This window comes from Mycolicibacterium pyrenivorans, assembly GCF_025821625.1.
Lineage (GTDB): Bacteria > Actinomycetota > Actinomycetes > Mycobacteriales > Mycobacteriaceae > Mycobacterium > Mycobacterium pyrenivorans.
The window spans coordinates 1-57269 of the sequence record NZ_JACKSH010000005.1 but is presented as its reverse complement, the minus strand read 5'-3'; the positions used below and the strand labels follow the sequence as shown (position 1 = coordinate 57269).

Here is a 57269-nt window from a genome sequence, read left to right as displayed (position 1 = left end):
TCCGGCGGCTCGCCCGGCAGTGAGGGGATCGCCCGGCCGATCGGCAGGTCCAGGTCCAGACGCGCATTCAGCAGGCCCACGGTGTACGGGTGTGACGGCGCCCGCAGCACACTGTCCATCTGGCCGGCCTCGGCCAGTCGGCCGCCGTACATGACGGCGATGCGGTCGCAAACCTGCGAGGCCACGCCGATGTCATGGGTGACCAGGATGAACGAGGTGCCGAGCTGGTCGCACAGATCGCGGATCAGGCTGAGCACCTGGGTTTGGACGGTGACGTCGAGCGCCGTGGTCGGCTCGTCGGCGATAACCAGGTCGGGCTTACCGGCCACCGCCATGGCGATCATCACCCGCTGTCGCAGACCGCCGGACAACTCGTGCGGGAATGCCTTCATGCGGCGCGCCGGGTCGGGGATGCCGACCAGATCGAGAAGGCGGAGTGCCTCCTCGGGCGACCCCGCGGCCTCGACGACCTGACGGCCCACCCGCATGGTCGGGTTGAGCGACGTCATCGGATCCTGGAAGATCGCGCCCAGGTGTGCCTTTCGGACCCGCCGTCGCTCCTGGTCGGAGGCGGCGACCATATCGACACCGCACACCTCGGCACGGCCGGTGATCCTGGGTGACGGGTCACCGGACAGCAGCCCGAGCAGGGCGTGGCCCATCACGCTCTTACCCGAACCGGATTCCCCCACCACGGCCAGGATTTCGCCGTGCCCGATGTCCAGCGTCATACCCCGCAACGCGTTGACCGGAACTCCGCGGCGCTCGAATGTGACTGCCAGGTCCACTACCCGGGCCCGCGGGGCGACCGGTGCATCGGACGCATCCGTGGCAACATCGTGCGCTGTTGTCATGAAGACACCTCTTCTCTGGATGTGCACCACGATGGAAACCCGGCTGCGTGACACCCGGGGGTCACCCAGATGCCCAGCACATTGCGCCGCGTTTGCGGCGGCGGCACAGCGGTGCCCCGCGTCGCTCGAGGACTCGTTCGGCGGGTCGGAATCGACATCGGTAGTTGTTGTTTCACAATAGTTCTCGTTTCGCCTGCGGTCCCCAGGCACCACTCGCGACACTAGGCGCGCCGTATGACCCCCGTGTCGAAGATGTAGGGCAGATAGGAGTTCCCGACGAACCCGTCGATCTGCGCCTGGGTGATCGTGGTGTCCATCCGTCGGCATAGCGGCACCCAGAGTGCCTCGTCCTCGATGGTCGCGGTGATCTGCAGGTACACCTCGTTGGTTTCGTCGTCGGTGGGTTTGGTGATCGCCTCGTCCATGAGCCGGTCGACCTCGGGGTTGCCGTACTGAAAGAAGTTGAGCGGCTTGGCTCCGGTGCGCAGGAAGATCCGCATCGCGGTGTCGAGGTGCAGCGCGTCGCCGCCGATGCCCGCGACCATGAGGTCGGGCCTGCGCTCGGCCGGTTGGTTGGCCAGGTCGAAGGACTCGGCGCTGGGCATAGCGCGCACGGTGATCTCCAGCCCGGTCGGGGCGAGTTGGGTCTGGATCAGCTCGGCGATCTGCTGGCCGGGCGCACCATAGGAGGTCACCCAGGCCAGGTCGATCTTCTTGGACGGCAACGTCGGCACGATCGCTTCCAGCGGCCCGATGTCGACCGGTGGGTCGAAAGGCACCAAGCCTTCGGGGAACATGTTCTCCGGCCAGAAGTTCGACTGCATCGGGGTCAGACCCTGGAACGCGGCCTCGACGATCGCGGAGCGGTCCAGGGCGGTCATCATCGCCTGCCGCAGCGACTTGTCGGCAAACACACCGGCGTTGAAATTCATCCAGAGCACGATGACGGTGGAACCGGCTGCCGTGATCGTGTTGAATTTCGCGTTCTGCTTGTAGTTGAGGACGTCGGGGATCGCGAAGCCCTTGGCCACCAGGTCGAAGGCGCCCTGATCGAGTTGCAGCTTCTGCGTGGCGATCTCGGGAACGATCTCGATCCGGACGCTCTGGAAGTACGGCTCCTCACCCCAGTACCCGTCGAACCGCTCCAGCGTGTAGTGGCTGCCCGGCACGAACTCCTTCATCGCATACGGCCCGGTCCCCGCATCGTGGGTCTTGAGCCACTCCTGCGCCAGATCCCCACCCACCGCATTGGTTTCGACCGCGGTCGGACTCACCGCGAACATCTGCCACGGGCACGCCGCGTAATGCAGGAACGCGTTGTTGGGCTCCTTGAGCGTCACCACCAGAGTGGTCGGATCGGGCGCCTCGGATCTGGCGATGCCGGCCACCATGTAGGGAACGCGTTGTTGGGCTCCTTGAGCGTCACCACCAGAGTGGTCGGATCGGGCGCCTCGGATCTGGCGATGCCGGCCACCATGTAGGCCGGCCCCTCATTGACCGCGAGCCTGCGCTCGAAGCTCTTGACCCAGGCCGCCGCATCGGCCGGGGTGCCGTCGTGGAAGGTCACCCCGGGCACCAGCTTGAAGGTGTAGGTGAGCTGGTCATCAGACACCGTCCAGGACTCCGCCAGCCCGGGGATGATCTCGGAGGTGCCCGACTTGTAGTTGACCAGGCCCTCGTAGCAGGACTTCATCACCTGCACCCCCTCGCCCTCGTACATGATGTCGGGGTCGGGAACCTGCATGTCCTGCAGGAACGGCATCCGCAACGTCAGGTTGCGCTGGCCGTCCACGCTGGCCTCACCGCCGCACGCGGCGATGAGGTTGGCCAGGGCGAGTCCTCCGACGGTCAGGCCGCTGACCTTCAGAAAACCACGCCGGTCCAGATTGATTGGGGTCACGGGCGTCGTCTCCTCAAAAATGTGGGTGGAGGGTCGGCGCGGCGGCGGGCGATGGCGCGGCGACGGGTGAGGCTCGGACCTGCGCTGGGCCGTCCTCGCTGATCTGGGTCGGTGTCTGTTGTTCGGCATCCAATCCGCGGCGTATGACGGCACCGCGTCGTCACGGTGGTTTTTTTATTGCGCCGCACCGCGCGGCGCATTACCGGTGTAACGGAGAACGTATGGGATGGGTCGTCTCGATGCCCCTGCCGGACGGGTGCGTGAGCGGTCACTCAGAATTCGAGCAGGTTGTCGCGGAACATTTCGTAGCGATAGCGCTCCCGGGTGAGGCCGCGCTTCTGCAGCTCCGGGACGAGGCCGTCGGTGATCTCACTGATCGAGCGGCGGGTGAGGACGTCCTGAGTGATCAGGAAGCCGTCACCGCCGACGTCGGCCATCACCTCGCCCATCTGCTCGGCGACCTCCGCCGGCGTACCGAGGAACTCGACCCGCTGCCCGGCGCCGTACGCCGAGTTCGAGGCGACTTCCCGCAGCGTCCGGTCGAGGTTCTGCCGGACGAAAGCTGCCAGGGAGCTCTGGTGTCCGTTGGTGATCATCTGGTCGGCGAGCTCACGGATGGGGACGTCGAGGTCGAACTCCGAGAAGTCGATGTCGGTCGCGTACCCCATCCCGGCGAGCCGGAACCGCGGATCGGCAGCCGCGTCGGCAATCATCTTCTCCTTGCGCGCCACCGCGTGCTGGTGCGTCTCGCCGAGGATGGGTGAGATCAGGAAGAGCACCTTGACGTCATCGGCCTTGCGTCCGTGACCCACGGCGCGGGCCCGGACGTCATCGCGGTACTCGGTCATCTGGTCGACTGTCGTGGCCGACGCGATGATCGAGTCGGCACACCGCGACGCGTATGCCCGCCCCTTCTCGGAGCCGCCGGCCTGGACGATCACGGGTCGACCCTGCGGGGATCGTGCGGAGTTGATCGGGCCACGCGACTTGTAGAAGCGGCCCTCGAAGTCCACCGTATGGACCTTGTCGGGATCGGCGAACATGCCGTCCTGGTCGACGACCATCGAATCCGGCTCCCACGACTCCCAGAGCCGGGTGACGAGGTCGGTGAACTCCTCGGCCATGTCGTAGCGGACGTCATGGTCCGGTTGGGCGTCGTGCCCGTAGTTCTGGGCGGCGCGGTCGGAACTGGCGGTCACCATGTTCCAGCCGGCGCGGCCGCGCGACACGTGATCCATCGTCGACACCAGTCGCGCGAGGAGGTACGGAGGGTACTCGGTGACCGCCAGCGTCGTCACGATGCCCAGCCGCTCGGTGTTCTGAGTGAGGATCGACGCCAGCACGGCGGGGTCGAACTTCGGTACCGCATAGGCGTTCTCGAGGTAGAAGTCGTGCTTTCCCTCCCAGGCATCGGGAACGAACGACGAGTCCTCGAGGATGAAGTAGTCGAAGCAGGCCCGCTCCAGAGATCGCGCCATGTCCACGTAGAAACCGGGCAGCATGCCCTCGGACTGGTGTGTGCCGATCCACTGGTCGCGCCAGCCGTGAACCCGGTAGCCGTTCATGAACCAGCCGAGATGGAACTTTGTGGCCTGCATCCGTGCCTCCTCGCGTCGTCCTGGCCCTTTCCGTCAGGGTTGACCGCAAGGTATCGACACGTGGTTGCGTAACCGGATCGGTCCGATTCCCGCGGCATTGCGCCGGTCACGGTGAACACCCCGCTGGGAAGGCCCTACCGACGCGTGCTCACACGCGGCTGATCTTGTGTGGCGCGAAAACGTAGGGAATGTACGAATCCTGCTCGACGCCATCGATATACGCGTGCATCACCATGTTCTGCGGTATGCGACACAGCGGCACCCAGAGCGCCTCGTCTCTGACGAGTTCGGTGATACGCAGGTACACCTCGTTGGTCTCGTCGACGGTCGGCTTGGTGATCGCCAAGTCCATGAGCCGGTCGACCTCGAGATTGCCGTACTGGAAGGCGTTGAGCGGCTTGGCTCCGGTGCGCAGGAAGATCCGCATTGCGGTGTCGAGGTGAAGCGCGTCGCCCCCCATCGTGGCCACCAGCAGGTCGGGGCGCCGTTGGGCCGGCTGGTTGGCCATGTCGAACCACTCGGCGGTGGGCATGGCGCGCACGGTGATCTCCAGCCCGGTCGGGGCGAGTTGGGTCTGGATCAGCTCGGCGACCTGTTGTGCGGGCGCCCCGTTGGAGGTCACCCAGGCCAGGTCGATCTTCTTGGACGGCAACGTCGGCACGATCGCTTCCAGCGGCCCGATGTCCACCGGCGAATCGAAGGGCGCCAGCCTAGGGGGAAACATGTTCTCCGGCCAGAAGTTCGACTGCACCTCGGTCAGGCCCTGGAAGGCGGTGTCGACGATGGCGGAGCGGTCCAGGGCCGTCATCATCGCCTGCCGCGGCGCCTTGTCGGTGAACACGCCGGCACCGAAGTTCATGTAGAGCGCCATCATCGACGCGCCCGTTGTGGTGATGGCCTTGAACTGTGAGTCCTGCTTGTAGGTGAGCACATCGGGGATCGCGAAGCCCTTGGCCACCAGGTCGAAGGCGCCCTGATCCAATTGCAGCTTCTGCGTGGCGATCTCGGGAACGATCTCGATCCGGACGCTCTGGAAGTACGGCTCCTCACCCCAATACCCGTCGAACCGCTCCAGCGTGTAGTGGCTGCCCGGCACGAACTCCTTCATCACATACGGCCCGGTCCCGGCGTCATTGGTCTTGAGCCACTCCTGCGCCAGATCCCCACCCACCGCATTGCTTTCGACCGCGGTCGGACTCACCGCGAACATCTGCCACGGACACGCCGCGTAATGCAGGAACGCGTTGTTGGGCTCCTTGAGCGTCACCACCAGAGTGGTCGGATCGGGCGCCTCGGATCTGGCGATGCCGGCCACCATGTAGGGAACGCGTTGTTGGGCTCCTTGAGCGTCACCACCAGAGTGGTCGGATCGGGCGCCTCGGATCTGGCGATGCCGGCCACCATGTAGGCCGGCCCCTCATTGACCGCTGCCCGACGCTCGAAGCTCTTGACCCAGGCCGCCGCATCGGCCGGGGTGCCGTCGTGAAAAGTCACATCCGGCACCAGCTTGAAGGTGTAGGTGAGCTGGTCATCAGACACCGTCCACGACTCCGCCAGCCCCGCGACGATCTCCGAGGTGCCCGACCTGTAGTTGACCAGGCCCTCATAGCAGGACCTCATGACCTGCACCCCCTCGCCCTCGTACATGATGTCGGGGTCGGGAACCTGCATGTCCTGCAGGAACGGCATCCGCAACGTCAGGTTGCGCTGGCCGTCCACACTGGCTTCACCGCCGCAGGCCGCGACCAGGTTGGCCAACGCCAACCCGCCCACGGTCAAACCGCTGACCTTCAGAAAACCACGCCGGTCCAGATTGATTGGGGTCACGGGCGTCGTCTCCTCAGGCTGTGATGCGCGGGTGGGGCTTGTGTTGACGGTGGGTGTTGCGCTGTTGACCCGTAATGAAAATCGCCGCAGATGACGGCTCGGGGTCACCATCGTGGTCTTTGCATTGCGCCGTGCTGCGCGGCGCATTACCGGTGTAACGCCGTCCACGGCACGCTCAGGTGGATGCGATCACGACCGCCGGGTTGGGCCCCAACAGATCCCGGCGACTGCGCACCACGATCACCCCCAGCGCCGTCAGACCCAGCAACGAGGACATGATCAGTGCCGTCCGGGTACCGAACAGTTCCGCGCCGAGACCGATGGTTGCCATCCCGATGGGTAGCGCACCGATGGCTGTGCTGAGCACGCCCAGCGCAATGCCACGCTCGTTGGGTCCTGCCGACTCGATGGCCAGCAGGCTCTGCATCGAGCCGAACCCGGCCTGGCCGATGCCGGCCACGAACAGCGCGACGAAGGCGACGGCGAGCACCGGAACGGTGGCGAAGACCAGCAGCCCCAGCAGCGCAACGGCCGATCCGCAGGCGAACACCCGGCCGTAGCGGTACAGCGGTCTGGTGGTCAGCACCAGACCGGCGGTGATCTGGCCGAGACCCGGGGCCGCGGCGAGCGCGCCCGCGAGCACGGCGCCCTGCGCGAAACTCTCGGCCACCACCGGTATCAGGGGAATGTAGCCGAACATGCAGAGGTTCATCACGACGGTGATGGCGAGCATCGCCACGAACCGCCGACTGCATCGTAACAGGCTCGCGCTCGTCGTCACCTGGTTCCGCAGTGAGATCGAACCCGCCGCCGGGGGTGTGGCCGCGTATCGGGGCCGCGGTACGAAAGCGAGCAATGCCGCGGACAGGACCAGCAGCAGGCCCATCCCGGCGAATCCGGCGCCCATGCCGAGTTGCTGGATCAGGATTCCGCCGACGAGGGTGCCGAACATCGCCGACCCCGCTTGTGCCGTCGCCTCGATGGTCATCGCCTGGCTGGCCAGCCGGGGCCCCACCGTCTCGTAGATCAGGGGACGCTGGGCCGTCATGTTGACCAGGCCGCCGATACCGACGAGGAACATGAACGGGAAGGTCATCCACACCTCGACCCGACCGGACTGCACCGCGACGAACATCAGGAACTCGACCGGGATCAGAACCAACTGCACGCCCAGGATCAGCCGCTTGCGTTCGAACCGGTCGCTGATCACGCCTGCGAAGAATCCGCCGAGCAGCATCGGGACGAAGAAGAGCGCGCCGACCACCTGATTGAGTACCGGCGACCCGGCGATCTGGGTCAGCAGGTAGCTGGTGGTGAACAGCACGCCCCACCGGGTGGTGTGCCAGAGCAACGAGCTCACGAACAGGTTGCGGTAGCCCGGCACCCGCATCAGCGCGCGCAGCCGCCGGGTGTCGGCCGCGTCGCCCGGGACCGCGACCAGGTCGTCGGCGGTCATACGCCCGCCCCCGCCGCGGCGCGACGCCGCACCAGCACCCCGATCAGGACGGGGAGGGTGAGAACCGCCGAACCGAGGGTGAGGGCGGTGAATCCCGTCCAGTTCATGATGATCCCGCAGACGACGCTGGCCAGCCCACCGCACACCGCGGTGGTGAGATCCGCGGTGCCCTGGACCGGCACCCGGTACTCCCAGGGAACGTGCTCGATCAACAGGCTCGAGCCGCCGATGAGGGCCAGCGTCCAGCCCACCCCGAGCGCGAACATCGCCACGAACATCAGAGCCACGTTGTCCGAGGACAGGGCCGACAGCCCGCAGGCGGCCAGCAGCACCAATGAGCCGGCGCGCAACGCGGCCAGCCTCCCCCGACGGTCGGCGTAGCGGCCGACCAGCGGGCTGAAGGCGAACATCCCGGCGATGTGCACCGAGACCACGAGCGAGCTGACCGCCTCGTGATCGTGCGCCTTCATGTCGATCGGCGTCATCGCCATCACCCCGACCATCACCGCCTGCGCGGTGACCATCGCCAGCAGGGCCAGGCGCGCCGTCGGCGAGGCGGCGATGGCACGCACGGAGTCCCTCAGCCGTATCGGCCGCTCCCCGGTGCTCACCCCGTGTTCGGCCGCCGACACCAACAGTGGGTCGGGGCGCAGCCGCACCGCCACATTCACTGCGGCGCAGGCGAAGAAGAAGGAGCTGAACAACCACGGACCCGCGTAGAAGTCCAGACCGAACCACGCCACACCCAGATGCTCGGCCGGGACCACCAGCGTCGGCCCGAACACGGCCCCGAACGTCGACGCGAACAGGATTCGGCCCATCGCGCGACCACGCTGCTCCGGCTCGGCCAGATCGGTGGCCGCGTACCGGGCAAGCAGGTTGGTCGCCGACCCGGCGCCGTACAGGAGCAGGCCGAGCAGGAACACTGCGAGCACCGACAGTTGCACGCCGAGACACGCGATCACACCGCCGATGGCCGCCAAGCCGTAGCCCGACTGCATCCCGGCACGCCTGCCGTATCGGCGCATCACCCGCGACAGGATCTGCGCCATCGCGCCGGAACCAGCCGTGACCGCCGCGGTCGAGACCCCCACCCACGGCGTGCTGACGCCGACGATGTCCTCCACCACGAATCCGCCGACGGTGATGGCGGCCCCCAGGGCGGCCGCCCCGGCCACCTGGCCCATGACGAGGACGCGCAGGGTGCGACGCTGCAGCACGGCCCGCGCGGCGATCGACAGGGGGAACGCCGCAGAGATCGAACTGACCTCTTTCGTCATCGCTTTCGCCTTCCTCGGCAGTGGTGCCACGACCGGCCCGGCGACATTGCGCCCGACACCGTATTGCGCCGCCGTGACGGCGGCCGATCCACGCGGCTCAGAACTCGCGCAGTGTCTGCCGGAGGGTCTGCTGCGTGTACTCCGTCCTGGTCAGTCCCAATCGCTGCAACTCGGGCACCAGGCCGTCGGTGATCGAGGAGATGTAGTTGCGGTTCAGATCCCAGCCCGGCTTCATGATCAGGAAGCCGTCACCGCCGATCTCCTCCATCGTCTCGCCCATCCTGCGGGCGACCTGTTCGGGTGTGCCGATGAACTCGACACCGGTGGTGGCCCAGTCGATCGCCAACTGGCGCAGCGTCTTCGACCCCCCACTGCCGTCGCCGCGCATGAAGTGCTCCAGGGAGCCCCGCTCCCCGTTGGTGGTCAAGCCTTCCGGAAGCGGCTTGTCCCAGTCGAACTGCTTGAAGTCGATCTCCGTGTTGGACGAGATCCCGGCCAACGACTTCTCGATGTAGCTGTCCGTCGCGACGAGACGGTCGAGTTCCGCGCGCGCCTCGGCCTCGGTGGCCGCCACCGTCGGCGACACGCAGAACATCAGCTTGATGTCGTCGGGGTTGCGTCCCGCCGCGGCGGCCCGGGCCCGGATGTCGTCGCGGTAGGACCGCATGCCTTCGATGCCGGTGCCCACCGCGACGATCGCGTCGGCAGCGCGGGCGGCGAACGCGCGGCCCCGCGGGGAGGCTCCGGCCTGCAGGATCGTCGGCTTGTGCTGCGGGGAGGGCACCGTGTTGAGCGGCCCCCTGGATTTGAAGTACTTCCCGACGAAGTCGATCGTGCGCACCTTGCGGTAGTCGGCGTAGGTGTGGGTGTCGCGATCCATCACCACCGCGTCGGCATCCCAGGAGTCCCACAGTTCGCAGACCAGGTCGTAGTACTCGTCGGCCACGTTGTAGCGCTCGTCGTGCTCGGGCAGCGCGTCGAGACCGAAGTTCTGCGCCGCCCGGTCCTCGGCTGACGACACGATGTTCCACCCGAACCGGCCCTCGGCGATGGAATCCACCGTCGAAGCGAGCCGGGCCAGCAGATACGGCGGATAGAACGTGGTGGACATCGTCGCCACCACACCCAACCGTGTCGTGCTCGCCGCGATCTGTACGGCCAGCGGCACCGGATCGTGTTTCGGCGCGAACACCGAGTTCTTCAGGGAGCCCTCCATCGTGCCGCCGTAGGCGTCGGCCACCATCACGGTGTCCTCGATCATGATGTAGTCGAAGCAGGCCCGCTCCAGGCTGCGCGCCATGTCGACGTAGAACCGGCCGTTGGGCCACTGCGCCACATCCGGTGAAGCCCAGGGGGTATCCCACTCCGGTGGGATGAAGTTCATGAACCAGCCGAGGTGGAACTTCTTCGTCATCGCCGTCTCCTTAAGGTTTGCCGCGCAGTCGATCAAACAGCTGCGCGGTGTCCCGTCCGATTCGCCGCTGTAGCAAGGGCATTACGCCACTCGTCGGCGCCCGCGCTGCGCGGGACCAGCCCTGCCGCGGCGCAATGAGAGGTTTACCCCCGAAGCAAGTGCCGGAAATTTCGCTCTCGTTGACTGCAGGGATGACTGTCGTTGTCGTAGGAAATCCCAAGCCCATGTCGCGGACCCGTGCCGCGGCCGAGTTGGTCGCCGAAAAGCTGACCGGCTCTGCGCCCCAACACGTTGTCGATGTCGTCGACCTCGGTGCAGGCCTGCTGGGCTGGGGTGACCCAAAGGTGGCCGAGGCCAAGGACATCGTGGAATCCGCCGACCTGCTGGTCGTCGCCTCACCGACATTCAAGGCCACCTACACCGGTCTGCTGAAGCTGTTTCTCGACCAGTTCGGAGCCGGCGAACTCGGTCAGATCACGACGTTTCCGCTCATGCTCGGCGGCTCGTACACCCACGCGCTCGCCCCTGAGCTGACGCTGCGCCCCGTACTCGTCGAGATCGGCGCGAGCTGCCCGGCGCCGAGTCTGTATCTGCTCGACTCCGACTATCAGACCTCTCCCGATCTGGACGACTGGCTCGAGGTCGCTCGTCGTTTCGTGCCGGCGGTGTCGTCATGATCACCGCGGTGGACGACCAGTTCGATCAGGCCCTGCTGCGGCAGGCATTCGGCTGTTTCCCCAGCGGTGTCACCGCGTTCTGCGGCCTGCTCGACGGGGTGGCCGAAGGCATGGCCGCGAGCTCCTTCACCTCGGTTTCGCTTGACCCGGCGCTGGTTTCGGTGTGTGTGGCCAACACCTCGACCACCTGGCCCAAGCTGGCGAAGCTGGATCGCCTCGGCCTCTCGGTTCTGGCCGACGATCACGCACCCGTGGCCCGGTCGCTGGCCTCCAAGGCCGGGGACCGATTCAGCGGTGTCGACTGGGTTTCGACCGACAGCGGTGCGGTGTTCGTCCACGGCGCCACGCTGTGGCTCGAATGCGCACCGTTCAAACGCATCGAGGTCGGCGACCACGAGATCGTCGTGCTGCAGATCGTGGCATTGGCGATCTATCCCGATGTGGCGCCGATGGTATTTCACCGCAGCAACTTCCGCGAGCTGGCGCCCACCGCCTGACGCGGTCAGGACCGCGACAGCGCCGGCGGCCAGACGATCTGCGGGAAGAACGCGTTGTTCTCGATTCCGGTGACGTGGCTGTGCGCGATGGTGGAGTTCGGCGGCAGGCACAGCGGAATCCAGATGGCGTCGTCGAGGATCATCTGGCTGATCTGCTCATAGATCGCGTCCGACTGCTCCGAGGTCGGCTGGCGGACCGCCTCGTCCATCAACTTGTCCAGTTCCGGGTTCGAGTACTGGTAGAAGTTCAACGGCTTCGCGCCGGTTCGCAGCAGTATTCGAAACGTGGTGTCCAGGTGTAGTGCGTCGCCGCCGAGGAAGGCCACCAGCATGTCCGGTCGCTTCTCGGATGGCTGGTTGGCCAGGTCGAACATCTCGGCCGTCGGCATCGTGCGGACGGTGACATCCAGCCCGAGTGCGGCGAGCTGGGTCTGCACGAGCTCGGCCATCTGCTGGCGCGGCGCCCCGAGGTCGGCACCCCAGGCGAGGTCGACCTTGTTCGACGCAAGGTTGGGCACCATCGCCGCCAGCGGCGCGGTGTCCACCTCAGCGGGAAACGGGGCCAGCGCGGTGGGGAAGGTGCGGTCGGGCCACATTCCCTGCTGCGCGATGGTCAGGCCGCCCCATGCGGTCTCGACGATCGCCGCCCTGTCCAAGGCGGTCTGTACGGCCTTCCTCAGCGCCTTGTCGGCGAAGATGCCCGAGTGCGGGTTCAGCCAGATCGCCTCGCCGACACCTCCGACCGCGTTCACGACGGTGAACTTCGGGTTCTGTTGGTACTGAAGCACATCCGGTATCGGGAAGCCCTTGGTCACGACGTCGAAGGCGCCGGAATCGAGTTGCAGCTTCTGGGTCGAGATGCTCGGCGTGATCTCGATGCGAACGGTCTCGAACGCGGGTTTGCCACCCCAGTAGTCGGGAAAAGCCGTCAACGTGTAGTGACTGCCGGGGACGAACTCGGCGATGGTGTACGGGCCGGTGCCGGCGTCATGGGTCTTGAGCCATTCCTGCGCCAGATCATCGCCCACGCTGTTGGCGGCGACCGCGGACGGGCTCACCGCGAACGGCTGCCACGGGCACGCCAGGTAGTGCAGGAACGCGTTGTTCGGCTCACCGAGGGTCACCACGAACGTCGTCGGGTCGGGCGCTTCGGTGTTGACGACGCCGGCGACCATGTACGCCGGGCCCTGGTTGACCTTGCCGCGTCGTTCGAAACTCTTGGTCCAGGCCGCGGCGTCGGCGATGGTCCCGTCGTGGAACTTCACGTCCGGTTGCAGGGTGAACGTGTATGTCAGTTGGTCGTCGGAGACCGTCCACGACCTCGCCAACCCGGCGATGATCTTCCCGGTGCCGCTCTCGTAGCGCACAAGTCCCTCGTAGGCGGACTCCATAACCTGGACGCCCTCGCCTTCGTACATGACGTCCGGGTCGGGAATCTGCATGTCGGCCAGGAACGGCATGCGCAACGTGACCGTTCCGCTGCCCGAACCGCCACCACTGCTGCCGCCGCAGGCGGCGATCAGCGATACCAGGCTGATTCCGCCGACCGTCAGGCCACCGGCCCTCAAGAACGTGCGCCGATCCCACTGCGCCGGGTTGCTGCGCGGGTGTGCGTTGTCGAACACGAATGCCTCCTGCTTGGGCCGACTTTCCAACCGAGACCACGGCAATGCGGTGACGCGTCCCGACCAGCAGTCAAACGGGACCGTGTGACGCACCCGCTTCGCCGCAGTGCCTCCCGTATTACGCCGGTCGTCTAGAACTCCAGGAGGTTCTCCCGGAATGTGCTGTGGTTGTAGCCATCCCGAATGAGACCCCGCTTACGCAACGCCGGGGCCAGGCCGTCGGCGATCTCGGCGATGTTGCGCCTCGTGACGGTTGGTGAGAGCAGGAATCCGTCACCGCCCACCTCCTCCATCGCCTCGCCCATCTTCGACGCGACGGTGTCCGGCGATCCGACGAACGCCAGGCCGGCATGGGTGTCGACGGTGGCGATGGCCTCGCGCAACGTCTTACCGCGGGCGCTCTCGATGAAGGTGCGCAACGTGCTGGTCTCGCCGTTGCCCCACACGTCGGGCACCTCCTCGTCGAGATCGAACGTCGAGAAGTCGAACTCACCACCGGAGGTGTAACTGAGTCCCCACAGGGCTTTTTCGATCGCGTGGTCACTCCACCGGGCGGCCCTCATGTCCTCCTCGCGGGCCTGGGCGACGCGGTCGCTGTCACCGAGGATGGGGTCGATCAGGAAGAGGATCTTCAGCGTGCCGGGATCTCGACCGTAATCCTTCAACCGCCGGTGCATGTCCTGGCGGAACGCCTTCATCTGATCGATGCTGGTGCCGTGCGCGAGCATCGACTCCGCGTACTTCGCGGCGAGATCCCGCCCTGCGGGCGACGCGCCCGCCTGCACGATCACCGGTCGCCGTTGCGGGCCGGGGATGGTGTTGAGCGGGCCCCGGGTACGGAAGTGCTTGCCCTCGAAGTCGACCGTGTGCACCTTCGTGTGATCGGCATACCGCGGTGTCTCCTGGTCCACCAGCACCGCGCCCTCGTCCCACGAATCCCACAGGGCACCAACTGCTTCCATCCACTCTCCTGCCATCCCGTAGCGGTCGGCGTGCAGCATCAGCTCGTCGTACCCGTACTGCTGGGCAGCACGTGTGGAACTGCCCGTGACCACGTTGAGCCCCACCCTCCCGTCCGTGAGGTGGTCGAGGGTGGTCATCGTCCGCGCTGCCATGTACGGGTGGTAGAAGCTCGTCGACAGCGTGACGGCGATGCCGATGTGCTTGGTGCGTTGCGTCAGCAGCGGAATCAGCGGTACCGGATCGCACTTCGGGGCGAGCAGCCCGTACTTCAGCGTGGTCTCCATCGACCGGCCGTAGGCGTCTTCGACCATGCTGGTGTCCTCGACCAGCAGGTAGTCGAACCGGGCCCGCTCCAGCGAGGCGGCCAGGTCGACGAACAGATCGCCCTTCATCCAGTCGTGTCCGGTGTTACCGGCCCACGGGTCCATCGCCCAGGTCTGCACGCTGAACCCGCTGCCCAAGAACCAGCCCAGATGAAACATCCGCACCTCCTTCAGGTGCTTCAATCTGGCTCGGCGTTGTTTCGGGCTCTCGCAACCCACGCTTCCGCCGCATTACGCCGCCCGGCGCGTGCCAGCCGTGGCGAGCGGCCCACCCGCCGAGCTGAGACTCAGACGCCGAACATCGGGGGCAGCGCGAGCACCATGACCAGGCCCCAGAAGAAGTGGGTCAGCATGGGTGCGAGCACTCCGCCGGTCGCGCGGCGTTCGAACGCGCAGACCGTGCCGAGGATGATCGCGGCGAATCCCAGCATCGGGTTGCCCGTCGTGGCGGCGGTCGCGATCACGTACAACACGGTCGACAGGATCACCGGGTGGTACTTGCTCAATGCGGTGTAGACGGCGCCGCGGAAGAACATCTCCTCGGCGACGCCGTTTACGACGGTGATGAACACGATCAGTGCCAGCGGACCGGCGTTGGAGAATTCCAGTACCCGCGTGATGTATTCGCGCACCCCCGGGATCTCGCGAGCGACCAGGCCGCCGACGACGAAGGCGCCGCCGAGGGCCAGCCCGACGAGGCTCCCCGTGATGACCGGACGCTGGTTGCGTCCCCGGAAGCGCACGTGCCCGAAGTGCACCGGACCGGAGAGGAACGCCCCGAGGGCCCAGACCCCCGCGAGCGCGAAGGTGAGCCACAGGAACGTCTCGTCGCCCGGGGACCGGCTCAGCGAATAACCCAGCAGCGCAGCGCCGATCAGCAGGAAGACGGCGACGACGATCTTGCGGCGGCCGATGACCGAGGGCGGTTCGTTGAACGGCGGGGCCTTGGTGCGCAGGATCTGCATGAATTCCCCTGGCAGGCCGGTGCGTGTGCTCACGCCGGACTCCCCTTCGGCACCATGCCGATCACGGTGTCCAGCCCGGTGCGCACCGCACCCGCGACGGGACCGGGCACGATCCCGATCAGGCGGAGTACGGGCTGCACGGCCGAGGGCGTCACGGTGCTCGCGAGGTGCCGCAGCCGCCGCGTGTCGCCACCTGCCCACTGGGGGTCGGTGTCGGCGAGGTGGTGCTCGTCGGCCAGGGCGTTCACCGGACGCCGCTTCGGACTAGAGACGGCGCGGCGCATCGCATCCTCGACCCCGAGCAGCCCGCCCGGCGGCTCCGCGACGTGGTCACCGAGACCACTCTTCGAGGCCATCATCGGATAGTCAAGAGACTCAATGAGATCGCCGGCCAGGCCGCCCGGCACGGGGAGCACGACGCCGCTCACCCGCGAGACCAGGCAGGTGTCGATGCCGTACACCGCCACCGGCGTGCGCCAGATGCCCGCGGTGCGCGCGTAGGTCCTGAGCAGGTCGCCGTAGGTGGTGGTGTCCGGCCCGCTGATGTCGTAGGCCCCGGCGGGGACGTCGGGGTCGGCCACCGCGACCAGGTAGTGCAGCACGTCGCGGATGGAGATCGGATCGATCGGGTTGGCCGACCATTCGGGCATCGGCAGCAGCAGGAACCGGTCGGCGACGTAGCGCAGCATCTCGAACGACGTCGACCCGGCCCCGATGATCATGGCGGCGCCGAGCCAGACCACGTCGGGTCCGTCGTCGACCGTCAGCGCGGCCGCGACCTCGGCGCGACTGGTCAGGTGCTCCGAGAGCGAGTTGTCGTCGGGGGCGAACCCACCGAGGTAGACGATGCGGCGCACCCCCGCCGCCTTGGCCGCGGCGGCGACGTTGGCTGCGGCCAGGTTGTCCGCGTCGCGGAACCCGGGCTCCCCGATGCCGTGGACGAGGTAGTAGACGACGTCGATCGACCCGGCGTCGGCGAATGCCTTGTGGGCCGAGTCTTCGTCGTGCGCGTCGAGTTCGACGGCCGACACCTCGTCGTGCCAGCCGAAATCGGCGAGCCGGTTCGGGTTGCGGCTGGCAGCGACCACCTCATGACCCTCCGCGAGCAGCGCGGTGACGAGTCGAGAGCCGATATACCCGGTCGCGCCGGTGACCAGTGTCCGCAAGGTGTTCACCGTAGGCCTGTACCCGAACCCCCCGATTCAGAACCTGTCGAGGCGCGTCAGCCCTCGTGATCCTGGCCACGGTGCATCGTGACCAGTTGCTGGTACAGCTGCGCGTTCGTGCGGATGTTGGCGACCTCGTCGTCGCCGAGCTGGCGCCGGACCTTGGCCGGCACGCCGGCCACCATCGACCGCGGCGGGATCACCGCCCCCTGCGCGACCACCGCGCCGGCCGCGATCAACGACCCCGCGCCGACGGTCGCACCGTTGAGCACCACCGCACCCATGCCGATCAGTGAGTCGTCCTCGACGGTGCAGCCGTGCAGCACCGCGTTGTGCCCGACGGTGACGCCGGCACCGACCCGGGCCGGGAAGCCGGGGTCGACGTGGATCGTCACGCCGTCCTGGATGTTGCTGCCCGCCCCGATCTCGATGGGCTCGGCCTCGGCGCGCAGGATCGCGCCGTACCAGACGCTCGACCCGGCGGCCAGCGTCACCCGACCGATCAGGGTGGCATTGGGCGCCACCCAGCTCTCCGGGTGCAGCGCAGGCGTGTGTCCGGCGATGGGCAGGATCAGGGGCTCGGGCATGGCGGCCATGGTAGGGCCACCACTTTCCGGCCCACCCGTGGAGGGCCCGGGCATCGCGTGCGATCCTCACGTCGTGGCAACAACATCCGCACCGTCGGCGTCCGCGATGGTCGAAGGCGTCGATCTCACCGGCAAGACCTGCGTGATCACCGGCGCATCCTCGGGCCTGGGCCGCGAGTCGGCCGCGGCGCTGGCCGCGACCGGCGCCCACGTCATCCTGGCGGCGCGTAATGCCGCCGACGCCGCCGACACCGAATCGTGGGTGCGCGAGAAGGTGCCCGGCGCACAGCTGTCCTACGTGCACCTCGACCTGGCCTCGCTGGCGAGCATCGCCACGGCGGCGGCGGCCATCCAGGACCTGACCACCGCGGTGCATGTGCTGATGAACAACGCCGGCGTGATGTTCACCCCCTTCGGCCGTACCACCGAGGGCTTCGAAATGCAGTTCGGCACAAACCATCTGGGTCATTTCGAACTGACAAGGTCATTGCTTCCCACGCTGGTCGCCGCCGACGGCGCGCGCGTCGTCAACCTGTCCTCGGACGGCCACCGCATGGGTGACGTCGACCTCGACGACCCCAACTGGGAATGCCGGGACTACGACAAGTTCGCCGCCTACGGCGCGTCGAAGACCGCCAATGTGCTGCACGCGGTCGAACTGGACCGGCGACTGCGCGACAACGGGGTCCGCGCGTTCGCGGTGCATCCCGGGATCGTCGCGACATCGCTGGCGCGCCATATGACCGCGGACGACTTCGCCAGCCTGACCAAGGTGAAGGCCGTGGAGCGCGACCCCGAGGCCCGCCGCGTGGACGTCACACGCGATTTCACGACACCTGATCTCGGTGCCGCCACCCAGGTGTGGGCGGCGGTCAGCGACGAGTTGGACGGATTGGGCGGGCTCTACCTGTCCGACTGCGGGATCGGTGCCGCGGCGTCGTACGCCATGGACGAATCCAGGGCGCTGGCGCTGTGGGATCTGTCCGAGCAACTCTGCGCTCCCGGTGCGGCGACCCTAGGCTCGACCTTGTGAACCGGACCTGCAGGTAGCGGCGTGGCTGACCCGGCAGCCGATTCGTCGGCGAAGATCATCTACCTTCGCTCCTACGGCGACCGGGACCGCGAGGATCATGCCGTGGTCGGCCGTGTGCTGGACGCGACGGTCGAACTGTTGCGCGAGGCGCCGTTCACCGAGTTGACCACCCGGCGGATCGCGGAGCGTGCCTGCGTCCCGCACGGCGAGTTGTGCGCCTACTTCAGATCCAGGGACGCGATCGTCGCCGAGGTGTACCTGGGCCTGTTGCGCGACGCGCCGCTGAGCGTGGACGTCGACCAGTCGGCGCAGGCGCGGGTAGTGACGTTGTTCGATCAGCTCGTGATGTTGCTGGCCGACGAGCCGGACCTGGCCGCGGCCTGCTCGAGCGCGCTGATCTCCAGCGAACCGTCCGTGCACGCGATCCGCAGGCGCATCCACGCCGAACTGCATCGACGGGTGCGCACCGTGCTGCGGTCGGGCACGTGGCCCGAGGTCGCCGAGACACTCGAGTTCAGCCTGGTGGGCGCGATGGTCCAGGCCAGTTCCGGGTCGGCAACGTTCCGTGACACCGCCGACGAGCTCGCCCGCGTGGTCGCCCGGTTGCTGCCCGACGGTTCCTGACGCCGGCCCGCCCGTCATCGCCCCGCTGGCGGCTTTGTGACGCAGCGGTCTCAACGTCGCACCACGGCCGAAACGCGCAGTTCAGCGGTGCGGGAACCGGATGTCGAGCGCGGTCGGGTCGCTCGGTCGACTTGGCCGTTACCAATTCGTGCACATACCATGCCAGGCGACCTGAAGCGTGAGGAGCAGAACGTGAAGACCCGCACCAGCAAGGCCATTGGTGTCGCTGTGAGTGCCACCGCGATCGCACTGTCGGTGCCGCTGGCAGTCAACGCCTACGCCGAGCCGACCACCACCCCGGTCGCCGAGATCCCCGATCCCCAGGGACCCGACTGTGGCCCCTTCAAGGAAGCCCTGCCCAACTGGAAGACCCTGGCCAACATCCCCGTCAGCAACGCGCTGGCGAGCATTCCAGATGTCAGCACGTTCAGCCAGGCGATCTCGGGCCAGCTCAACCCGGCCGTCAACGTCGCCTCGGTGTTCGACAACGGCCCGTACGTCATCTTCGCGCCCACCAACGAGGCGTTCGCGGCGCTTCCGCCCGAGCAACTCGCCATGTTGCGCGCTGATCCGGCCGCGCTCACCCAGCTGGTGTACTACCACGCCTTCCTCGGCCTGCTCGGCCCCGACGACGTCAAGGGGCAGCGGCCCACGCAGGAGGGCACCGAGGTCGAGGTGACGGGCTCGGGGGGCGATATCCAGGTCAACGAGACCACCGAGGTCATCTGCGGCGGTATCCAGGCGCAGAACGCCAGGATCTACCTGATCGACGCCGTCCTGGATCCGGCATTGGCGCCTGCGCCGATCACGCCGACATCGACGAGCGCGACATCGACCACCTCGACGACGACCACCGCGACGACGACTCCGACCGAGCCGCTGCCCGCGGAAGCGCCCGCCGAAGCGCCGCTCTCGCCGGCCGCTGAAGCACCGATCGGCTAGTCCTACCGTGATTCGGGTGTAGCTGGTCGCGCTGGGCGTGACCAACTACACCCGAATCGCCGGTTAGAGGCCGAGGTCGCGGCCGATGATCTCTTTCATGATCTCGGTGGTGCCGCCGAAGATCGTCTGGATGCGGGAGTCCACGTAGTCGCGGGCCACCCGGTACTCCATCATGTAGCCGTAGCCGCCGTGCAGCTGCACGCAGCCGTCGATCACCTTCTTGGCGGTCTCGGTGGCCCACCACTTGGCCTTGGCCGCCTCGACCGCGGTCAGCTCGCCGTCGACGACGCCCTGCAGGCACCGGTCGATGTACTGCTCGGTCACGTCGAGCTCGGTGTCCATCTCGGCGAGCAGGAAGCGGTTGTGCTGGAAGCTGCCGATGGACTGACCGAACGCCTTGCGGTCCTTGGCGTACTGCACTGTCTGCCGCCAGGTTTCGCGGGCGCCGGCGATCGCGGAGATGGCGATCGAGAGCCGCTCGGACGGCAGGTTGGTCATCAGGTGGTAGAAACCGCGACCCTCTTTGCCGAGCACGTTCGCCGACGGCACGCGGACGTTCTCGAAGTGCAGTTCGGAGGTGTCCTGAGCGTGCAGGCCCATCTTGTCGAGCTTGCGGCCACGGGTGAAACCGGGCATGTCGCGCTCGACCACCAGCAGCGAGAACCCCTTGTGACCGGCCTCCGGGTCGGTGCGTGCCACCACCACGACGAGATCGGCGTTGATACCCGACGAGATGAACGTCTTGGAGCCGTTGACGATCCAGTCTGCGTCCGCTCCTGAGCCGTCGCGCACCGCGGAGGTACGGATGCCCGCCAGGTCACTGCCTGCGCCGGGTTCGGTCATCGCGACCGCGATGATCGTCTCGCCGCTGACGATGCCGGGCAGCCAGCGCTTCTTCTGTTCGTCGTTGGACAGGTCCTTGAAGTACGGGCCCACCACGTCGTTGTGCAGACTCAGCGCGGGCCCGGGAACGCCGGCCTTGGACATCTCCTCGTCGATGACGGCGTTGAACCGGAAGTCGTCGGTGCCACCGCCGCCGTACTCCTCGGGCATGTTGAAGCCGATGAGCCCGTGCTTGCCGGCAGCCACGTAGGCCGACCGATCGACGATGCGCTCGGCCTCCCACTTCTCGGCGTTCGGAACGAGCTCGCTTTCGATGTACCCGCGGACGGTGTCGCGGAATGCCTCGTGCTCGGCGTCGTAGATCAGTCTCTTCATGGGGATTCCCTAACTCACTTGTTCTGGCTTACTTGGCTTACATCGCCTTCCATACAGGCGGTCTTTTCTGCGCGAACGCCAGGGGGCCTTCCTTGGCGTCTTCGGTCGCGAACACCGTCGCGACCTCACGCATGGTCCGCGACCAGCCCGGTTCGTCGGCGGCCACGACGCCGTCGTCGACGCCGACCGCGACCCGCTTGCTGGCCTGCACGGCCAGCGGCGCGTTGACCGTGATGCGCGCCGCCAGCGCGAGCGCTGCGTCCAGCTCGGTCCCGTCGGCCACCACCTCGTTGATCAGTCCCCACTTGAGCGCTTCGGCGGAGGTGATCGGTTCGCCGGTGAACATCATCCCGAGCGCGACCTTGCGCGGGAGCTGGTCGACGATGCGGAAGACGCCGCCCGCGGCGGCGATCAGGCCCCGCTTCACTTCGGGCAGACCGAATTTCGCGCTCTCCCCGGCGACGACGAGGTCGCTGGCGAGTGCGAGTTCGGTGCCGCCGCCCAGCGCCGTGCCGTTGACGGCGGCGATCGTCGGCTTGTCGATGAAGTGGCGGACGTAGCCGGCGAACCCCCACTTGGGCCGGTCGGGATGGCCGATGTTCTCGCCCTTGGACAGCGCCTTGAGATCCGCACCCGCACAGAAGGATTTGTCTCCGGCACCGGTGATCACGACCACCCAGACGTCCGGGTCGCGCTGCGCCTCGTCCATCGCGTCACCCACCGCGACGCTGACCGCACTGTTGATGGCGTTGCGCGCCTCGGGCCGGTTGATCGTGATGACCATGACGTTGCCCCGCCGCTCGGTGATCGCGGCGGGGGCGATCGCGGCTTCCGTCACGTCCGACGCCGATCGTTGAGAAGTCGGACCATCGGTCACAGCAGTTCCAGGATGGTGGCGTTCGCCTGGCCGCCACCCTCACACATCGTCTGCAGGCCGTACTGAATTCCCTTGTCCCGCATGTGGTAGAGCATCGTGGTCATGATGCGGGCGCCGGAACCGCCCAGCGGGTGGCCGAGCGCGACGGCACCACCGTTGGGGTTGAGCCTCTTCTCGTCGGCGCCGATGTCCTTCAGCCACGCCATCGGCACGGGCGCGAAGGCCTCGTTGACCTCGAACACGCCGATCTCGTCGAGCGACAGGCCGGAGCGCTGCAGCGCCTTCTGGGTGGCCGGGATCGGCGCGGTCAGCATGATGACCGGGTCGGCGCCGGCCAGCACCGCGGTGTGCACCCGCGCGAGCGGCTTGAGGCCCAACGACTTCGCCTTCTCCGCCGACATGAACAGCAGCGCCGCCGAACCGTCGGAGATCTGCGAGCTGTTGCCCGCGTGGATCACGCCGTCCTCTTTGAAGGCGGGCTTGATCTTGCCGATCGACTCCAGGGTGCCGCCGCGGCGGATGCCCTCGTCCTTCAGAATGACCGCGTCCTGGGCCCCGTCCGTTTGCCTGATCGCCACGATCTGATCGTCGAACGCACCCGAATCCTGTGCGGCAGCGGCCTTCTCATGCGATCCGAGCGAAAACTGGTCCAGATCGGTCCGACTGAAGCCCCACTGCTCGGCGATCATCTCGGCCCCGACGCCCTGGTTGGGCGTCTGGGGGTAGCGACCGCGGAACGCCTCCGGGTACGGGTGGCCACCATTGGCCAGCGAGGACCCCATGGGCGTGCGCGACATGGATTCCACGCCGCCGGCGACGACGACGTCGTAGTGGCCTGCGACCACGCCCGCCGCGGCGAAGTGCACCGACTGCTGGCTGGACCCGCACTGCCGGTCCACGGTCACACCGGGAACCGACTCCGGCCACCCGGCCGTCAGCACCGCGGTGCGGGCGATGTCGAGGGCCTGCTCACCGGCCTGCATCACGCAACCCCAGATGACGTCGTCGACGATCGACGGGTCGACGCCTGCGCGCTCCACCAGGCCGTTGAGCACCTGCGCGGACAGGTCACCCGGGTGCACCCCCGACAAGCCGCCGTTGCGCTTACCGACAGGCGACCGCACTGCCTCGACGATGACGGCTTCAGCCATGGGGATACTCCTTCAGTGGGTGGGCATTACTCACCTCGAACGTAAACGAACAAGGTTTACTAGGTCAACCTACTAGTTGGTAGGCGTTCGGCCGGCGGCGCCTCCGTTTCGGGATCGCGTCAGACGACCGGTGAGCCGCCCTTCGACGCGCGGTCGGCGGCCGCCAGCAGTTCTTCGCGGAACCGCGGGTGCGCAATCGCCGCCAGCGCCTCCCCGCGTTCCTGCACGGTCAGCCCTTCCAGTTCCGCCGCGCCGTACTCGGTGACGATCACGTCGACGTGGTGCCGCGGTGTCGTGATGACCGCGCCCGGCCCGAACCACGGCACGATCCGGGACCTCAGCGCACCGTCCCGGGTGAACGTCGAGGGCAGGCAGATCAAGGAACGGTCCGAGAGCTCGAGGCCGGCGCCTGCCACGAAGTCCTCGGCTCCCCCGACCCCGCTGAACTGGACGCCGTCGATGGTGTCGGCGACGACCTGGCCACCGATGTCGACGGCCAGCGCACCGTTGATCGAGACCATTTGTTTGTTGGCGCCGATGACCTCCGGAGAGTTGACGATGTCGACCGGCAGGAACGCGACGTCGGAGTTGCCGTCCAGCCAGCCGTACAGCTCTGCCGACCCGAACGCGAACGTCGTCACGCTCACGCCGTCGTACTGACCCTTGCCGCCGTTGCTGATCTTGCCCGCGCGGTGCAACTTCATGCAGCCGTCGGTGAACATCTCGCTGTGCAGCCCGTAATCGCCGCCGTCCCCCTCGGCCAGCAGGGTCGCGATGTAGTTGGGGATCGAGCCGATGCCCGTCTGCAGGGTCGCGCCGGACAGGATGAAGCCGGCGGCGTGCCGCCCGATCTCCTTGTCCACGTCGGTCGGCGGTGCGTCGCCCCCGGGCAGCGCGGTCGGTGCGTCGGTCGAACCCACCAGGATGTCGATCTCGTCGATGTGCAGTGCGTGCCGGTGGTCCCCCAGGCCGAACGTCCGCGGGTAGGCGTCCGACACCTCCACGACGAGCAGCCGCGCGGGATCGGCGCCCGCCCGGCGCAACTCCTCGACGGTGCCTCCCGCATGCAGTGACAGGGAGCACCAGCCGTCGGCATCGGGCGGGGTCGCGACGGTCGTCATCACCCGGGGTGCCTGCCGCTCCAGCAACGGCGCGAAGCGCCGGAAGTCCGCCGGGGTGAACCTGATGTCGGCGCCGGATTCCAGGAGCGCCCGCTCGAGCGGCCCGAAGAAGCCCGACAGGTAACTGACTCCGGACCGCGAGAACAGCTCGGTGCCAACCGCGAGCAGCGCCCCGAAGACGCGCAGATCGGTCCAGTCGGCACGCTCGCCCAGCGCGCGCAGGAACGCCGGAGGCTGCCCCGGTCCCAGCGGTATCCCCAACGTGTCTGCGCTCTCGAGTCGCGCGGCGGCCCCTTCGGGGGTCAACTCCTCTGGCATGGCCGCTACCCTGCCATGCGAGCCGCGCACACCGCCCGCTCTTGGGCGGCAGTCGCCGCGGACTACCTGCAGGAATGCCGTTCGGCCGGCATCATCACGGTCACATGGTTTACTGAGTTGCATAGCTCGACCGTTCGTTGGTGACAGTTGTTGGGAGAGGTCGTGACGCGTAGCACCCGGCTGGCCCCGATGATCGGGCCGGACGCCGCAAGCGCGAGTTCGGCTGTCCGCTCACCGAAGACTGCCGAGCTCGTCGCGGGGACCCTGCGCCGCATGGTGGTGGAGGGCACGCTCAAGGACGGCGACTTCCTGCCCAACGAGGCCGAACTGATGACCCACTTCGGCGTCAGCAGGCCCACGCTGCGGGAGGCGGTCCGTGTCCTGGAGTCGGAACGGCTCGTCGAGGTGCGCCGTGGCTCCCGCACCGGCGCGCGCGTCCGGGTCCCCGGTCCGGAGATCGTCGCCCGCCCGGCGGGACTGCTGCTCGAGTTGTCCGGCGCCACGATCGCCGACCTGCTGACCGCGAAGTCCGGCATCGAGCCGATGGCCGCGCGCCTGCTCGCGCAGTCCGGCTCGGCGGAGGCCTTCGACGAGCTCGAGCAGATGCTGGAGGCGCTCATCTCCGATGGTTGGCAGTCGACTCGGCTGGCCGAGTCCACCGGCGCCTTCCATCTGCGGGTGGTGCAGCTGTCCGGGAACGCGACGCTGAGCATCGTCGCAGGCATGCTCCACGAGATCACGGTCCGGCACACGGCATTCGTGTTCAAGGAACGCCGCCCGGTGTCGAAGGCCGACTACGACAAGCTCATGCGGTCCTACCGCAAGCTCATGCAGTTCCTTCGTGCGGGTGACGCCGAAGGCGCGGAAGCACACTGGCGCAAACACCTCGACACGTCGCGGGAACTGCTGTTGACGGGCCTCGAGAGCGTCTCCATCCGCGACGTGATGGGTTAACCGGGGGCGTCGGCGCCGTCTTTTCGCCACGTCACGGTGACCGGCACGGTGTCGTCCCACGGCTGCCGGGTCACCATGTCGGCGACCTGGACGTAGCCGCGTTCGAACTCGCCGGTCGCCGCGTCGACGAGGCGATACTCCTGCCGCTGCTTGTGGATCGGTTGCGCGTCCAGCAGCATCACCCTGACCTCGCCGGGCTCGAATCCGCACCGCTTCTGCAGTGCGGCGATGAGTTGTTCGTTGTGCATGTGCCCGTCGCCGAAGTTCCATCCGATCGCGGTGCTGCAGATCCGCTCACCGTCGGTCAGCACGTAGTCGGATTCGTCACCGCCGGCGGAGCCGGCAGTCTGGCCGGAGTCGGCCATGACGCGGTGGGCCAGCGTGAACATCGCGCGGCCGTGGGTGTTGAACGAGCGGAACGCATACCCCATGTACTGGTACATCTCGGCGGTTTCCTTGCTGCCGTAGAACTTCTCCATCTGCGCGGCGGGCATGCTGGCGATCGCGACGATGCCGTCCTCGATCTTGGCTGCCGCCGACGGCTTGATGCACCACAGCGAGGTGTCCCAGTTGCCCGCGTAGTACCGCATTCCCGGGAGGAAGGAAACCTTGCGGGGGAACAGGTTTCCGAGCGCGACGGTGCCGGCGACGACGACGAACAACACGATCGGCCATGGGCTCTGCAGGTCGCCGAGGCCCACCCCGGAGTGCCCGACGAACAGCGCGAGCACGCTGAACATCATGAAGACGTTCCACTCCAGCGGCACCCCCATCGGGATGGCCGACAAGATGCCGAAGTGGAAGCACAGCATCACGAAAGCGGCGACGGCCGTGACCCAGCCGCCGTGGCTGAAGAACAGCACCAGCGGGATCAGCATCTCGATCGCGGTGCTGAGGTGGGCGAGCCAGCGCGACGCCCGCCCCGGCCGAAGGTCGTCGGGGAAATGCTCGAAGAACCTGCGCTTGATCCAGCGCGGGCGGATCACCGGGTTGTTGCTCATCATCGTCGAGATGACGAACGAAAAGTGCTTGTTCAGCTTCGACGTCGCCGCACCGATCCAGATGACCAGGCAGACCAGTTTGGCAGCGATGACGATGTCCGCCCCGGCGAAGAGGAAGCAGACCGCCAGCGAGCCGTAGACCTCCCCGCGCGCGGCCAGGAAGATCACCTTGTCGCGCAGGCCGGCGACGGCGAGCAGTCCGAGGATCGCCGCGGTCTGCCACACCGGCAGCACTCCCACCTCGCTGCCGAGTTCGGGGATGGGTCCCGTCCCGTCGGAGAAAAGCGCGACGACCAGCATGACCAGCAGCGCCGCATAGACCAGCACGTCGAACGGCGTCCGGGCATCACCGCCCGTCAGCGGAATCCGGTCGGGCCACGGTGGCAGTCGAATGGTCTTGGGCCGCAACCAGTACAGGATCGAACCCATCGGCGGGAAGAAACGGTTGTTGAGCGGCCCGAACCCGCAGCCCAGCCCCACGACCTCGAACAGCATCGTGAAGAACACGACCTTCTGGTAGACGATCGGCTCGGCGTACCAGGAGCCGACATCGGTGAAGCCGTCGATACCGGCGGTGGACAGCACGATCAACCACGCCACCAGGACGTACAGCAGGATCTTGACGACGTAGAACAGGTGCATCACCACCGGCGTGCCGAAGCCGACCTCGGCCCAGTGGCGGGCCATCGGGACGATCCGCTCCGCGCGGGTGCCCTTGCTCCACTGTTCGTAGTCGACGACGGGCGCGTCCTGCTTGAGAAAACCCATGCCGGTCAGACTAGAACGTGTTCCAGTTCGTCCTGACGCGAACAGGCACAAAATCGCACAGTCATGCGCGAAAACGTGCGAGTTTGTGTCGTCTCGCGGAGAAGGTCAGGCGCTCGTCTTGGCGGGCGGGCGGTAGAAGATGGCGAGCTGGCCGATGCCGCCGATGAGCCCGAGGCCCGCCGCGATGGCCAGACCCCACCAGCCGTGCAGGTAGTCATACAGTCCGGTGGCCGAGAAGAGCAGGTGGTCCAGGCTCAGCTTGCCCGCCCCGATCGTGGCGATCCCCACCGCCGAGGCCGCCAGCACCAGGTTGTACTCCCAGCCCTCCTTGACGATGAAGAAGCCGTTGGGCTTGTGCACCGTCCAGGCCGCGACGAGCATCAGCGCGACGAAGCCGGCAGCCGGGATGGGAGTCAGCAGACCAACCGCCAGGCCGATACCCGCCGCCATCTCCGTGGTCGCGGCGACCCGGGCGTGGAACATGCCCGGCTTCATCCCCATGCTGTCGAACCAGCCGGCGGTGCCCTTGAGTCCGCCCTTGCCGAAGAACTTGTTGTAGCCGTGCGCGGCCATGGTCAGACCGAGGACAACTCGCAGGATCAGGAGTCCGACGTCGTAGGCAGTCATGCAACAGAATGTAGGCCCTGCCGGCGGGCAGGAGCGCAGCGACCCGGGAAAGCGGCGCCGAGATCCGTCACATACCGTACGTTCGGCGCACGAGCGACCACACCTACGCGGCGGGCACCCAGTTTCCGTGGAAGCCCGCCGGGACACGGTGCGGCAGTCTGATGCAGGCGACGTCCTCGAGACTCTGCGCATCGAGTATCGCCAGCTCGCTGCGATCGGTGGCGCGGTCGTAGACGTAGCCCATCAGCACGCCGTCATCCTCGGCGGCACCCGGCGACGAGGGGTGAAACACGAACTCGCCCAACTCCTTGCCCGCCCCGAAGGAGCGAGTCACCGTGCCGACGCCGACGAGATCGTGCTTCAGCAGGGTCTCGCCGCCGCCGGTGCCGTCACCGATGCTCGGCGCGTAGCCGTAGCGGTGCCGTTTACCGACGCGCCGCTCGTCGACCCGGGGGAACTCCTGCGCCCGATCGTCGATGCGGGACTCCCGGACCTTGCCATCGGCGAGATCGACGGTCCACCGTTCCAGGGTGGGCGGCCCGTCGTTGGGGCCGAGATGATCGGTGTCGAACATCTTGGGGTGCCGCACGACATCGAGCACGACGGCATCACCGGAGTCGTAGGCGTTCATGGGATGGAAGACGTAACACGGTTCGACGTCGAACCATCGGAGGTCGGCGTTGGTGCCCTCGCGCGGCATGACCCCGATCCGGGCCGGGTACTTCGGGTTCCACGAGTACGGAAATCTCCGGTCGGCAGCCGGGCCCGTCGGCCGGCGTGCGGCGATGGGATCCGGGATGCGCACGCGACCGATCAAGGCGGACAACAACAGTCGCGCGGGCAGCCGCAGCCCCCGCGGCACGGCCATGGTGGCTGCCTGGCGGGCGTCGAAGGTGACGGGCAGGTCGTAGAACACCACGTGGCGCTCGGTCAGCGAGAAATCGTGCATCATCGGACTGCCCGCGACCTCGACGTCGACGGTGCGCCGCGCCCGCCCGTCGGTGTCGATCACCGAGTACTGCACCGTGTTTCCCCGCAACATGCTGTAGGACACCGCGTGTAGCTCACCGGTGTCGGGATCGCGTTTGGGGTGGGCGGTGTAGCCGCCGGTCAGCGTTCCGTCGAAATCGCACACACCGACGGTGTCGAGTTCGTCGGTCAACTCGTAGTTCGCGACCCCGGACTCGATCAGCGCGAGCGTCTTGCCGGCGTGACCGATCACGTTGGTGTTGGCCCCCACCCCGGAGATCGGGAACCGCCCTTGCGGCGCCGGTTCACCGAGCGCGCCTGCGGCAAGCGGGCCGCGGACCCACCGGTTGCGGTACCACTCGGCCCTGCCGTCGCGGATGCGGATCCCGTGGACCATCCCATCGCCGACGAACCAGTGGTAGAGGTCGGGATCGATCTCCCCGATGGGGTTCGGACCGTTGCGCAGGTAACGACCGTCGAGGTGGTCCGGGATCGTTCCGGTGACCTCGAGGTCGGTCAGCGTGACTTCTTCCGACAGCGGCGCGAAGGCGCCTTCGAGATAGCGATTCGCCATCGCTCGACCTCTCTATAACACCGTCATAAGCCCCCCTGTGTAACACCGTTATCAGGCGTGGGCAACCGCGCTGCGAGCACGTGCTTGCTCTGCCGAGAGGGTGGCCGAGCGACGATCCCTTGTCTAGTCAGACAAAGCCCCGGCACATTTCTCATGCGATGGGCCAAATGATTCACGTCGCTTTCCCGCTTTACTGAGATCCACCTCACGTGGTCGACCCACCTCCCCAGGGACAGGACACCGCAATGACCGACTCCACGTATCAGATGCTGGCCATCGGGCTGTACTTCGCCGCGATGATCGCGATCGGGTACTACGCCTACCGCCAGACCAGTGATCTGGACGATTACATGCTCGGCGGCCGCAAACTCCATCCCGGCGTCGCAGCACTGTCGGCGGGAGCATCCGACATGTCCGGCTGGCTGCTACTCGGCGTGCCGGGCGCGATCTACGCCGCGGGCCTCGGGGAGTCGTGGATTGTCATCGGCCTGGTGATCGGCGCGTACCTCAACTGGCGCTTTGTCGCCCCGCGGCTACGCGCCTATACCCAGATCGCCAACAACTCGATCACCGTGCCGAGCTTCTTCGAGAACAGGCTGCGTGACCATTCGCATGTCCTTCGGATCGCGGCCGGGGTGATCATCCTGGTGTTCTTCACCTTCTACGTGTCGTCCGGCATGGTCGCCGGCGGGGTGTTCTTCGAGACCACATTCGGCTCTTCGTACCTGTTCGGCATGCTGCTCGTTGCCGGAGTCACGTTGAGCTACACCCTGTTCGGAGGATTCCTCGGCGCCACCCTCACCGACGTCGCGCAGGGCCTGTTGATGCTCGCCACCCTCATCGCGGTTCCCGTGGTCACGATCATCGCCGTTGGCGGTCCGGGTGAGGTGGTCAACGCGATCCAGGCCGCAGACACAGCTCACAACCTCGCCGACCCCGGTGATGAGATCCACCGCACCTCGCTGTTCTACGGCGGCAGCGTCATGGCCGTCTTGTCCGCTGCCGCCTGGGGGCTCGGCTACTTCGGCCAGCCCCACATCATCGTCCGCTTCATGGCTCTTCGGTCCCCGGCGGACGCGAAAGCCGGACGCCGCATCGGCATCAGCTGGATGGTGCTCAGCTCCCTTGGCGCCATCGCCACCGGGTTCGCGGGCCTGGCGTACTTCTTCGACCGCGGCGAAACACTCGACAACCCCGAGACCGTGTTCCTTCAGCTGGCACAGATCATGTTCCACCCGTTCGTCGCCGGGATCGTGCTCGCGGCGGTGCTCGCGGCCGTCATGTCGACGATCTCCTCGCAGCTGATCGTCTGCTCGTCGGCTCTGGTCGAAGACATCTATCGCGCGTTCGGCAAGGAAACCAGCGCAACGAAGTTGGTCAACTACGGCAGGCTCGGTGTGCTGACGGTCGCGGTGGTGGCGATCATCCTCGCACTGAACCCGGACGGGACGATTCTCGACCTCGTCGGTTTCGCCTGGGCCGGCTTCGGTGCGGCGTTCGGCCCGCTGATCATCTTGTCGCTGTTCTGGCGCAGGCTGACCTCGGCGGGTGCCATCGCCGGCATGATCACCGGTGCAGTGGTGGTTGGCATCTGGGGCCAAACCGAAACCCTCGCCAGCGCGATGTACGAAATCGTTCCCGGCTTCATCGCCTGCGCGGTCGTCGCGGTTGCGGTCTCACTGGTGACCACACGGCAGAACGACGACATCGAACGCGAGTTCACCGAGATGGACGCGGCAGTTCGCGAACCGGCCGCTGTGAGCTGATCCGCGCGGTGCGGCACCGGCCAAGCCGGACGGCACACCGTCGATAACAGCGTTATGGTTACATGGCAGCCGTGAGCGAACCACGCGGCATCAACCACGGTGCGGTGCTGCTCGAGATGGCCGGCTTTTTCGGGCACGAGGGACACGGCCTCACCCAGATCCTCGGCCCCCTGATCATCGACACTCTGGTGGGGATGGGTAACGACCGGGACGCGGCCACCCAGTCGATGCACACCGTCGTGGCAACGCTCACCGCGAACCCGCTCTAGGTCAATCCTGAACTCGCAGTTCGCGCGCCAGTCGCTGCACGTAGGCGTCGACGTCGCCGACCGCCGACTCGGCCGCGTGCACACTGACCGCGATCGTGTCACCGATGCCGTGCACGCCGTGCGCCAGACCCATCATCGGCGACAGGCCGGGAAAGCCCGTGGTCAGCACGACCCGGCCACCGCCGAACCGAAGGTCCCGTGCACCACGGTTGACACTTGAGACCACGGTGTTCCCGGTGACGCGGGACGACCGGACCTCCGGATCGAACTGCCTCACGCCCCAGCGGAGTACCGGCGCAGGCACCGATGCGAACGCCGCACTCTCCGCGAGCATCGCAGGGTGGGCGGCCCGACGGCGCCGCTGGTACAGGTCAGCGGCGATCCGGCGGGTCCGCAGTCCGATCTCCGCATCGGGGTACAGGCCGACGCCGACGTTGCCGAAATGGTTGTGCGCCATGCGCGGACCGGGTTTGGCCATCGGGACCTCCGCGCCCAGCAGCGACGGGTCGTCGCCGAGGTCGCGCAGGTGCCGGGACAGCGCCGCCGACACCGCAGCCAGCACGGCGACCGTCACCGTCGGCCCGGACAGGTGCCGACGCTCGCAGATGACCGCTCGGACCTGGCGAGGCCCGGTCGGCTGCGCGTTGGTGCGCAACGCTGGAACCGAATCCGCTTGGGCAGGAACCAATCCCGTGGCTGTATCGCGGACCAGCCGGCGATGGGCACGGGCCGCGGCAACCGCGCGTCGCGGAAATCCGCCCACGGCGTGCGGTGGCGCCGTGACGCCGGGCAGCGCCGCCGACCGACCGAACAGGTAGCCTGCCAGCGCCGAGGACCGGATGCCGTCGCCGAGGGCGTGGCTGGCCTGCAGCACCGCCACGGTGCCACCGGGTGCGCCCGGCACGTCGTCGATGGCGGGGAACACGTGCAGCCGCCAGCTCATCGCCCACGGGTCGAGCTGCTCGTCGGCCAGGCCGGCCACCGCTGCCAGGCACGCGGTCCAGCTGCGATCGCCGAGCTCATGCACCACGAACTGTTCCGCACCGACCTCGTAGGGCACCCACGCAGGGTAGGTCCAGAACCCGGTGTCGGCGATGCGCATCCCGAGCTCGCCACAGGTCCTGGCTCTGTCTCGGAGCTCGCACAGCGCACGATCCACCTCAGCCGTTCCCGCTTCGAACGCGTAGAGCAGGAACTGGTCGTTGGGGATCGCGGCCGACATCCAGAGGGTCTGCGCATCGACCGCGGCGAGTCGGCACACCGGCATGTCGCCCACGTTAGGCGGTGCACGCCGATGCCGGAGGTCGCCCGGGTTTACACCGGGTCGAACTTGGAGATGAGCCAGCGGTCGCCGACCTTCTCCAGCGTCACCCGCACGCTCGACGCGGTGTCCGTCGGCGCGTCCTGCCCGACGATCACCGTCTGGTTGACGAACACCAGCACCACGGCCTCGGACTCGGTCGCCGACACCGACGCCGCGGCGGGAACGGAGGCGACCGCGGAGATCTGCTTCTCCTTGGCGCCGGGGATCACCACATCGTTGGTCAGCGAGGTGTAGGAGTCGCGGAACTCACCGGTCAGCAGATCCCGCGCCGCGCCGAGCTGTTCTTCGACGGTCTCGGGCTTGTACGACAGCAGCGCGATAGTGGTGTCCCTGGCCGCCTGCACGGAGGTGTCGGCGGCGACAGTGCTGCTGCGCACCGAATTGTCGCGCCACTTGAGATATCCGGCGCCCAGCGCGAGCGCCAGAGCCAGCGCGGGAAGCAGCGCGAACGCGACGACGCGGGACCACTGGGTGCGCCGCTTCGCGGTGTCCGTCGCGACCGCCGCCGGCTCACCGGTGTCGTCGGACTCGTCGCCGTCTTCGGTGAGCTCGGGCGCAGTCTCGGCGTCCTCTACGTCGCCGGCTTCTGCGGTGTCGCCGGCTTCTGCGGGCTTCGTGGTCTCGACGGTTTCGTCGGACTCGTTCTCGGCACCCACGGCAGCGTCATCCTCCAGGATCTTTGTCGTCTTGTCTCGGCTCACGGGACGAACTCCACGTTGGACACCTTGGCTTCGTCGCCGACCTTCTCCACCAGGATCCGCATCCGCCAGGCCCGCGGTTCCTGTTCGGGCGCACCGGCATTGGATGTCCGCACGGTGACCGCGACCAGGACCTGGGCCTCGTTGTCGTCCATCGATTCCAGGCCGGCCTCGGCGATGGTTCCGGTCGACTTCGACTGGGCCTGCTTGACCACCTCCACGAACGGCTGTGCGCGCTGCTGGAAGTCGTCGTAGAACGTTCCGGTCGCGGAATCGAGGATGCGCTGCACGTCGGCGTCGGCGTTCTCCCAGTCGATCGAGGTGAGGTTCAGGGCGCCCTGGCGACCGACCTGCACGAACAGGTTGCGTTCTGCCTCGGCCTGATTCGACTCGTAGGTGCGGTACGCCAGCCAGCCCGTCAGGCCCGCCAGCGCCACCACCACAGCCACGCCCGCGATGAGCGCCATCTTGACGTGCGACATCGGTCTCCGTGCCGGAGCCGCGACGTCGTCGATATCCTCCGCGTCGATGTCCTCGGCGTCGATATCCTCCGCGTCGATGTCCTCGGCGGCGGTTTCGGACTCGTCCACCGACTCCACGTCGTCGGCAGCGGTCACCTCGACAGCCTCGGACTCCGGTTCAACGGCGCTGGACTCGGCCTCCTCGGCTTTCGGATCCGTGGTCGGCTTCGTCAGTTCCCCCTCGGGGGCAGCAGCATCGTCTGCCATGTTTGCTCCTCTGCAGCACTCCGGGCCAGGTTGGACTGTGTGTACACCTGTCCGTCCGGTCCAACGTACGTGCCGCTCGCCGGATCGTATTCGGCGGCCGCTATCGGAGGCTGCGCCGGCGCCGGCGGCGGCGGCGCATCCGCAGGTGAAACGGCCGGAGGTACGTGCGGGACGGGCTGGCCGGACAGTGTGGCGTTGGGATCGCCCTTCCAGTTGTAGCCGTCGTTGAGTGGCACGTACTGCTCGTTGCTTTCGCACTGCTGCCACGTCGGGGCGCGTTTGCCCGGCACACTGATGCAGGGCAGGTTACGGGCACCGCGCACGTTGAACGGCGCGTCCTGCGGCACCCGGCAGTAGACGTCGCCCGGCGGCCTGTCGGGGTAGTCCTCGAAGGTGGGCACCCGGCGCTGCTGCGCGGGCAGGAACCCGGTCGTGCACGGCGGCGGCAACTGCTGCGGCGGCAGCGGTATCGGCGCGGGCACCAGAGGGATCGCCAGGTTCAGGTTGAAGACCAGCGCATCGCCCTCGTAGTCCTGCTTCGTGTTCCGCTTGTGCACGCCGACGGCCTGCGTGACGGCGGTGCCCTGAGGCAGCAGCACCAGCAACTGTTCGAGGCTCGGCTGATAGGTGACGGCCACCTCCCCGACGCTGACCAGGTTGGCCAGCACGATCGGCAGCGTGGGCCGCAGCCGGTCGAACAACGCCCCCACCTCGTCGGCGGCGCCGGGACCCTTGGCGAGGACCCCCGCCAAGGCCGGATCCTGGCTCTGCAGCTGACCGCTGATACTCGCCAGATTCGCCGCCCACGCCTGGATCGAGCCCGCGGTGTCGGTCTGGGAGTCCAGCACCGGCTTGGACTGGTCGATCAGCGTGGTCAGCGAGTCGAGGTCCTTGCGGGCGTCGATCGCCAGGGTGGTGCTTCCGGTGACCAGTCGGCGCAATTCCGGCCCGAGCCCGCCGACCGCGATATAGGCCTCGTCGATGACGGTGTTCAGGTTCTCGCGCGGGATCGCCTCCAGGCCACGGTTGGTCAGGTCCAGGACCGAGTTGATATCGGTCGGAACCGTGGTGCGATCCAACGGGATCACGTCGCCGTCCTTCAACACCGGACCCTCGCCGCTGCGGGGCAGCAGTTGGACGAACTGCTCGCCGACCGAGGACACGCTGTGCACTTCGGCGTCGAGGTCGGCGGGAATCTCGACGTCGGAGTTCAGTGACAGCACCGCCGCGATACCGGTGTCGGTCAGATTGACGCTCTTCACCTCGCCGACCTCGACGCCGCGATAGGTGACATTGCCCCTGGGGTACAGCCCGCCCGTCTCGGGCAACTCCACGGTCACGCGGTACTGGCCGATGCCGAGGAGGTCGGGCAGCCGCATGTACCCCAAGACCATGATCGCCAGCGCCGTGGTCGCGATGACGGCGAAGATCGCCATCTGGATGAGGATTTGCCGGGTCATTCGCATGCTAAGGCCCCTGATCCCAGCGGTACGGCGCGATCAACGGGTTGCCCGCGGTCCCCGGCCCACCCGCGTTGCACGGGTTGGGGAACTGGCCGATGGTGCGGCCCCACTGCAGCTCCAACCAGGTCAGGTCGCACTCCCACCGCGATCCGGTGAAGAATCCGGAGTCGATCCGGCTCAGCGTCAGGTCGAGAATCAACGTCAGGTTCGCGTAGTCGCCGCGCATCCAGTTGGTGAGCGTCTCCTTGGGGAACGGGAAGGTGGGCAGGAAGCTCAGCGCGCGGGTCAGCGCCGGACCGGCATTGGCCAGCTCCTGCAGGACCACACTGAGATCTTTCAGCTCCTGCACCAGTGCTTCCTTGGTCTGGTTGACCGAGTCGGCGGCCAGGGCGCTGAACTTGCCGAGTTGCGCGAGCGCCTCGGCCAGGTTCGAGCGCTGGTCTCGCAGCACCGACAACGCATCCGGAATCGTCTGTAATGCCCTGTCCACCACCGGCTTCTGCTCGGCGAACTGACCGATCAGATTGTTCAGGCTCTCGGACGCCGCGATGATGTCCTGCTTTTGGTCATCGAGGTGACCGATGGCGATGTCGAGCTGCTCGATCAGGCTGCGCAGATCGTCCTCGCGACCGGTGAACGCGGTGCTCAACGCCTCGGTGATGTCCTGGATCTCGCCGATGCCGCCGCCGTTGAGCAGCAGCGCAACCGATGCCAGCGCCTGCTCGGTGCTCGGATACTTGCCCGACGACGACAACGGAATCAGCGAGCCGTCCTTCAGCGTGCCCTCGGGCGTCTCGTCGGTCGGCGGCGCCAGTTCGATGTGCAGTGAACCCAACAGGCTGGTCTGACCGAGCGTGGCCGTCGCATTCGCGGGCAGTTCGACGTCACCGTTGAGCTCCATCGTCACCAACGCATGCCAGCCCTGCCGCACGATCTTCCTGACGTGGCCGACATTCACATCGCCCACCCGGACACGGGAATTCGGCTCGATGTTGTCCACATCCGGCATCTGCGCCTCGATGATGAACGCTCCCGGCCCCGTGCCCTCGACGCCGGGCAGCGGAAGCGAGTTCAGCCCTTGCCACTCCGAACACCCGGACAGCACCCCGGCCGACACAACCGCGACGGCCACTCCACGAAAGAGCTTGCCCCGCATCATGGCCCCACCCCAGGCGGCACCATGAGCCCATGCAGGCCGTCGGCCGGGTTGGGCGCGACGGGCGCCTCTGCCGCCAACGGCGGACCCGTGGCCGGCGCTGGAGGCGGCTGCGCTCCCGCGGGCGGCGGTGACGGTTGCTGCTGCGGGACAGGTTGCGGCGGAATGTAGTCCGGGCGCAGCCAATCCTCGCTGAAGGTGAGCTCGTTCGGCCGCGTCGAGGCGCCGACGAAGACATTCTGCGCGACGGGCAGGAAGTTGAACTGGCGGTTCTTGATGATCGGCGCCATGTACTGCACGCACAGCTTCGCCGACTCCTCGGCACCCAGTCGTGACGCGGCCTGCACCGCGCCGCAGAGGAAGGAGATCGGATCGGAGAAGTTGTTGATCATCGGCACGCTGCTCACCGCGCCCTGGGCCGGCTGCCAGATGTTCACGTAGTTCTGCAGCGTGTTGGGCGCCACGTGCAGGAACTGCTTCACGTCGCCCAGGCTGTCGGTCAGCGCCTGGGTCACCCCCGCCAACTTGTCCGACGTGGTGCCAAGCGATTCGCGGTTCTCGGCCACGAACGTCTGCACCTCGCCGACGACGTTGTTGAGGTCGCGGACCGCGTTGGCCACTTCATTGGGATCGTTGGCGAGCGAGCCGGTCACCGTAGCCAGGTTCTGGTTGAGTTGGCGCATCACGTCGGTGCTGTCCTGCAGCGCAGACACCAGGATCGCCAGATTCTTCACGGTGGAGAAGATGTCGGTGCTGTGATCGCCGAGCGCCGTGATGGCCTGCGACAACTTGATGACGGTGTCACGGATGTTGGCGCCCTCGCCACGCAGGTTGTCGGCGGCGGTGTTGATGACCGAGCCCAGGGGGCTCACCCCGCCCGGCTCGGTCGGCTGCAGCGTTTCGGACAGCGTCTCCAGCTGCCGGCGGACCTCGTCCCATTCCACCGGAACGGCGGTGCGTTCCTGCGGAATGACGGCGTTGTTCTCCATCACGGGGCCCCCGGTGTAGACCGGGGTGAGCTGCAGGCTCCGCGCAGTCACCAACGTCGGTGACAAGATCGCGGCGCTGACGTCGGCCGGAACGTCGTACTTGCTGTCGTACCAGAACGAGATCTTGACCGACGTGGGCTGCGGCTCGATGGACTCGATCCTGCCCACGGGCACCCCGACGATGCGAACGTCGTCGCCCGCGTAGATGCCGTTGCTGTTCTCGAAGTAGGCGACGACGTGTGTGCGGTTGACGTTTTCGGCGTTGCGCAACAGCACGATCGCGCCGCCCACCAGTATCACGGCCAGCGCAACGCCCAAGAGGGTCCGTGCGGCGCGCGTCATTGTCCGGCCTCCGCGAGGTGGGGCGTCTCACCGGGAGCGGGCACCATGACCGGAGCCGGCGTCGGACCCGGGATGGATTGCAGACCCGGCGGTGCCTCGGCTGGCGGTCCCGGCGGCGGCCCGCCTGGCGGCGGGGCCGGCGGCGGCTCCCGGTAGGGATAGCAGCCGGTAGGTCCGGGCAGCGGCAACCCGGGCGGACCGCAGCCCTGATCGCCGGGGTTGCCGGTGATCGCGTCCGGAATCGTCAGGCGCGGTTCGCCGCCCTGACCCGTCCGCGGGAAGGGCACCGGCAGTGCCGGCGTGCCCGGCTGGCCCACCTGCGGGTCGGTGCGCTCCGACGGCAGCAGCACGCTGGGGTCGAGACCGAGGTCCGAGAACGCGGTGTCGATGAACGGCTGCAGGAACTGGCCCGGCAGCAGGTTGGCGACGTAGGTCTTGAAGAACGGCCCGGATGCCACCGATTCGCCGAGCGACATCGAATACTGGCTGAGCAGTTTGATCGATCTCTGCAGGCGTTCCTTACGGTTGTCGACGATCGTCAGCACGCCGTTGAGCTTGTCCAGTGCGGGTTTCATGGTTTCGCGGTTCTCGGCGATGAAGCCCAGCAGCTGATCGCTGAGCGCCGAGATGTTGCCGGAGATCTGATCCAGTGCGGCGCTTTGGGTTTGCAGCTCCGCCAGCAGCGCGTTGGTGTTGTTGACCAGGCTCACGACCTGATTGCTGCGCTCGGCCAGCACCGTCGTGGCCTTGTTGGCGTTTGTCAGCAAGCCCCGCAGTTGCGCATCGCGTTCGTCGAGGGTCTGCGAGAACCGTGCCACACCCTCGACCGCCACGCGCAACTCCGGCGGGGTGTCGGCGAATGTCTCCGCCAACACCCTCAGCGAATCCGACAGCTGATTGGTGTTCAGCCCGCTGATGGTCATCGCCAGCTCGCCCAGCGCGTCGGGCAGTTCGTACGGCGACGTGGTGCGCTCCAGGGGAATCCTGCCCTCCAGTTGGCCGTCGCCGCGGGAGGTGACCTCGAGGACCTTCGTGCCCAACAGGCCCCTGGTCTTGATCGCCGCCTCCGTGCGATCGCCGAGCCGGATGTTCTTTGCGACGGTGAACTTCACCAACGCGTGCGGCCCGTCCAACTCGATGGACTGGACCTCACCCACCTTGAAACCCGAGACCTGCACCGCCTCACCGGTTTTCAGCCCGCCCGCCTCGGCGAAGTAGGCCGCGTACTGGTTGCCCTGGAGGAACGGCAGCCGCTGGTAATTCAGGGACCCCAGCACGATGCCGACCGTCACCGCCAGCCCGACGACACCGATGACGAGCTGATTCCGTTCGCTGAAGGACTTCACCTCGGCGCGCACCTCCCGGTGGACTGGCCGGCGACCTTGACATACACCGGCTGGCCACCCTTGCCGTTGAGCTTCAGCACGATGTCGCACAGGTAGAAGCTGAAGAAGTCGCCGTAGATGCCTTGCCGCGCGAGCGCCTGGTACGCATCCGGCAGGGTGTTGAGCAGATTGTCGAAGTATTCGTGGTCGGCCACGACGATTCCGGCTGCGCGGTCCGTCTCCTTGATCGTCTTGGCAAGGGGCGGACGAGCCTGCGCCAACAGGTCGGTGATGCTCGCGGCGGCGGCGTTCGTGTACGCCACGCCGCTGCTGATGTCTTCTCCGCGCGCCTCCAGGGTCGTCACCAACTCGGAGAGCGCGTCGACTGCCTTCTCGAACTGGTCACTTTGGTCGCCGAGCGATCCCAGCACCACGTTGAGGTTGACGATGACGTCCCCGATCAGCTGATCCCGGTCGGCCAGCGTGCTGGTCAGCGTCGCGGTCTGCGCCAGGAACGAGTTGATCGTCCCGCCCTGACCTTGCAGCGCCTGAATCAGCTGGCCCGACAACGCGTTCACCTGATCGGGGTCCAGCGCGCGGAACAGCGGCCGGAAGCCACCGATCAGTGCGTCGAGGTCCAGTGCAGGCGAGGTGCGGGCCATGGGGATCGTGTCCCCCGGCTTGAGCGTCGTGGTACTGCCTGCGCCTTCCTGCAGGGCGAGGTAGCGGCCGCCGATGAGGTCGTCGTAGCGGATGACGGCCCTGCTGCCCTCGGTCAGCACCACCGACTCGTCTGCGGTGAACTCGACCAACGCCGTCGTATCGGGCTGGATTTCGACCCTTTCGACCTTGCCGACCTCGACACCGGCGATGCGGACGAAGTCACCGTTCTCCAGCCCGGTCACGTTGCTGAACTCGGCCAGGTAGGTCTTGGTCTTCTCGCCGAAACGCAGCTCCCCGAAGACCGCGAACAGGCCGAACACGCCGAGCAGGCAGATCAGCAGGAAGACGGCAAGACGCCACGCGTCGTGTCGAACCCTGGCTGTCACGCCTGGCATGGCGGCCTACCTCTCATGGCTTTCTCGGTGTCGATCATGGGCCCGGCGCGGCCTCGCGCGGCAGCGGGATAGGCGGCAGCGGTGTCGGCTGCATCTGGGCCGGTGAATGGACGATGAACGGCTCGGTGCCCGGCCTCGGGCCCGGATCCTTCGGCGCCCCCGGGGGCGGGGCCGACGGCAGGCCCGGCCACAGCGGCGTGCCGTCCGGTGCGTACAGGTCCGCGCCGTAGGCCGGGGCCCCCGGATACGGGATCGGCCCGATTGCAGGCCCGCCGAAGAGGTTTCGGATGCTCGGCGGCTCGGGCACTGCCCGGGTGGTCGGCAGGTAGTTGGCCCAGGCCGGGAAGCCGATCCCCGGGTTGGGGCGCCAGTCGATGCCGGTGCCGAAACCGGTGTTCGTGACCAGGTTTCGCACCGGCCAGTTCTGCGCGACATCGGGCAGCGACCCACAACTCGGCTTGCCACCCGGTCCGCCCTTGGCGCCGATGATCGGCAGGTTGTCCGGGTAGTGGTACGGGTCGTCGCCGAGCGTCAGCCCGACGTCGAGGATCAGTGACCGGCCGTTTCCGCCGGGGGCTTCGTAGCCACCGGTGTCCAGAAGCGTCTTCGCGCCCGTCAGCAGGCAGGTGTAGGACGGGCTGTACTTGTACAGCAGGTTCGTCGTCGGCTCGAGCACGTTGATGGCCCTGATGAGGTTGGCCTGGTTCGGTGCGAGCAGACTGATGCCGCTGTTGGACAGACCAATGGTGGCCAGCAGCAATGCATCCAGTTGGCCGGCGTCTCTGGTGATGGTGGCGCTGGTCGTGCTGAGCGCGTCGAGCGTGGTCAGGATGTCTTGCGCCGCAACGCTGAACGTGTCGTTGAAATCCCGCAGGGCCCGTAGATCGGCGGTGATCTGCTCGTTGCGCGGATTCAGGGCGAGCAGAACCTGATTCGCGTCGGTGGTCGCCTGACCGATCCGCTCGCCCTGGCCGCGGACACCGTCGGCGAGTGCTGACAGCGTGCTGTTGAGCTTGGCCGGGTCGATCTTGTCCAGCACGTTGACGACGTTCTGGAACACCGTGTTGGCCTCGACGGTGACGTTGCGCGATTCGATCACCTGCCCGGGCTCCAACCGCTGCTGGCTGGGGTCGCTGGGGTAGACGAGATCGACGAACTTGGCGCCGAATACCGTGGTGGCCCGGATCTGGGCCTCGATGTTCGCCGGGATGAACTTGATCTTGTCCTTGTCGATCTCCAGTTTCAGCGCGACCGGCTGGCCGCCGCCCTGGATCGCGACGACCCGCCCCACCTGGAGGCCGCGCAATTTGACCCTGGCGTTGGTCTCCATCACTAGACCTGACCGGTCGGAGGTCAGGGTCACGGTCTCTGTCGACTTGAAGCTGCCGACGAACAACGCATAGGTCAGCCAGAGGGCAACGGCGGTCAGGATCACGAGGATCAACGTCCACCACGCGGGATGCAGGCCTTCGTCGTGTTGGTCCATCGTCACCCGGCCAGGTTGAAGTTGCCGGATTGGCCGTAGACCGCGAGCGAGAGCATGACCAGGACGAAGGCCGAGACGATCAGCGATGTGCGCACCGCTCGCCCGACGGCCTCGCCCACGCCCGCAGGCCCGCCTCGTGCGGTGAAGCCGTAGTAGGTGTGCACGAGCATGATCACCACCGCAAGTGCGATGCATTGTCCGAAGGACCACATCAGGTCGGTCGGGTTCAGAAACGTTCTGAAGTAGTGGTCGTAGACACCCGTCGATTGCCCATAGATGACGGTGGTGCCGAAACGCGCGGCCCAGAACGCCATAAGCACACCCACGCAGTACAACGGGATCACCACGAGAAAGCCCGCGATGACCCGGGTGGAGGCGAGGAACGCGATGCTGCGGATGCCCATCACCTCGAGCGCGTCGATCTCCTCGTTGATCCGCATGGCACCGAGTTGCGCGGTGGCTCCGGCGCCGATGGTGGCGGACAGCGCGATGGCGGTGGTGGCCGGCGCGATCAGGCGCACGTTGAAGTAGGCCGACACGAATCCCGTGAGGGCCTCCACGCCGAGTTCGGAGAAGTCGCTGTAGCCCTGCACGGCCACCAGTGCGCCCGTGGTCACGGTCAGGAAGCCGACGATCGCGACAGTGCCGCCGATGATGATGAGCGCCCCCGCCCCGAGGCCCATCTGCGCGATGATCCGAATCAACTCGACCCGGTAGTGGATCAACCCGTAGTGCATGTAGCGCAGAGTGCGACCGTAGAACTTGGTCTGCATGCCGATGTGGTTCCACGGGTCGGACACGCTGCGGAACCTGGCCTTCAGCCAGGGGAACTGGGAGTGCGGCCTCGAGATCGTCATAGCGTGATCTGGATCGCGACGGCGGTGGCGACGATGTTGATGGCGAACAGGGCCATGAAGGTGAATACCACGGTCTCGTTCACGGCGTTACCGACACCGGCCGGGCCGCCACGCACGGAAATGCCCTTGTAGCAGGCGATCAGACCGGCCGAGAGCCCGAACAGCGCCGCTTTCACCAGCGCGATGATCACGTCGGTGGCACCGATGATCAGCGTCAGACCGGCCGCGAAGGCGCCCGGCGACACGTTCTGGATGTAGACGACGAAGAAGTACGCGCCGGACAGGCCGACGAGAATCACGGTGGCAGACAGCGCCAGCGACACCACGGTGGCGGCCAGCACGCGGGGAACCACCAGCGCGTGGATGGGATTGACACCCATCACCCGCAGCGCATCGAGCTCCTCACGAATCGTCCGCGCACCCAGATCGGCGCACATGGCCGTGGCGCCGGCGCCGGCGACCACCAAAACCGTCACGATGGGCCCGATCTGCCGCACGGTGCCGAGCGCGGCCCCCGTACCGGAGAAGTCAGCGGCGCCGATCTCGCTCAGCAGGATGGTTTCGATGAACGTCAGCAGCACCGTGTACGGAATGGTCAACAACAGCGTGGGCACGATCGACACCCGCGCGACGAACCACGCCTGAGAGATGAACTCACGCCACGCGAATGGCGGCTGGAACATCCCCACGAACGTGTCGAGCGCCATGGAGTAGAACCCGCCGAACGCACGCACCGGCTTGGCAAGAACATCGGAAGCGACCATCTAACGGGTCCTTCCTCGTGTGCACCTCACCGCCATCGGCCGCTGTCCCTCCAACGAAGCCCGCGCCCAGTCAGTCCGGCTGAGGTTACACATCGGTGGACGCCGAGGAACCGTATATCACCATAAATTGACGGGGCAATCGGTGACGGTTTCAGCGGCTTTCGGGGGTGCCGGCCTCCGGCTCCCTGCCCCCAGGGGCTTTTCGGCCTGCTCGGCAGCCGGATCGCGCGGCCGCGACAATCCGCTACATGCCCGCGACGGCCTCGTCGAGTTCTGCGATGACGATCTTGCGCATGCCCAGCATGGCTTTGGTCGCCGCCGCCGCACGGGCGGGATCCGGGTCGCCGGTGAGCTCGTCGAGCCGGTCCGGCACGATCTGCCAGCTCAACCCGAAACGGTCCTTGAGCCAGCCGCACTGGGACTCCTCGCCTCCGTCGACCAGGCGCTCCCAGTAGTAGTCCACCTCGGCCTGGTCCCGGCACCGGACCATGAACGAGACCGCCTCGGTGAACGGGAACTGCGGTCCGCCGTTGATGGCGACGAACGGCTGCCCGTCGAGGGTGAAGTACGCCGACACCACGTCCCCCGGCGTGCCCGGACCGGCGTCGGTGAACCGGTCGATCCTCTCCACCGACGAGTTCGGGAAGACGGAGCTGTAGAACTCGATGGCCTGCTCCAGGTTGTTGTCGAACCACAGTGACGGCGTGATGGCGGGCATGGCGGATCTCCTGTCGATCGAAGGTCTTGTCGCCATGGAGACCGCCCGCGATCGCGAAACTCATCGCCGTTTTCACGCCGGCGGGACGGCGCCCACCGCGCGCAGCGCGAAGTCGAGCACCCGCGCCTGTTCCTGCTTGAGACGCTGGAGGTCATCGGGGGTCGAGTTGATCATCACCCGGCTCACGACCGCGCTGATCGCGACGGCGTCGGCGTCGGGATCTGTGAGTGGAAACGATCCGTCGGCCTGTCCCCGCCTCAAGATCTCGACCAGGGAACGCTCACGGTCGGCGTGTGCACACTCGCGGGTCTCGCGGTACCCCTTCGCCATCCGGACCTCATCGGAGTCGATGACCGTCAGCTGGATCAGGTGGATCGGGTCGAAGACCACGTCGAACATCTCGCCGATCCACGCCGCCAGCTGGTGGGCCGGGCTGCCCACCGCCTCCTCGGCGATCCGGTTCACCCGCGCTGCCACCGCGTCGCACTCCTCCTGCAGCAGCGCCAGGAACAGCTCGTCCTTCGAGCCGAAATGCTTGTAGAACGCCCGGGTCGACATCCCGGCGCTGCGCAGGATCGCCGACACCGGGATCGGCCCGGAATGTGGCTCCGACAGGCAGCCATACGCGGCAGCCATGATGGCGCGACGTTCTTCGTCGCGGTCGGGACATTTCTGCACGAGCGTAAATTCTAGGGGCCATGCGGCCCTGTGGACCCCAGACTGCAACAAATCCGAGGGTGGGTAACGTGATGGCCCCGGGGCAAGCCGAGAGGACGCCTGTGAGCACAGACCGTAGCGAGTCGACGACCGTGACGTTTCGCGGCGCCGACGGCCTGGCCCTTGTCGCCGACGAATGGAACAACCCGGAGGCGCTTGCGCGGTCCGGGGCGGAATTCGACACGTCCCGCCCGTCGGTCCTGATGCTGCACGGCGGCGGCCAGAACCGCTTCTCCTGGAAGAAGACCGGGCAGCTTCTGGCATCGAGGGGTCTGCATGTGGTCGCGCTCGACAGTCGCGGCCACGGCGACAGCGACCGGTCACCGGACGCGAAGTACACGGTGGAGGCGTTGTGCGCCGACACCCGGAGTGTTCTCGAGCAGATCGGGCGCCCCGTGGTGCTGATCGGCGCCAGCATGGGCGGGCTGACCGGGATCCTGGCGGCCCACGAAGCCGGCCCGGACCGCGTGCAGCGGCTGATCCTGGTCGACGTCGTCCCGCGGTACGAAAAGGACGGCAGCGCACGCATCCGCGACTTCATGTTCAGCCATGTGCACGGCTTCGAGTCCCTGGAGGAGGCCGCCGAGGCGGTCGCCGCCTACCTGCCACACCGGACCAAGCCGCGCAGCCCAGACGGGCTGAGGAAGAACCTTCGACACCGCAACGGCCGCTGGTACTGGCACTGGGATCCGGCGTTCCTGACCAAGCCGCAGGAAGACCCGTTCGTGCGGGTCGACATGCTGGAACAGGCCGCGATCGACCTGTCCATCCCGATCCTGCTGATTCGCGGCAAGCTCTCCGACGTGGTCAGCGAGGAAGCGGTGGAGGACTTCCTGAGGAAGGTCCCCAACGCCGAGTTCGCGGAGTTGTCGGGGGCGGGACACACCGCCGCCGGGGACGACAACGACGCGTTCTCGGACGTCGTGGTGCAATTCGTTTTGCGGCGATGAGCGCTTGCGCGAAGAGAAGACAGCGGCAATGAGCGCTGGCTTCAACTTCCTGGAGCAGAGCGAGTTGCCTGCGCCCCGGGTGAGCGAGGCGCAGGCACAGGAGATCCTGTCCACCCAATACGGCCTGACCGCCCGCGCCGGCGCCCTGGGCAGCCAACAGGACAAGAACTTCCTCGTCGCCGACGATTCCGGGGCGGCACTCGGCGTGCTGAAGATCGCCAATCCCGCGTTCAGTGCGGTCGAGTTGCAGGCGCAGGACGAGGCGGCCCAACTGATCGCCGACGCGGAGCCGGCACTGCGAGTCGCGGTGCCGCTGCCCAACGCTGCCGGCGAGAAGTGCACCGCCATCACGGGTTTGACCGAGGCGACGGCGTATGTCCGGCTGCTGCGTTACCTGCCCGGGGGCACACTGGCGGAGTCCGGCTACCTGACCCCGGCGTCCGTGGCGGCCCTCGGGGACGTCGCAGGCAGGGTGAGTCGCGCGCTGAAGGGCTTCACCCATCCCGGCCTGGATCGGATCCTGCAGTGGGACCTGCGTTTCGGCAAGGAGGTCGTCGACGCGCTCAGCGCACACGTCAGCGACCCTGCGCTGCGCGCCCGACTGGTGGACGCGGCGGGTGAAGCATGGGCGCGAATCACGGCCCTGGACGAGGCGCTGCCGAGGCAGGCGGCGCACATCGACCTGACCGACGCCAATGTGGTGGTGGCGGCCGACACCGGCGGGCCGCGACCCGACGGGGTCATCGACTTCGGCGACCTCTCTCACACGTGGGCCGTGTCCGAGCTCGCGATCACGGCGTCTTCGGTGCTGGGACATGTTGGTGCGCAACCGACATCGATACTGCCCGCGGTTCGGGCGTTCCATGCCGTGCGGCCGTTGTCGGCCGCCGAGGCGGATGCCGTGTGGCCGCTTCTGGTGCTGCGCACCGCCGTGCTGATCGTCAGCGGCGCTCAGCAGGCGACCCTGGATCCCGACAACGACTACATCACCGAGCAGTCCGACGCCGAGAACCGCATGTTCGACATCGCCACGTCGGTTCCCCTCGATGTGATGAGTGCGGTGATCAAGACCGACCTGGGGCTGGGGCCGCCGCCCGCCCCGGTGGTGACGGCGGCACCGCTGATAACCGTGGACCCGGCGGCGGTGGTCACCTTGGACCTGTCCACCACCTCGGAGGTCTACGACGACGCGTTCGACGCTGACGGCGTGATGTCGAGCGACGTCGAGGACGAATCGGCAGCGGTCGCGCTCCAGGCGGGTGCCGCGCTGGTGGTGACCCGCTTCGGCGAGGCGCGCCTCAGCCGGGCGCCACGCCTGAGCCGGCAGGCCCCCGACGTCGTCGCCACCGGCATCAGCCTGTGGCCGGCCACCGACACCGTGCTCACCGCCCCCTGGGACGGAATCGTCAGCGAGGAGGACAGCGGCCGGATCACGTTGCGCGGCACGCGTTTCGAGCTGACTCTGACCGGCCCGTCCGGGACCGCCCGCGGCGTCGTCGCGGCTGGACAACCACTGGCGCTGGCCGCCGCGCGCACGCGGGCCGAGCTGAGCGTGCGCCCCGCGGGCGCAGTCGCGGCACCTGCGTTCACCCGATCCGACCTGGCGCCCGGATGGCTGGCCCTGTCCCGCGATCCCGGACCCCTGCTCGGGTTGGCGCCGCACGAGGTGACCGGTGCGGCGGACCTGCTGTCGCGCCGGGACGCCAGTTTCGCGCCGGTGCAGGAGTTCTACTACCGCACCCCGCCCCAGATCGAACGCGGGCGGCGTCATTTCCTGATGTCGACGTCGGGTCGCTGCTACCTCGACATGGTCAACAACGTGACCGTGCTCGGCCACGCGCATCCCAGGATCGCCGCCGCCGCGAACCGCCAGTTGCGCAGGCTCAACACGAACTCACGATTCAACTACGAGGCCGTCGTCGAGTTCAGCGAGCGCCTGGCCGCACTGCTGCCCGACCCGCTGGACACGGTGTTTCTCGTCAATTCCGGTTCCGAGGCAAGCGATCTGGCGATCCGACTGGCGACCGCCGCCACCGGACGACGTGATGTGGTCGCCGTCCGCGAGGCCTATCACGGGTGGACGTACGGCACAGATGCGGTGTCGACGTCGACGGCCGACAACCCGAACGCACTTGCCACCCGGCCGGACTGGGTGCACACGGTCGAGTCGCCGAACAGTTTCCGCGGTAAGTACCGCGGTGCCGAGGCGTCCAGGTATGCCGGCGAGGCGGTGGCGCAGATCGAAGCGCTCGCCGCGGCGGGTAGGGCGCCGGCGGCGTTCATCTGCGAGAGCGTGTACGGCAACGCGGGCGGAATGGCGCTGCCGGACGGTTACCTGCAGCAGGTCTACGCGGCCGTGCGGGCCGGGGGCGGACTGGCGATCTCCGACGAGGTGCAGGTGGGTTACGGCCGTCTCGGCGAATGGTTCTGGGGATTCCAGCAGCAACAGGCGGTGCCCGACATCGTGTCGGTCGCCAAGTCGGTGGGCAACGGGTATCCGCTCGGCGCGGTGATCACCAGCCGCGCCGTGGCCGACGCCTTCTCCTCGGAGGGGTACTTCTTCTCCTCCACCGGCGGCAGTCCGCTGTCGTGCGCGATCGGCATGACCGTACTCGACGTGTTGCGCGACGAAGGGCTGCAGGACAACGCCCTGCGGGTCGGTGCACACCTCAAGTCCCGGCTGCTGCAGTTGCGCGACAACCACCCGATCGTCGGCACCGTGCACGGTTTCGGCCTGTATCTGGGCGTCGAGATGGTGCGCGATACCACCACGCTGGAGCCCGCGGCCGAGGAGACCTCGGCGATCTGCGACCGGATGCTCGACCTCGGGGTGATCATCCAGCCCACCGGCGACCACATGAACATCCTGAAGACCAAGCCACCGTTGTGCATCGACTCCGAGTCCGCCGACTTCTACGTCGACACGTTGGACCAGGTGCTCACCGAGATGCGTCGAAACTGAGCTCGTGCGCCATATCTGGGTCGAAACTCGCACACCTCAGTTTCGACCTGGCGACCGTCACTTCGAGGCGTACGACTAGGCCAATAGCGGCACGTCGTCCAGACGGTCGTCGGTGAGGATCTCGAGCATCGCGCCCCGGCTCACCAGCTCGGCCCTTGCGAACGCCTTGCCCGCCACCTGGATTCGGCAGCTCGCGATCGCCGAGTTGTAGCAGTACTTGGTTCCGCCGTGGGTGTCGGCGTAGGTCAGGCCGATCACGTCCGCGGGCTCGGTGGCGATCTCCCCCTCGATCATCTTCTCGCCCACCCGCGCACCGAACGTCCACGAGAACGGTGCGTAGCGGCCGTGGCTCTTCAGGCTGTCCCCCAGCGAGCGCACCGCGAACTCCTGCCCGGCGTGACGGAACACGAACAGTGTCACGCCGGGCAGCAGCACCGGCCCGACGGCCGCCCGGGCGGTGACGATCTCCAGCGTCGAGTCGGGCGCGTCGTCGAACCCGCACACCTGGCCGAACGCATATGCCGGGGTGTGGCGCGTGCCCCAGTTGTGGTTCACGCTGCCCGTCCAACCGTCGACGTCGACCACCAGGTCCGCCAGCTCGAGACGGCCGTCGAACCGGGCCAGCGGGTGGCGGACCTGGGTCTTGGCCGTCGGGAAGCGCCGCCGGTAGGCGCGATCGGTCAGCAGCCGGACGGGATCCTGACCGCCCGGGGTGATGGCGAGGTCCCAGCGCGCGTCGGGCAGGAACCCGAACGCGGCGGTGTCGTCGAGGCTGGTCGTGGCGATACGTGCCGTCCAGTCCTCGTAGCCGAAATCCGCTGCGTCGATCGGAAAGGACTGTTTGCGCGCACGATGACCCGACGGATCGAACACCATCACCCAGACGTCGGCGGTGGGCTCCCCGCCCGCAGGCAGCAGCAGTGTCTCGCGCAGCCACAGTGCCTGGCCTGCGTCGGGGGCGTTGGCACGGATGAACCGGCTCTCGTAATAGGGGGCCTGCACCTCGGTCACCGACCCAGCATCCAATACTTGACCCGTGAGCGGAGTGCAGATCGCGGCATACGCACTGGCAGTGATCGTCGTCGGCGAGGCGATCGCGCTGGTGGTGCTGACAGTGCGCCTGAGGGCGGCGCGGGAGGAGGCCGACGACCTGCGGCGCCGTGTCGACACCCGAAACCTGCTGCTCTCCGGCGGGACGAGGGCCGTCAAGACGGTGTGGCAGACCGCCAACATCCTGCGCCAGGACGGGCTCGGCGCGGCAGTGCGGTCCTCCATCGAGGAGCTCGCCGACTGGGCCGAGGTGGAGCGCCCGGACCTGGCGCGGCTGGCGCCCAACGGAAGGGTGGCCATCATGTTCTCCGACATCAAGGAGTCCACCGCGCTCAACGAACGCATCGGCGACCGCGCCTGGGTCAGGCTGATCGGCAAACACGACAGGGCGGTACGCCGGTACGTCGACAGACACGGTGGCTATGTCGTGAAGAGTCAGGGAGACGGGTTCATGGTCGCCTTCGCGCACCCGGAGCAGGCGGTCCGGTGCGGGGTGGACATCCAACGCTCACTGGCTAAGCGCCCCAACGGTATTCGCGTCCGCATCGGAATTCACGTCGGCAAATCGGTGCGACGTGGCGACGACCTGTTCGGACGCAACGTCGCGATGGCGGCGCGGGTGGCCGCACAGGCCGAGGGCGGCGAGATCCTGGTGAGCGAAGTGGTGCGCGAGGCCATCGAAGGATGCGCCGACTGCGAAGACCTCACCTTCGACGACGGCCGCGAGGCGCAGCTCAAAGGCTTCTCCGGCGCGCACACGCTCTATCCGGTCAGCACGGCGGCGGACTAGTTGTCGCGGCCTTCCTGCGCTTCGATCTCGTCGAGGCGTTGGTGCAGGCGGGCGCGGATGTCGTCCGGGGTGTAGGAGTTGCGACGCCGTTGATCGCGTGCGACCAGCGCACCACCTGCGACGACGCCGGCGACGCTGGCGAGTCCGACCCACTTCCAGATTCCGCGCATGCACATCAGTCTGCCTAAGCTGACGGGGTGAATCCAAGCACGGTGTCGCTGCAGCGCGCTCTGGACGAGACTCGTACCGGGGACATCTGGCTGTTCCGCGGACACTCCGGCCCCGATCGCGCCATCCAGTCGATGACCAACAGCCCGGTCAACCACGTCGGCATGACCGTCGCGATCGATGACCTGCCGCCCTTGATCTGGCACGCCGAACTCGGCGACAAGCTGCTCGACATGTGGACGGGCACCAATCATCGCGGCGTGCAGCTCAACGATCTGCGTGAGGCGGTGGAGCGCTGGACCCAGGTCTACGGCCAGCGCTGCTGGCTGCGCCAGCTCACGCCGCATGCCGACCGCGAGCAGGAGGACCGCATGCTGCGGGTGATCGCGCGGATGGACGGCACTCCGTTTCCGACGACCGCGCGGCTGACGGGCCGCTGGGTGCGCGGCCGGTTGCCGAACACCGCCGACTTCACCCGGGGAATCCCGTTCGTGCACCAAAAGGTTCGCCAATCTGTCGAACGCCGGAAGGCGGAGAAGTTCAGCGCTGGATTCGAAACCGCGTACTGCGCCGAAACCGTCGCCGTCACCTACGAGGAGATGGGTCTGCTGAAGACGGAGAAGCACTCCAATTGGTTTGACCCGGGCTCGTTCTGGAGTGGTGATGCGTTGCCGCTGACGGCCGGATACCAACTCGGCCGCGAGATATCCGTGATCCCTTGACCCAGCCCGTCCCGCATATCGGGCGGCGAAACGCCGTCTGAGATCGCGCGGCGCCCTCGCTCGGGGTGGTTTGCTGTTGGATAGCCCATCCATCGGCACCTCGACGAGGGAGCGAAGCATGCCGACAGCGACCGAACCCGCCCCCACACACGACGCTCCCCCACGCGGCCTGCTCAGCGCGAAGGGCTCGGCCATCTCCATCGTGCTCGCGTCGATCGCCACACTCGTCATCGTCTTCACGATGCTGCAATCGCCCGATGACGAGACCCCGCAGATGCAATCCGTTCCCGCGCAACCCAATACCGTCTCCCAGTGGGTGGCGGCGCCCGCCGAACCCACCACTGCCGCGCCGACACCGAAGCCTGCGCCGCTCGCCATGGACGAGCAGGGGTTCGTCGACACCGCCGCGCGCTGTGATCAGCGTCAGCAGGCCGTCGCGATCGCCCGCACCACCCGCTCGGCGATGGTCGTCTGCCGCCAAGCCGACGGAACCTACGAGTACCAGGGAATCCGCTTGCACGACGGCGCCGCCCTGCGACTCGACGACGTGCGCGTGATCCCGACCGGCTTCGAGGCACACAACGACGGCACCACGTATCGGCTGTCGTCGACGGAGTTGGTGGTGCTCACCGGCGAGGACCTGCTCAGCCGCGACGCGATCGTGGAGTACCGCGCGGGCTGACCCGCGCCGCGTAGACATCTTTCCGCGGTGCCTCGACGAGCCGAGATGCCTTGTCGGTACGTCCCATTGGCGTGGTCAGTTCGCGTGTTGCACGATGTTGACGACGTTGCCGTCGGGCGCGCGAACCAGGAACCTTCGCACCCCCCACGGTTCGGTCGTGAGTGGATGGACGATCTCGAACCCGAGCCGCCGGGCTTCGTCGTACGCGCCCTGCACATCGTCGGCGTGGACCGAGATGACCGAGTCCTCTGCCGCGGTGGCATCTCGCGTCACGAGCTGGACGTGCGCCCCGGTTTGGGGCTCGGTGTAGCGCGCCACCCAGCCCAGGTTGAACTCCTCGGTGCTCAGCCCCAGGAAGTCGGTGTAGAAGCTCTTCGCGTCGGCGATGTCGGCTACCCGAAGGTTGGCCGTGATGCGTTTGGCGCGCATGGGTTCTCCTTGTGCACTGGGTCCTTCGCCCTGATACTGCCCGAGCGGTCCGCCGACGACCAGCACGTCGCTCGACGACACGCGACGAACGCGCCGCCACAGAAAGTACCGGCACCCGCGGTAGCCTCGGCCAGTGCCGTCCCGCAGCCCCACCCGTGCGGTGCGATATGCGCGTCGCCGCAGGCGCCGGATGGCCCTCAAAGAACACGACCTCACCGATTCGCAATGGGGCGCCCTCAAGGCGGCCTGGGGCGGTTGCGCCTACTGCGGCGCGAGCGCGACGCCGCTGCAGAAGGACTGTGTGCTCCCGATCTCCCGCGGTGGGAGGTACGTGCTCGCGAACGTGGTACCGAGCTGCCGCTCGTGCAACACGAGCAAGTGCAACGCCGAGGTGACCACCTGGATGCGGCGCAAGAAGCTGGACGAAAAGGTTTTCCTGCTCCATCAGGCCGAGATCAGCCAGGCTCTCGCGGCCGACCCCGATTGCCCTGCATAGGTCGGCTTCTCAACGCGGGGTACGGTTCGTGGGTGCCGTTGCGATACGTGGATCCGAACAAGACGCGGGGCCGCGTGTACCGGGCCAGTGTTCGCTTCGGCCGTTCGCGCATAGGCCAATTCGTCGCACGCCACGTCGCCCGCCACACCGATCCCCACTTGTTCCGACTCACCGGGGGGCGGGTCAACATGGGGGCGATCATCAACGCGCCGCTCGTCTCGACCGGGGCGAAATCCGGGCTGCCGCGCGTCGTGCAACTCACCTATTTCCATGACGGGCCCGACGTCATCCTGCTCGCCTCGAACTACGGCGGAACCCGACACCCGCAGTGGTTTCACAACCTGAAAGCCAATCCGGACTGCGAGTTCGGCGAGCAGAGGTTCGCCGCCGCCGAGGTCACCGACCCCGACGAATACGCACGACTCTTCGCGCTCGCCGAGCGTGTCTACGCAGGCTATGACGACTACCGCGCCAAGACGGCCCCCGCCAATCGACGAATCCCCATCTTCCGGCTCAGGCCGCGCTGAAACCCTACAGCGGAGCCGAACTGGGCCCGAGCATCTGGCATTTCGGGGCCGGCGACTGCCCGATCCACGCACCGCAGCCCCTGCCGGTCGCGATGTAAGTGGCGCCGGGAACATAGTCGAAGACAACCCGCGCGCTGCCCGAGGCGTCGCTCGGGAAGCAGCGGGTGACCGCGCCGCCACCCTGCATCTGCAGGCATGCCACGCTCGTGGCTGGAACGGCAGGCGGACCGCACTCGGCCGGTGCCACCGTCGCGGTGACCATGGCGACGCCGTTGACCTGCTCGACCTGCGGCGGGGACAACGTGAACGAACACGGCGGCGGCGGCTCCGCGTTGGCTACGTTCACCCCGGTCACCAAGGCGAACACCGTGGTGACGGTCACCGCAAGCACGAGGACGAGCCGGGCCATACCCGATGATAGGTCGTTGCTCCTGGGCGAGAGGCAGGAACGGGCTTGTGGGGGTTAACCGGTCATAGACGACGGCTCGCGCTAACTGCGGTTGACTCTGACCGCCTCTTGAATCAACGCCTTGAACGCGCTCTCATCCAACTCATCGTCTTCGCGCAGATCGATGGAGCGCCCGACGGGGGCCTCGAGGCTCGCATTGAACAGGTTGTCCGGATCGCTCAAGGACGAGCCCTTGGCGAAATTGACCTTGACCTTGCCCTTGTAGGTTTCCAGCGTGCAGATCAGACCGTCCAGCGAGAACGCCGGCACGCCGTCGGGGTTCGACGGCTTACGCCATTTGATCTCCTCGACCACGTCGGGTTCGGCTTGCTTGATCAACGAGCGAATCTCATCGACCCGATCGAAGCGCCAATCCTCACTCACAGTGCCAATGTACGACGACCATCGGCCGAGATCACCGTTGAATTCAACGTTCACCACGTCACCGGCGCGCGCACGATCTTCTCGGCACAACTCCAGGGAAGACGTTTGACGTTCGCATCTCGCGGGGACCCTGGTGTCAGTCGGGGGGTCATTTGCAGCCATTGCCGTCCAGCGCCGCGCGGCATTGGACACGAACGACAGGTCAACGTGGCGGCAGCGTGTGATTGCCGCCGGCGATGGCTTGAACAGGAGGTTCACGATGCAGATGAAGAAACTGGTTGCCGGTGCCGCAACGGCCGCCGCACTGGGTTTCGCCGCTTTCGGCGCCGTCAGTGGCGTGGCGCAGGCAGACCCTGACAAGCCAGGGCCGCCGTGGAATCCGGGCGGTCACGGCGCAGATGTCTGGCTTCCCGGAGACCCACCCGGGCACAATCCGTTCGGGCCGCCCGGACAGGTGATGAAGGGTAACCCGGTCGTCCCGGGTCTGACCGGCGTGCCGCCGGGTCACTGGGGTGACCCCGTACGCGTCGGGCTCCCGCCGACCTGGGTGCCTGACAACTGGGTGGAACTCGGTATCCCCGGGCCGCTGCCGCTCGTATGGAACATCGAGGCCAACTCTTGGGGCATCTGGTGGAATGACGTGTTCATTTCCTTCAGTTCCTAGGGCGACGCTCGCTGATGGCCGTCCTGCGCAGGCAGGGCGGCCATCGCCCCGTCTGTCAGTCGAGACAGAACTCATCTACGTAATTCGACGTCAGGCTTGCTTTTACACGTTGAAGCGGAACTCGACCACGTCGCCGTCGGCCATGACGTAGTCCTTGCCCTCCATGCGCACCTTGCCCGCGGCTTTGGCGGCCGCCATCGACCCCGCGGCGACGAGGTCGTCGAAGGACACGATCTCGGCCTTGATGAAGCCCTTCTCGAAGTCCGAATGGATGACGCCCGCAGCCTTCGGCGCGGTGTCGCCCTGGTGAATCGTCCAGGCGCGCGCCTCTTTCGGTCCCGCCGTCAGGTAGGTCTGCAACTTCAGGGTGTGAAACCCGGCCCGCGCCAACGCGTCCAGGCCCCGCTCGGTCTGACCGATCGACTCCAGCAGCTCGGCGGCCGACTCGTCGTCGAGCTCCTGGAGTTCGGCCTCGATCTTCGCGTCGAGGAACACCGCGTCGGCCGGCGCGACCAATTCACGCAACTCGGCGATCCGCTTCTCATCGGTGAGCACCGACTCGTCGGCGTTGAACACATAGAGAAACGGCTTGGAGGTCATCAGGTTCAGCTCGCGCAGCAGCGACACGTCCACCCCCGCCGAAAACAGGGTCTTGCCGCTGTCGAGAACCTGCTGGGCCGCGGTGGCCGCATCGAACAGCGGTTTGCGGTCCTTGTGCGTGCGGGCCTCCTTCTCCAGACGCGGCAGAGCCCGCTCGAGCGTCTGCATGTCGGCGAGGATCAACTCGGTCTCGATGATCTCGATGTCCGACTTCGGATCCACCCGACCGTCGACGTGCACGACGTCGTCGTCGGCGAACACCCGGACCACCTGACAGATGGCGTCACTCTCGCGGATGTTGGCCAGGAACTTGTTGCCCAGCCCCGCCCCCTCGGACGCCCCTTTGACGATGCCCGCGATGTCGACGAACGTCACCGGTGCGGGCACGATCTTCTCGGAGCCGAAGATCTTCGCCAGCTCGGTCAGCCGCGGATCCGGGAGCGCCACCACACCTTCGTTCGGCTCGATTGTCGCGAACGGATAGTTGGCCGCCAACACGTCGTTTCGCGTCAACGCATTGAACAACGTCGACTTACCGACGTTGGGTAGTCCGACGATTCCCAGATTCAAGCCCACGGGCTCCACAGTGTAGGAGATGTGATCGGCACGCCACCCTCCGCTGGCGGCGTCTGGATGCCGAAGCCGGTACGGTCGACCTGTGCCAGGACAGCGCGCGCGGCCGGCGATACCGGCCGATCACCGCTCCGCGCACCCCAACATTCCAGGACTTCCCTGGTGGGGTGCGGTGTTGACCGCTGTCGTCGCATCTACGCTCGGCTTCGCCTTCGACGCCGGATCCGGTGGCAAGGAACTGACCGGGGCCTTCAGCGCGCTCTATGTCCTCGGCTGCGTGGCGGCGGTGCTCGCGGTCCGGCAGGCCGGCGTGTTCACGGCTGTCATTCAGCCGCCGCTGATCCTGTTCGTCATCGTGCCCGGTGCGTACTACCTGATGCACAGCGCCGACATCCACGGCGTCAAGGACATCCTGATCAACTGCGGCTATCCCCTGATCGAGCGCTTCCCGCTGATGTTCTTCACCTCCGCGGCGGTCCTGCTGCTCGGTCTGGCCCGCTGGTATCTCGGCGGGGCGGGCCGACAAACCGCACCCGCCGCCGGCGCGTCACACGCCTCCGACACGGAACGCGCAACAGGCGGTGGGCTGTCGGCGAAGTTGTCGTCACTGCTGGGTGGCAGGCCGGATTCCGATGCGCCCACCCCGGAGCCGCGGCGGCGCAGTTCGCTCGACCGGCGCTCCGGCGCATCGAAACCTCCACCCGACCGTTCCGCGCGCGCCGCACGTCCCGCCAGGCGCGCCGGGGCCACGTCCCGGTCACGGCACGCGCGCCCGCCCGACACCGAGATCATCGAACCCGTCGTGGACGTGGACCGTCCGCGCCGTCGGCGCCCCCGGCCCAGCGAGCCGCCACC

General features: G+C 67.2%; 57 protein-coding genes (1 of these 57 running past the window's edge). 17 read left to right on the top strand and 40 right to left on the bottom strand.

Annotated elements, in window-relative coordinates; all coding sequences use genetic code 11:
• The 9 genes from H7I57_RS00420 to H7I57_RS00380 form a co-directional block, all read right to left on the bottom strand.
• Positions 1 to 854 carry the 5' end (the start) of a dipeptide ABC transporter ATP-binding protein gene (locus H7I57_RS00420; RefSeq protein WP_264021229.1) on the bottom strand. It extends 1135 nt beyond the left edge of the window, so only the first 854 of its 1989 coding nucleotides appear in the window; its start codon is at positions 852 to 854; its stop codon lies off the left edge, out of view.
• 221 nt (positions 855 to 1075) lie between these two features.
• Positions 1076 to 2245: an ABC transporter substrate-binding protein gene (locus tag H7I57_RS00415; protein WP_264021228.1), complete on the bottom strand. Its 1170-nt coding sequence runs from the start codon at positions 2243 to 2245 to the stop codon at positions 1076 to 1078.
• On the bottom strand, positions 2191 to 2754 hold the full coding sequence (locus tag H7I57_RS33390; protein ID WP_264021227.1) for an ABC transporter substrate-binding protein: 564 nt from the start codon (positions 2752 to 2754) through the stop codon (positions 2191 to 2193). The genes H7I57_RS00415 and H7I57_RS33390 overlap by 55 nt, the downstream gene beginning before the upstream one ends.
• A 272-nt stretch (positions 2755 to 3026) precedes the next feature.
• Positions 3027 to 4352 (bottom strand): NtaA/DmoA family FMN-dependent monooxygenase, encoded by a 1326-nt coding sequence (locus H7I57_RS00405; protein WP_264021226.1) that lies wholly within the window; start codon positions 4350 to 4352, stop codon positions 3027 to 3029.
• A 148-nt stretch (positions 4353 to 4500) separates the two neighbouring features.
• A complete protein-coding gene (locus H7I57_RS00400) occupies positions 4501 to 5670 on the bottom strand; it encodes an ABC transporter substrate-binding protein (protein ID WP_264021225.1) in 1170 nt (389 codons plus the stop codon).
• Positions 5616 to 6179, bottom strand: coding sequence for an ABC transporter substrate-binding protein (locus H7I57_RS33385; RefSeq protein WP_264021223.1), 564 nt, complete (start codon positions 6177 to 6179; stop codon positions 5616 to 5618). Before H7I57_RS33385 ends, H7I57_RS00400 begins: the two co-directional genes overlap by 55 nt.
• A 175-nt stretch (positions 6180 to 6354) precedes the next feature.
• Entirely contained in the window at positions 6355 to 7635 is a 1281-nt protein-coding gene (locus H7I57_RS00390) for an MFS transporter (RefSeq protein WP_264021222.1), read from the bottom strand.
• The gene (locus H7I57_RS00385) at positions 7632 to 8915 is read right to left on the bottom strand and encodes an MFS transporter (RefSeq protein WP_264021221.1); all 1284 of its coding nucleotides are present in this window, start codon (positions 8913 to 8915) and stop codon (positions 7632 to 7634) included. The genes H7I57_RS00390 and H7I57_RS00385 overlap by 4 nt, the downstream gene beginning before the upstream one ends.
• Before the next feature lie 97 nt (positions 8916 to 9012).
• The gene (locus tag H7I57_RS00380) at positions 9013 to 10329 is read right to left on the bottom strand and encodes an NtaA/DmoA family FMN-dependent monooxygenase (protein ID WP_264021220.1); all 1317 of its coding nucleotides are present in this window, start codon (positions 10327 to 10329) and stop codon (positions 9013 to 9015) included.
• Positions 10330 to 10520: 191 nt separating this feature from the next.
• Here H7I57_RS00380 and H7I57_RS00375 point away from each other — a divergent pair, with 191 nt between their 5' ends.
• The gene (locus H7I57_RS00375; RefSeq protein ID WP_264021219.1) at positions 10521 to 11006 is read left to right on the top strand and encodes an NADPH-dependent FMN reductase; all 486 of its coding nucleotides are present in this window, start codon (positions 10521 to 10523) and stop codon (positions 11004 to 11006) included.
• Positions 11003 to 11503 (top strand): flavin reductase family protein, encoded by a 501-nt coding sequence (locus tag H7I57_RS00370; RefSeq protein WP_264021218.1) that lies wholly within the window; start codon positions 11003 to 11005, stop codon positions 11501 to 11503. Before H7I57_RS00375 ends, H7I57_RS00370 begins: the two co-directional genes overlap by 4 nt.
• Positions 11504 to 11508: 5 nt before the next feature.
• On the opposite strand, the gene H7I57_RS00365 is transcribed toward H7I57_RS00370, so the two are convergent.
• From H7I57_RS00365 to H7I57_RS00345, 5 genes are all read right to left on the bottom strand, one after another.
• Positions 11509 to 13128 (bottom strand): ABC transporter substrate-binding protein, encoded by a 1620-nt coding sequence (locus H7I57_RS00365; RefSeq protein WP_264021217.1) that lies wholly within the window; start codon positions 13126 to 13128, stop codon positions 11509 to 11511.
• A gap of 131 nt (positions 13129 to 13259) precedes the next feature.
• Positions 13260 to 14573, bottom strand: coding sequence for an NtaA/DmoA family FMN-dependent monooxygenase (locus H7I57_RS00360; RefSeq protein WP_264021216.1), 1314 nt, complete (start codon positions 14571 to 14573; stop codon positions 13260 to 13262).
• 128 nt (positions 14574 to 14701) lie between these two features.
• The gene (locus tag H7I57_RS00355; RefSeq protein WP_264021277.1) at positions 14702 to 15379 is read right to left on the bottom strand and encodes a CPBP family intramembrane glutamic endopeptidase; all 678 of its coding nucleotides are present in this window, start codon (positions 15377 to 15379) and stop codon (positions 14702 to 14704) included.
• A 29-nt stretch (positions 15380 to 15408) separates the two neighbouring features.
• Complete coding sequence (locus H7I57_RS00350) at positions 15409 to 16554, bottom strand: NAD(P)H-binding protein (RefSeq protein WP_264021215.1); 1146 nt, start codon at positions 16552 to 16554, stop codon at positions 15409 to 15411.
• Between the two features lie 47 nt (positions 16555 to 16601).
• A complete protein-coding gene (locus tag H7I57_RS00345) occupies positions 16602 to 17132 on the bottom strand; it encodes a gamma carbonic anhydrase family protein (protein ID WP_264021214.1) in 531 nt (176 codons plus the stop codon).
• Positions 17133 to 17205: 73 nt separating this feature from the next.
• Between H7I57_RS00345 and H7I57_RS00340 the strand changes: the two genes are divergently transcribed.
• The 3 genes from H7I57_RS00340 to H7I57_RS00330 all read left to right on the top strand — a co-directional run bounded on the left by H7I57_RS00340 (position 17206) and on the right by H7I57_RS00330 (position 19731).
• Entirely contained in the window at positions 17206 to 18165 is a 960-nt protein-coding gene (locus tag H7I57_RS00340; RefSeq protein ID WP_264021213.1) for an SDR family NAD(P)-dependent oxidoreductase, read from the top strand.
• Between the two features lie 21 nt (positions 18166 to 18186).
• Positions 18187 to 18789, top strand: coding sequence for a TetR/AcrR family transcriptional regulator (locus H7I57_RS00335; protein WP_264021212.1), 603 nt, complete (start codon positions 18187 to 18189; stop codon positions 18787 to 18789).
• 192 nt (positions 18790 to 18981) lie between these two features.
• A complete protein-coding gene (locus H7I57_RS00330; protein ID WP_264021211.1) occupies positions 18982 to 19731 on the top strand; it encodes a fasciclin domain-containing protein in 750 nt (249 codons plus the stop codon).
• 63 nt (positions 19732 to 19794) lie between these two features.
• On the opposite strand, the gene H7I57_RS00325 is transcribed toward H7I57_RS00330, so the two are convergent.
• From H7I57_RS00325 to H7I57_RS00310, 4 genes are all read right to left on the bottom strand, one after another.
• A complete protein-coding gene (locus tag H7I57_RS00325) occupies positions 19795 to 20949 on the bottom strand; it encodes an acyl-CoA dehydrogenase family protein (protein WP_264021210.1) in 1155 nt (384 codons plus the stop codon).
• Positions 20950 to 20986: 37 nt separating this feature from the next.
• Positions 20987 to 21787 (bottom strand): crotonase/enoyl-CoA hydratase family protein, encoded by an 801-nt coding sequence (locus H7I57_RS00320; RefSeq protein WP_372510074.1) that lies wholly within the window; start codon positions 21785 to 21787, stop codon positions 20987 to 20989.
• A 35-nt stretch (positions 21788 to 21822) separates the two neighbouring features.
• Complete coding sequence (locus tag H7I57_RS00315) at positions 21823 to 22977, bottom strand: thiolase family protein (RefSeq protein WP_264021209.1); 1155 nt, start codon at positions 22975 to 22977, stop codon at positions 21823 to 21825.
• A gap of 119 nt (positions 22978 to 23096) precedes the next feature.
• Positions 23097 to 24416 carry an acetyl-CoA hydrolase/transferase family protein gene (locus H7I57_RS00310; protein WP_264021208.1) on the bottom strand — a complete coding sequence of 440 codons (1320 nt, stop codon included), beginning with the start codon at positions 24414 to 24416 and terminating at the stop codon, positions 23097 to 23099.
• A 162-nt stretch (positions 24417 to 24578) separates the two neighbouring features.
• Between H7I57_RS00310 and H7I57_RS00305 the strand changes: the two genes are divergently transcribed.
• Entirely contained in the window at positions 24579 to 25370 is a 792-nt protein-coding gene (locus H7I57_RS00305) for a FadR/GntR family transcriptional regulator (RefSeq protein WP_264021207.1), read from the top strand.
• Here H7I57_RS00305 and H7I57_RS00300 read toward each other — a convergent pair.
• The 3 genes from H7I57_RS00300 to H7I57_RS00290 form a co-directional block, all read right to left on the bottom strand.
• A complete protein-coding gene (locus tag H7I57_RS00300) occupies positions 25367 to 27139 on the bottom strand; it encodes a DUF3556 domain-containing protein (protein ID WP_264021206.1) in 1773 nt (590 codons plus the stop codon). The two genes, H7I57_RS00305 and H7I57_RS00300, sit on opposite strands and share 4 nt — an antisense overlap.
• A gap of 105 nt (positions 27140 to 27244) precedes the next feature.
• Entirely contained in the window at positions 27245 to 27766 is a 522-nt protein-coding gene (locus H7I57_RS00295) for a DoxX family protein (protein ID WP_264021205.1), read from the bottom strand.
• Positions 27767 to 27869: 103 nt separating this feature from the next.
• Positions 27870 to 29309: a carotenoid oxygenase family protein gene (locus H7I57_RS00290; protein WP_264021204.1), complete on the bottom strand. Its 1440-nt coding sequence runs from the start codon at positions 29307 to 29309 to the stop codon at positions 27870 to 27872.
• Positions 29310 to 29554: 245 nt separating this feature from the next.
• On the opposite strand from H7I57_RS00290, the gene putP reads away from it, so the two are divergent.
• Complete coding sequence (putP, locus tag H7I57_RS00285) at positions 29555 to 31075, top strand: sodium/proline symporter PutP (RefSeq protein WP_264021203.1); 1521 nt, start codon at positions 29555 to 29557, stop codon at positions 31073 to 31075.
• Positions 31076 to 31146: 71 nt separating this feature from the next.
• A complete protein-coding gene (locus H7I57_RS00280; protein ID WP_264021202.1) occupies positions 31147 to 31344 on the top strand; it encodes a hypothetical protein in 198 nt (65 codons plus the stop codon).
• Between the two features lies 1 nt (position 31345).
• On the opposite strand, the gene H7I57_RS00275 is transcribed toward H7I57_RS00280, so the two are convergent.
• The 13 genes from H7I57_RS00275 to H7I57_RS00215 all read right to left on the bottom strand — a co-directional run bounded on the left by H7I57_RS00275 (position 31346) and on the right by H7I57_RS00215 (position 44930).
• Positions 31346 to 32611 carry a DUF1298 domain-containing protein gene (locus H7I57_RS00275; protein WP_264021201.1) on the bottom strand — a complete coding sequence of 422 codons (1266 nt, stop codon included), beginning with the start codon at positions 32609 to 32611 and terminating at the stop codon, positions 31346 to 31348.
• Positions 32612 to 32658: 47 nt separating this feature from the next.
• Positions 32659 to 33369, bottom strand: a complete 711-nt coding sequence (locus H7I57_RS00270) for an Rv1363c family protein (protein ID WP_264021200.1) — start codon at positions 33367 to 33369, stop codon at positions 32659 to 32661.
• On the bottom strand, positions 33366 to 34094 hold the full coding sequence (locus H7I57_RS00265) for an Rv1363c family protein (RefSeq protein WP_264021199.1): 729 nt from the start codon (positions 34092 to 34094) through the stop codon (positions 33366 to 33368). Before H7I57_RS00265 ends, H7I57_RS00270 begins: the two co-directional genes overlap by 4 nt.
• Complete coding sequence (locus tag H7I57_RS00260) at positions 34058 to 35560, bottom strand: MCE family protein (protein WP_264021198.1); 1503 nt, start codon at positions 35558 to 35560, stop codon at positions 34058 to 34060. The genes H7I57_RS00265 and H7I57_RS00260 overlap by 37 nt, the downstream gene beginning before the upstream one ends.
• Before the next feature lies 1 nt (position 35561).
• Positions 35562 to 36716 (bottom strand): virulence factor Mce family protein, encoded by a 1155-nt coding sequence (locus tag H7I57_RS00255; RefSeq protein ID WP_275080697.1) that lies wholly within the window; start codon positions 36714 to 36716, stop codon positions 35562 to 35564.
• The gene (locus H7I57_RS00250) at positions 36713 to 38044 is read right to left on the bottom strand and encodes an MCE family protein (RefSeq protein WP_264021196.1); all 1332 of its coding nucleotides are present in this window, start codon (positions 38042 to 38044) and stop codon (positions 36713 to 36715) included. Before H7I57_RS00250 ends, H7I57_RS00255 begins: the two co-directional genes overlap by 4 nt.
• Positions 38041 to 39390: an MCE family protein gene (locus tag H7I57_RS00245; RefSeq protein WP_264021195.1), complete on the bottom strand. Its 1350-nt coding sequence runs from the start codon at positions 39388 to 39390 to the stop codon at positions 38041 to 38043. Before H7I57_RS00245 ends, H7I57_RS00250 begins: the two co-directional genes overlap by 4 nt.
• Positions 39387 to 40427 carry a virulence factor Mce family protein gene (locus H7I57_RS00240; RefSeq protein WP_275080696.1) on the bottom strand — a complete coding sequence of 347 codons (1041 nt, stop codon included), beginning with the start codon at positions 40425 to 40427 and terminating at the stop codon, positions 39387 to 39389. The genes H7I57_RS00245 and H7I57_RS00240 overlap by 4 nt, the downstream gene beginning before the upstream one ends.
• Before the next feature lie 34 nt (positions 40428 to 40461).
• Positions 40462 to 41913: an MCE family protein gene (locus tag H7I57_RS00235; protein ID WP_264021274.1), complete on the bottom strand. Its 1452-nt coding sequence runs from the start codon at positions 41911 to 41913 to the stop codon at positions 40462 to 40464.
• 2 nt (positions 41914 to 41915) lie between these two features.
• Positions 41916 to 42770, bottom strand: coding sequence for an ABC transporter permease (locus tag H7I57_RS00230; protein WP_264021194.1), 855 nt, complete (start codon positions 42768 to 42770; stop codon positions 41916 to 41918).
• A complete protein-coding gene (locus H7I57_RS00225) occupies positions 42767 to 43534 on the bottom strand; it encodes an MlaE family ABC transporter permease (RefSeq protein ID WP_264021193.1) in 768 nt (255 codons plus the stop codon). The genes H7I57_RS00230 and H7I57_RS00225 overlap by 4 nt, the downstream gene beginning before the upstream one ends.
• 244 nt (positions 43535 to 43778) lie before the next feature.
• Positions 43779 to 44252, bottom strand: a complete 474-nt coding sequence (locus tag H7I57_RS00220) for a VOC family protein (protein WP_264021191.1) — start codon at positions 44250 to 44252, stop codon at positions 43779 to 43781.
• Between the two features lie 72 nt (positions 44253 to 44324).
• Entirely contained in the window at positions 44325 to 44930 is a 606-nt protein-coding gene (locus H7I57_RS00215; RefSeq protein ID WP_372510073.1) for a TetR/AcrR family transcriptional regulator, read from the bottom strand.
• 101 nt (positions 44931 to 45031) lie between these two features.
• Between H7I57_RS00215 and H7I57_RS00210 the strand changes: the two genes are divergently transcribed.
• Positions 45032 to 45919 (top strand): alpha/beta fold hydrolase, encoded by an 888-nt coding sequence (locus tag H7I57_RS00210; RefSeq protein ID WP_264021190.1) that lies wholly within the window; start codon positions 45032 to 45034, stop codon positions 45917 to 45919.
• 28 nt (positions 45920 to 45947) lie between these two features.
• Complete coding sequence (locus tag H7I57_RS00205; protein WP_264021189.1) at positions 45948 to 48881, top strand: aminotransferase; 2934 nt, start codon at positions 45948 to 45950, stop codon at positions 48879 to 48881.
• Positions 48882 to 48956: 75 nt separating this feature from the next.
• Here H7I57_RS00205 and H7I57_RS00200 read toward each other — a convergent pair whose 3' ends face one another.
• Positions 48957 to 49892 carry a hypothetical protein gene (locus tag H7I57_RS00200; RefSeq protein ID WP_264021188.1) on the bottom strand — a complete coding sequence of 312 codons (936 nt, stop codon included), beginning with the start codon at positions 49890 to 49892 and terminating at the stop codon, positions 48957 to 48959.
• Between the two features lie 25 nt (positions 49893 to 49917).
• On the opposite strand from H7I57_RS00200, the gene H7I57_RS00195 reads away from it, so the two are divergent.
• Positions 49918 to 50721, top strand: a complete 804-nt coding sequence (locus tag H7I57_RS00195) for an adenylate/guanylate cyclase domain-containing protein (RefSeq protein ID WP_264021187.1) — start codon at positions 49918 to 49920, stop codon at positions 50719 to 50721.
• Here H7I57_RS00195 and H7I57_RS00190 read toward each other — a convergent pair.
• Complete coding sequence (locus H7I57_RS00190; protein WP_264021186.1) at positions 50718 to 50891, bottom strand: hypothetical protein; 174 nt, start codon at positions 50889 to 50891, stop codon at positions 50718 to 50720. The two genes, H7I57_RS00195 and H7I57_RS00190, sit on opposite strands and share 4 nt — an antisense overlap.
• A 42-nt stretch (positions 50892 to 50933) precedes the next feature.
• Between H7I57_RS00190 and H7I57_RS00185 the strand changes: the two genes are divergently transcribed.
• Both H7I57_RS00185 and H7I57_RS00180 read left to right on the top strand, forming a co-directional pair.
• Complete coding sequence (locus tag H7I57_RS00185; protein ID WP_264021272.1) at positions 50934 to 51611, top strand: guanylate cyclase; 678 nt, start codon at positions 50934 to 50936, stop codon at positions 51609 to 51611.
• A 118-nt stretch (positions 51612 to 51729) separates the two neighbouring features.
• Positions 51730 to 52293: a hypothetical protein gene (locus H7I57_RS00180; RefSeq protein ID WP_264021185.1), complete on the top strand. Its 564-nt coding sequence runs from the start codon at positions 51730 to 51732 to the stop codon at positions 52291 to 52293.
• A gap of 75 nt (positions 52294 to 52368) precedes the next feature.
• On the opposite strand, the gene H7I57_RS00175 is transcribed toward H7I57_RS00180, so the two are convergent.
• Complete coding sequence (locus H7I57_RS00175) at positions 52369 to 52722, bottom strand: VOC family protein (protein WP_264021184.1); 354 nt, start codon at positions 52720 to 52722, stop codon at positions 52369 to 52371.
• A gap of 190 nt (positions 52723 to 52912) precedes the next feature.
• Here H7I57_RS00175 and H7I57_RS00170 point away from each other — a divergent pair, with 190 nt between their 5' ends.
• Positions 52913 to 53218, top strand: coding sequence for an HNH endonuclease (locus H7I57_RS00170; RefSeq protein ID WP_264021270.1), 306 nt, complete (start codon positions 52913 to 52915; stop codon positions 53216 to 53218).
• A 32-nt stretch (positions 53219 to 53250) separates the two neighbouring features.
• Positions 53251 to 53745: a nitroreductase family deazaflavin-dependent oxidoreductase gene (locus H7I57_RS00165; RefSeq protein ID WP_264021183.1), complete on the top strand. Its 495-nt coding sequence runs from the start codon at positions 53251 to 53253 to the stop codon at positions 53743 to 53745.
• A gap of 4 nt (positions 53746 to 53749) precedes the next feature.
• Here H7I57_RS00165 and H7I57_RS00160 read toward each other — a convergent pair whose 3' ends face one another.
• Positions 53750 to 54154 (bottom strand): hypothetical protein, encoded by a 405-nt coding sequence (locus H7I57_RS00160; protein WP_264021182.1) that lies wholly within the window; start codon positions 54152 to 54154, stop codon positions 53750 to 53752.
• A gap of 81 nt (positions 54155 to 54235) precedes the next feature.
• Complete coding sequence (locus tag H7I57_RS00155) at positions 54236 to 54577, bottom strand: DUF1801 domain-containing protein (protein ID WP_264021269.1); 342 nt, start codon at positions 54575 to 54577, stop codon at positions 54236 to 54238.
• 259 nt (positions 54578 to 54836) lie between these two features.
• Between H7I57_RS00155 and H7I57_RS00150 the strand changes: the two genes are divergently transcribed.
• Entirely contained in the window at positions 54837 to 55241 is a 405-nt protein-coding gene (locus H7I57_RS00150) for a hypothetical protein (RefSeq protein WP_264021181.1), read from the top strand.
• A gap of 102 nt (positions 55242 to 55343) precedes the next feature.
• On the opposite strand, the gene ychF is transcribed toward H7I57_RS00150, so the two are convergent.
• Positions 55344 to 56417 (bottom strand): redox-regulated ATPase YchF, encoded by a 1074-nt coding sequence (gene ychF / locus H7I57_RS00145; RefSeq protein WP_264021180.1) that lies wholly within the window; start codon positions 56415 to 56417, stop codon positions 55344 to 55346.
• An 82-nt stretch (positions 56418 to 56499) separates the two neighbouring features.
• Here ychF and H7I57_RS00140 point away from each other — a divergent pair.
• Positions 56500 to 57269: DUF6542 domain-containing protein (locus tag H7I57_RS00140; protein ID WP_264021179.1), on the top strand; the 770-nt coding region annotated here is incomplete at its 3' end.

Excerpts from the sequence above, each read along its gene's own strand:
- H7I57_RS00360 (WP_264021216.1), bottom strand. The coding sequence starts at position 14,573 with ATGTTTCATCTGGGCTGGTTCTTGGGCAGCGGGTTCAGCGTGCAGACC.
- H7I57_RS00150 (WP_264021181.1), top strand. The coding sequence starts at position 54,837 with ATGCAGATGAAGAAACTGGTTGCCGGTGCCGCAACGGCCGCCGCACTG.
- H7I57_RS00375 (WP_264021219.1), top strand. The coding sequence starts at position 10,521 with ATGACTGTCGTTGTCGTAGGAAATCCCAAGCCCATGTCGCGGACCCGT.
- H7I57_RS00300 (WP_264021206.1), bottom strand. The coding sequence starts at position 27,139 with ATGGGTTTTCTCAAGCAGGACGCGCCCGTCGTCGACTACGAACAGTGG.
- H7I57_RS00160 (WP_264021182.1), bottom strand. The coding sequence starts at position 54,154 with ATGGCCCGGCTCGTCCTCGTGCTTGCGGTGACCGTCACCACGGTGTTC.
- H7I57_RS00265 (WP_264021199.1), bottom strand. The coding sequence starts at position 34,094 with ATGGCAGACGATGCTGCTGCCCCCGAGGGGGAACTGACGAAGCCGACC.
- H7I57_RS00220 (WP_264021191.1), bottom strand. The coding sequence starts at position 44,252 with ATGCCCGCCATCACGCCGTCACTGTGGTTCGACAACAACCTGGAGCAG.
- H7I57_RS00275 (WP_264021201.1), bottom strand. The coding sequence starts at position 32,611 with ATGCCGGTGTGCCGACTCGCCGCGGTCGATGCGCAGACCCTCTGGATG.
- H7I57_RS00385 (WP_264021221.1), bottom strand. The coding sequence starts at position 8,915 with ATGACGAAAGAGGTCAGTTCGATCTCTGCGGCGTTCCCCCTGTCGATC.
- H7I57_RS00355 (WP_264021277.1), bottom strand. The coding sequence starts at position 15,379 with ATGCAGATCCTGCGCACCAAGGCCCCGCCGTTCAACGAACCGCCCTCG.
- H7I57_RS00235 (WP_264021274.1), bottom strand. The coding sequence starts at position 41,913 with ATGGACCAACACGACGAAGGCCTGCATCCCGCGTGGTGGACGTTGATC.
- H7I57_RS00250 (WP_264021196.1), bottom strand. The coding sequence starts at position 38,044 with ATGACGCGCGCCGCACGGACCCTCTTGGGCGTTGCGCTGGCCGTGATA.
- H7I57_RS00190 (WP_264021186.1), bottom strand. The coding sequence starts at position 50,891 with ATGCGCGGAATCTGGAAGTGGGTCGGACTCGCCAGCGTCGCCGGCGTC.
- H7I57_RS00255 (WP_275080697.1), bottom strand. The coding sequence starts at position 36,716 with ATGATGCGGGGCAAGCTCTTTCGTGGAGTGGCCGTCGCGGTTGTGTCG.
- H7I57_RS00175 (WP_264021184.1), bottom strand. The coding sequence starts at position 52,722 with ATGCGCGCCAAACGCATCACGGCCAACCTTCGGGTAGCCGACATCGCC.
- H7I57_RS00315 (WP_264021209.1), bottom strand. The coding sequence starts at position 22,977 with ATGGCTGAAGCCGTCATCGTCGAGGCAGTGCGGTCGCCTGTCGGTAAG.
- H7I57_RS00260 (WP_264021198.1), bottom strand. The coding sequence starts at position 35,560 with ATGCGAATGACCCGGCAAATCCTCATCCAGATGGCGATCTTCGCCGTC.
- H7I57_RS00205 (WP_264021189.1), top strand. The coding sequence starts at position 45,948 with ATGAGCGCTGGCTTCAACTTCCTGGAGCAGAGCGAGTTGCCTGCGCCC.
- H7I57_RS00290 (WP_264021204.1), bottom strand. The coding sequence starts at position 29,309 with ATGGCGAATCGCTATCTCGAAGGCGCCTTCGCGCCGCTGTCGGAAGAA.
- H7I57_RS00325 (WP_264021210.1), bottom strand. The coding sequence starts at position 20,949 with ATGAAGAGACTGATCTACGACGCCGAGCACGAGGCATTCCGCGACACC.
- H7I57_RS00170 (WP_264021270.1), top strand. The coding sequence starts at position 52,913 with ATGGCCCTCAAAGAACACGACCTCACCGATTCGCAATGGGGCGCCCTC.
- H7I57_RS00370 (WP_264021218.1), top strand. The coding sequence starts at position 11,003 with ATGATCACCGCGGTGGACGACCAGTTCGATCAGGCCCTGCTGCGGCAG.
- H7I57_RS00295 (WP_264021205.1), bottom strand. The coding sequence starts at position 27,766 with ATGACTGCCTACGACGTCGGACTCCTGATCCTGCGAGTTGTCCTCGGT.
- H7I57_RS00240 (WP_275080696.1), bottom strand. The coding sequence starts at position 40,427 with ATGCCAGGCGTGACAGCCAGGGTTCGACACGACGCGTGGCGTCTTGCC.
- H7I57_RS00405 (WP_264021226.1), bottom strand. The coding sequence starts at position 4,352 with ATGCAGGCCACAAAGTTCCATCTCGGCTGGTTCATGAACGGCTACCGG.
- putP (WP_264021203.1), top strand. The coding sequence starts at position 29,555 with ATGACCGACTCCACGTATCAGATGCTGGCCATCGGGCTGTACTTCGCC.
- H7I57_RS00415 (WP_264021228.1), bottom strand. The coding sequence starts at position 2,245 with ATGGTGGCCGGCATCGCCAGATCCGAGGCGCCCGATCCGACCACTCTG.
- H7I57_RS00345 (WP_264021214.1), bottom strand. The coding sequence starts at position 17,132 with ATGCCCGAGCCCCTGATCCTGCCCATCGCCGGACACACGCCTGCGCTG.
- H7I57_RS00310 (WP_264021208.1), bottom strand. The coding sequence starts at position 24,416 with ATGCCAGAGGAGTTGACCCCCGAAGGGGCCGCCGCGCGACTCGAGAGC.
- H7I57_RS00380 (WP_264021220.1), bottom strand. The coding sequence starts at position 10,329 with ATGACGAAGAAGTTCCACCTCGGCTGGTTCATGAACTTCATCCCACCG.
- H7I57_RS00400 (WP_264021225.1), bottom strand. The coding sequence starts at position 5,670 with ATGGTGGCCGGCATCGCCAGATCCGAGGCGCCCGATCCGACCACTCTG.
- H7I57_RS00230 (WP_264021194.1), bottom strand. The coding sequence starts at position 42,770 with ATGACGATCTCGAGGCCGCACTCCCAGTTCCCCTGGCTGAAGGCCAGG.
- H7I57_RS00225 (WP_264021193.1), bottom strand. The coding sequence starts at position 43,534 with ATGGTCGCTTCCGATGTTCTTGCCAAGCCGGTGCGTGCGTTCGGCGGG.
- H7I57_RS00390 (WP_264021222.1), bottom strand. The coding sequence starts at position 7,635 with ATGACCGCCGACGACCTGGTCGCGGTCCCGGGCGACGCGGCCGACACC.
- H7I57_RS00180 (WP_264021185.1), top strand. The coding sequence starts at position 51,730 with ATGCCGACAGCGACCGAACCCGCCCCCACACACGACGCTCCCCCACGC.